This is a genomic window from Nocardioides imazamoxiresistens, assembly GCF_032378595.1.
GTDB lineage: Bacteria > Actinomycetota > Actinomycetes > Propionibacteriales > Nocardioidaceae > Nocardioides > Nocardioides imazamoxiresistens.
On sequence record NZ_JAVYII010000008.1, the window covers coordinates 174249 to 215610 of the forward strand.

Genomic DNA, 41362 nt, shown 5'->3' on the forward strand with positions numbered 1-41362 from the left:
CCTTGGGAAACGGCCCCTGACCTGCGGAGACGCAGGGCAGGGGCCGTTCTGCGTGGTGTCCGGGTGGCGTCGGCTGGAGGCCGTTCTGAGCGGTTGGATACGGGCATCTGTGTACGATGCGTGTACGAGTTTCGCCCGCTTGAGGCCAGCTGGGTCCAGCCGCGAATGCTGCTCAGAGACGGTTTCAGGCCTCGTCGGAGTCGATCATCGATTCCTCGATGCGACGCATGGCGCTCTCCGCGCCGCCGTCGATGCACTTCGCGTAGACGCGGAGCAGCACCTGGGTGCTGTGGCCGGCCCACTCGGCGACCTGTGCCGCCGGGACACCTGCGTTGAGCCAGGTCGAGAGGCATGCGTGCCGTAGGTCGTAGGGCCGCTTGGCCAGCGCGCTGTCGTACTCACGCGGGCTGAGCGCTTCTTGTCGGGCTGCCGACCATGCTCGGTAGATCGACTTCATGGACACGGCGTTGGCGTAGGGCGGTGGCAGCGGCCTGCCGGCCTTGCCTGTGCGTGTGACGAAGAGGAGGCCGTCGACGCCTGTCTCGAACTTAGCGAGGTGTGCGCGGAGGATCGCGACGAGATCGGGGTGCAGCGGCACCGTGCGAACCTCAGAGTCGGCACGGTGCTTCAGCGATCGCTGCTCCTCGGCCGCGCCGTCGTCGGTCCAGGCGGCGCCGGAGCTCTGTCGCGACCCCCTGAGGTCGGCCTTGCCCCATCCGCTGGTGGGCAGGGTGCAGTCGGAGACGGTGAGTGCGCGAGCTTCGGCGGGGCGGAGCCCGGCGTAGTAGAGCACGGCGAAGAAGGCATGGTGCGCCGGATCGTTGTGCCGCACTGCATCGAGCAGCACGCGTGCCTGCCGCGGGTTCACGACGGCCTGGCGGCTGACCACCGTCGTCTGGAAACGGTGGGCCGTCCGGATGCCGTCGAGCGGATTCGTCGTCAGATGACCTTGCTCGACCGCGAAGTGCAGGGCGTTGGTGAGCGTGGCGCGCTTGCGGGCGACTGTGGAGGGCTGTGCGGGACGGCCGTCGAGCGTGGTCGAGATCGCTTCTAGCGCCTGCCGTGCGACCTTCGGGTCGGCGAGGTCTGCCACGGGGCGAGAGTGGGCGCGCAGCCAGTCGAGGGCCACTTGAACATCGGGCGTGAGCGGGGCTTCACGTGTTGACGGGTTGAAGGCGTGGTGTCGGAGGACTGTGCGGAGGGTGCGCGCGTCGGGGCGAGCTGGTGACTGCGGACTCAGCGCGACCGTGACGTTGGCGAGCGCCTCGGCAATTCCCTTGCGGTGTCGAGGTGAGGCAGTCGTCCACTTGGCGTCGACGTACGCGGTCGCGTGGTCGAGCCAGGTGATCGCAGGTGCGGATGCCTCGATCGCCTCGAGCATCGTGACCGGAAGGCCGCTGGTGATGTCGAACGGCGTTCCCGCTCGCGTCGCGGAGACGAGGGAGGATCGGAAGGTGTCGGCGAGTTTGCGGGTCGCGAGCGTTCGGACGTGGCGCTTCGACGATGTCCGCCACCGCACCCGGTACCTCGTGGTGCGGGCGCCCTTCATTGTCTCGATGTCCCAGATACGCACGTCCGCCGTCGATGGTGAGGTATCGGTCATCGGAGGTCCTCCCGAGGTGGTGGTCGGGTCGGACGGAACTCCGGGGTTGTCTCGGCGACAAGCCCGCGGCGTAGATCTGGGGATGAGGTCAGGGCCATCCACAGGGCTGAGCGGTGGGGCTTGACGCGAGGGAGCCGGGATGGCGAGTCTGGGGCCGGGTTCCTTAGAAGTTCTTATAAACCTCCCGCTTTATAAATCGGCCTTAGAAGTCGAGGTGTGTCCGTGATCGACAGCCCGTACGTGCCGGGTTTCGGCGCCCGCCCGGTCGTGATGGTCGGTCGGGAGGCGCAGTTGTCGCGAGCGGGTGCGAGCTTGTCTCGGTCGGCGAACGCGGGTGCTGCGGCGCCGTCGGTGATGGTGCTGATCGGGACGCGCGGGATGGGCAAGACGGTGACGTTGGCGGCGATCGCCGACGACGCGCGGGCTCGTGGGTTCGCTACTGCTGAGGTGGTGTTCGACTCGGTGTCGGACACCGTCCGATTGGTGGCTGCGCGGGTGGCGGGTGCGGTGGCGCCGTACGAGCGTGAAGGCCGGCTGGTCGAGGGATGGCGGCGGATCCGGGCGCGGTTGGAGTCATTGTCGATCGAGGTCAGTGCCGGGATCGTCCGGGTCGGCCGAGAGCGGTCGGAGGGCGGGAGGGCGGGTCGGGAGACGGCTCAGGATCGCGACGTGCTCACGGCGTTGCTCGTGGAAGGTGCGCAGGCGGTCCTCGCGGGTGGCGGGACGGGCTTGGTGCTGCTGGTCGACGAGCTCCAGGAGGCGCAGCACGATCACCTCGTCGTGTTGGCCAACGCGTTGCAGACGGCTCTGTCGACCGGTGCGGGCGCGCCGCTGGCGGTGTTCGCGGCGGGTCTGCCGTCGACGCCGGAGCGGGTGACGGCTGCGGCGTCGTTCACGGAGAGATTCGACTTCCGGGTCCTTGGCCGGCTCAGCAACGATGCCGCACAGCGGGCGCTGCTCGAGCCCGCGCTGCAGGTGGGGGTGTCGTGGGACCCGTCAGCGGCTGACCGGGTGGTCGAGGCGGCGGGCGGGTCGCCGTACCTGATCCAGAAGATCGGCGACGAGGCCTGGCTCGCTGCGAGTCCCGACCGTGGGGCGGTGATCGGCGGAGCGGTCGTGGACGTGGCGTTGGCCGAGGCGAGCGCGAGCCTGGCCGTCGGGATGTTCCGTGGTCGGTGGACCAAGGCCACGCCCGCGGAGCAGGCGGTGATGGCCGCGGTCGCGCACGTGCAGGGCCCCGACGGCGTAGCCCTCTCGCGTGACATCAGCGAGGCGCTCGGGCGGACGACGCCGCAGTGGAGCGTCGCCCGCAAGGGCGTGATCGACAAGGGGCTCGTGGAGGCGGTCGGGACCGGTCGGCTGAGATTCACGATGCCCGGCTTCGCGGCCTTCGTCCGTGACATGGCAGGGCTCGGCACCGGCGGGACGTTGGACCGGCGCCGCCCACCGGGGATCACGCAAGGGACGGACGCATAGGCGGACTAGTCAGGCCAGCGCGCGGGCGGCTCCTTCGTCGCAGGTGTCGATCCAGGCGTCGAGGTCGCAGCGGCGGATGCGCAGTGCGCCGTTGGGGAGCTTGATGCAGCGAGGTGCTTTGCCGGCTGCCCGCCAGTCGTAGAACGTCGAGCGGGAGACGCCGAGCTCGTCGCAGACGTCGGTGACGGTCAGGTGGGTGGTGCCGGCCATGTCGTCCTCCCAGATGAGGTGCGGGTGAGTGACAAGCGGCTCTCGGCGGTGGTGGGCTGACACGGGGTGGCAGCTGCAGGTCGACGATCGGGACAACCCACGACGCTGTTCGGGCGCTCGTGTCAGTCGGCGGGCCGCGGGATCGGCTTGTCCATCGCATCCCCACACCGTTGGGGTTCGAGGGCAGGAGCAACGGCGTGACCGACGACGACTCTGTGGCGGACATCGGATCGGGCGTGGCGGGGGAAGTACGCCTCCGTAACCGCGAGGAACTGGTGGCCGCGGTGCCGCACGTGCTCGGGTTCCACCCGCGCGACTCGCTGGTGGTGATGAGCGTCGGCGGCAGCGGTCCGACGTTGCGGATCGACCATCCCCACGACCGAGAAGCGATCGCCGAAGTCGTGCACATCGCCACCGACCCCTTCCGGCGGCACGGCTACGGAAGGGGCGGGATCGCGGTCGTCCACTTCACCGATGACCATGAGCGCGCCGCTGCCCTGACCGGTCAGCTGGTCGCGGCGTACGTGGACATGGGGGTGACGCCGCTGATCGCGGTCCGCGCCGACAGTGATCGCATCGTCGACCTCGCGAGCGGCTGGGAAGGCCCTCTGCCGGAGGAGACACGCACCCGGATCGCAGCAGAGTGGGCGTACGCCGGCAAGCCTCAGCCCAGAGCGGACCGCTCCGCCCTCGCAGCGTCACTGCAGGTGGTTCCAACGCGCCAGGACAGGATTCTCCGCCACGTGGGTGCAGCGGTGCGCCGGTTCGAGACCCTGGAGAGCGCCGGAGCGCTGGCGAACGAGCGACGCTGGATGTCGGAGGCGATCAGCGGCTTCGAGGCGACCACCGTGCCGATCAAGGACGTTGACGCGACGCGGATGCTGGTGGCGCTCTGTCATCCGAAGCTTCGTGACGTCGCTTCGGCTGCACTCACCCGCGACAACTCGAGAGCCCACGTCGCGCTCTGGACCGACCTCGCTCGTCGTGCGCCCGAACCCGTACGGGACCACCCGCTCGCGCTGGTCGCCCTGAGTGCGTGGGTCAGTGGCAACGGCGCGCTTGCCTGGACCGCGATCGAGGCTGGCAACGAGCAGCACGGGCTCGCGCGGGTGACCGCGCGGATCTTGAAGTCAGGGCTCCCGCCGGCGGCCTGGGAGGCCGTACGTAGCCAGTACTTCGCTGAAAACACCGACAGTGCGGGTGCTCATGCTCGGTCGGCTGCAGGCCGCGTACGCCCCGCCCTGTGGGCGCCTGACCCACCCGCCACTGGAACCGGCCCGAGGCCGTCGGGCAGTCACGACCGGCCGCCGCCCGCCGGCCCATCTATCTGACCGCTCGATGATCGAGGAGAGACGAGTGCCCGAGTACGAAAAGAATCGGTACGACGATGCCGACCAGGTACTGCCTCCGTGGAGGGGGGTGGTGGCCCACACCGCGGTCGAGGACGACTTTGCTGGGGCCCGCGGGGTCGAACGATCTCGACCACTACTCGACGTAATTCACGATGAGGTGCCCGGAGCGCAAACGTGACCAATGTCCGGAAGCCAGTCGTGCACAGGCAAGGGACTCGCCAGCAGAAGCTCGAAGCAGCACGCCAGCGTCGACTCGATCTCGACCGTGGTGAACGCGACCGGGAGGAGCGGATCGACGCAGCAGTCGTCGACTTCGAGGAGGCTTGGTTGGCACGTGAGGAGGCCGTCGCCGCGACAGGTACCGCCGAGGCGCAGGCGGCTGAGGCTCTGCAGCGTCTGGTGGAGGAACGTGTCAACGTAGCAACGGCCGCCCAACTCACCGGAGTGGAACCGCCAATCCTTCGGCGTCTCCGCAGCGTTGGCAGCTCGGGCGAGCGCCTAGCCTGACTCGGGCTGGCGGCGTGGCATACGCGGCGGAAAGACGCAACTCTAAGCGGCCTGATTGCGGTAGAGAAGCGCGCCACGGATCGTAGAGTTGAACCGTGCTGACCGACGTGAAACTCGCACTGGCGGCACCCACTGGGTCGTCGAGGGTAAGGCCGACAGCGAAATGACCAACAACGTCGTGGTCGCGAAGGCGGACGCCGCCGGCGACTGGGTCCGAGCCGTGAGCGCAGCCCCAGTCATCCAGCCGCGATGGGCGTACGCACTCTGTTCGGAGACCGCGATCCGGTCCGCCTCCGACTGGCGGTCCCTGCTGGCGGCGTCTCCGACGCACCGCTGACCGACCCCCGACGTCCATTCCGATTCATCGAGCGCGGGAGGGAGCGAGCGTGGGCAAGAAGCAACGCCAGCAAAGAGCGGCTCTACGCCGCCGACTCGCAAGGTACCGCGGCGATGACCTGTGGGCGCTCGCTACCGCTGCGGGCGCTTCCCCAGGCGCCCGCCATAGGTGGGCGACTGTCGGACACCTGGTTTCGCAAGTGGCGCGATTCGACCGCGCTGGTGGGAGGCGTGTCGGGGCAGCCCAGCTCGACCAGATACTGGCCGATTGCGTTGAGGATGAACCCAGCTTGGGTTGGCTGGAGGACTTCGTGCCAGCGGACCCGCGAGACGTCGTGCGGATACGGCTCGGGCAGGGAACGTTGCGACTATTTCCTGGGTCCATCGAGCGGCCTGTTGCCGATGTGGACCGTTCCTTGATGGTGGCACGAGCCGTTGACCAGTTCCTGATTCCGCACAAGGGCTTCGGGGTCCGACACGTACTCGAAGTAGTTCTCAGGTACACGGACATCGCGATCGGGCTACTTGAGTCCGCTTGGCAGAACGGTGACATCGGGCGTGAAGGGCCGGTCGTCGTTGCCGCTGGCGAAGTCGATGCTGCTCGGCGGCTCATCGAGATGGGTACGCCGTCGCAACTGGAATCCACAACCGAGCACCGGCTGGCCCTCGAATGGCTGACTTGCGATGCGGGGGACTTGCCGTACGAGCCCTCGCACCCGCAGAGTCCCTTCGGGCGTTTTGCGCGGGTGCGGCCAGCAGACGGTCGGTCCCGGTGGTTGCCACCCGCGTTCTTGCCGGAGATTCTCGGCTTCGCTGTGAACGAACTTGCGTCAGAGGCGGCGGACCTGCCCGGCGCAAATGGCCAGTTCGCCCAGGAAGTCGCTGCCGAGACGCGCCGGATGCTGTGGCGCTTCGGTCCCCTTTACGGACCCGATGACGAAGCTGGTGCGCCTGTGGTGTCGGCCAGCAATGTTGTTCAGTGGGTCTCAGCCCCCACCCCGCGGCACGTGGTCCTAGTGCACGTTGTCTCTGGGCTTCGGTTGAACGAACTTCCGTTCAAAGACGAACCCGAGGCCCTCAGGGTCGCGAGAAAGCTATCCGCAGGCGAGTCGTCTCCAGTGGCTGTAATGATGCCCAACGGTCAGTTGCGAGTGGACCCAGATACCGTGGCGGTCCCGTTCCTCGTAGTCGGGTCGCCAGGACATGTTGCGGCGCCCCAAGCGCCGAGACTGCCTGGAATGTCCCTCGACGACTTGCGGTGGGCTGCTCGGAGTGCAGAATCGACTTCAGACCTCTTCACCTACTGCCGGGACATGTCACGACCCGACCTCCCTCCATTCTTCGGGTGGGAGGCCATCAACATCTGGGAGTGGTGGCGTGCCAACCGAAAGAGCGTGTTCAGCGGAGGGCAGGCACCTTCATTCATTTCGTTCACACCGCATGCAGGTGAGGCAGAGTGGCGCCGCGCTGCTGAACTGACGTCACTCGAGGCCGCGTTGGCCCGCCTGGACTTACCAAGCCTGCGTGACGTCGTCGGTATCGACCATGAGGACAAGAGCCCCCCGGTAATCTATCGATTCGCGACGGCGGTTGGCCCCGGTGAGGTGAGCTCAGCAAGCGCAGAGCGGGAGGCTTGGCACGAGCGGCCGGACCTCGAAGCCTGGACCGTGCACGTTGCCGGCGTACCGGTCGCAGTGTCGGCTCTCCGGCCTGACTGGGAGCAAGACTTTGTCGAGGTCCTTCACGACATGTCTGGCGCCTTCGGCTTCGCACTACGAGCCGTAGCCGATACCTGGGAAACAGCACACATCGGCACAGGCATCGTTGGCCATCTCATCGACTTGTCTCCCCAGCGCCTCGGAAGTGACGCGGGCTTCCTGCGGTGGGCAGAGACAGAGTCCGTAGAGCACCCTGACGGTGCGCTGGTTCACTCCACGTTGGAGGTCAACCAAGACGCGTTCGACGCCGAACACACCGACATCACCAGTGTTCTGCGTGACGAAATGGCCGAGGCGGCCATGGAGGTCTTGCGTGCCGCTGGATTGGGGGCCGATGCGGCTCGGTCGGTCGGCGACGCCTGGCGGGCGGCGCCCCCAATGTTGGCCGTACAGGTGCTGCGTCCGCCTACGGTGCGGAATGACCTCGTGAGCCCAGTGGAGCTGGACGAGGCACTCATCTCACAAGTGGACCGCCGGGTGGCCGAAGCGGTTCGCGCTGCCGGGGTCGAGCCCGGTGACTACACCGGGCGGCGTGCGAAGGACCTTGATCGCGATGTGCTGGCGCCCGCCGCGTTAGCCCAACTGAACGACACCCTGGCAGCGCACAACATGGATGACCTGGTTCGCTACGGCATGGAGCAGCTGGAACGTTGCCTGAACAGGAAGGACCGGGCACTTCGGGATGTTCGACAGTCAGCGGCGAAGCTCCAAATCGAATGGGACCCTGCCGAGAGATACCAGGAACTGGAAGCCAAGTACCTGTTGCTTCGAAGGTGCTGTGAAACAGCCATTGAGGCCTCGCTACGGTCTGCGGCTCATGGTGCGAAGCCCGTTGACTCCATCGCCTGGGGCGAGGTTCTGGCCGCTGCTCACGCATACCTAGCCGCCACCATGCGCAGCGAAGGCGTCCACCACCAGGTCAGCCCGACCCTGCTGCGCGTAAGCGAGTCTTGGGAGCTTTCTACCAAGAGGGATGACTCCGGGGAGGCCGCGCCGGCGGCCGCTGGCGGAGGCCGCGTCTACGACTTCGACGCACAAGCGCTGCGAAAGCTGAGAGCGACGGAACTGCTGTCCGCGGACCAGGAGGCCGACGAAGAAGATCTACTGGAGCTTGAGAACCCGGTGGAAGACGTGAGTGCGGTCGATGTTGTCCCGACGGACGGGGCCGCTGAGTCCGTGGCCGTCGCGGGCAGTGCGGATGCGGCAAATGCCTCCTCAACTCAAGACGGCGGCGGCCGCGAAGGCCCAGTAGACGCGGACGTTGATGCCGCCATGCTCGACGCCTACGGGGCCAGCGGCACGAATGTGTTGTCGGTCCTGTTTGCGCTTGCCCACTGGCCCCTCAGTGAGGACGACCCCGACGCAGTTGCCGTCGATCGCGAGGCGGTCATCGACCACGTTCTCGAGTACACGACTCTGGGAGAGGACCCCGAGGGGAGGGCCAAGGTTGAGGCGGCGGTGACGCTGCTGACCAGCACCAGTGCCGACTTGTCTGCGGAAGACTGGAAGCCGTGGCACGCGCGCAGCCGCAAGCGCCGCATCCTCATCCAGCCGCTGCCCACAATGTCAGATGGGCGACTCGTGGTGGGCCCACACCTTTGCCTTGGCGCACTCACTGTCTACCAGCGTTATCTCGACCAAGGCCAACTGCCTTGGAGTCAGCCGCAGCCTCCCGTACAGGTGGACCAAGCGCTAGAGAGGTTCCGCGATCGTCGGAACAAGGCGCTCGAACGTCAGGTCGGAACCTTGTTGCGCCAGCATGGGTGGTCAGTCATTGAGAACGTGAAGGAGAACAAGGCTCACCGGCTCAGCGTCCCCCGACTCCAGACGGAGATTGACGCGGTAGCTGGTAGAGCAGGTGACCCGAACATCTGGCTGCTCGAAGTCAAGGACCCCGCCGATGTGTTTGTAATCCCCGAGATTCGGCGAGCATTGGACAGCTTCTTTGTTGATGGGAAGAAGCCGGCGTACGCCACTCAACTTCAACGGAAGTACGAGGACCTGAAGGCGCATGCCGCGGCCGTCGCCGAGGCGCTTGGCCTTCCACCATCGCCGCCAGAGGCTCCGTATGTCATCAAGCCGATGTTCGTCACCCGAAGAGCCGTCCCTGCTGCTTTCGTCAGCGGACCGTTCCCGTTCGTCTCCCTGCCCCAACTGTTGGAAACAGTGGGCCACGCCTAAACCCGGGACGTCGAGGAGGTCCGGCTCGTTAGGTAGTGACTTCGCTTGGAGATCCCGAAGTGCGACGAAATCGTCGGTGTTTGTAGGTGCGTTTCTGATCATGGCACACCAGAACTCCCGCATGGACGACGAGCTGCTTTCGCTTGCATTCTCCCTGCACGCCAACCCAGGTGCCTATGCGCTCCTGATCGGCGCAGGCGCCTCGTTCTCCTCTGGCATCCCCGTCGCGTGGGACGTTCTGCTCGACCTCTGCCGGAAGGCGGCTGCCGCTGACGGTGAAAACATCGGCGAGGAAGCGCCTGACAAGTTGTGGGAACGAACTCGCCACCAAGAACCCACCTACAGCCGGGTGCTCGAACGTCTCGCTAAGACTGCGGCCCTCCGGCAGGCGCTCCTCAAGAGAGCTACTTCGAGGTCAGTGACGCCGACCGCGAGGCCGGCATCAAACAGCCGACCGCAGCGCACACGGGCATCGCCCGCTTGGTGGCCGTCGGCGCAGTCGAGGTCATCATCACTCTCAACTTCGACCGCCTTGTCGAACAGGCACTCCGGGCGGCTGGCATCGAGCCGACCGTCATCACCCACCCCTCCGAGATCGACGGGATGCGCCCGCTCCACCAGTTGGATTGCGTCGTCATCCATCTCCACGGCGACTACAAGAACCCTGACTCGATGCTCAACACCGAGGACGAGCTCGGCAGCTATGCCCCGGCCACCAAAAGGCTCCTCGAACGCATCCTGGAGGACTACGGCCTGCTCATGGGTCTGCTGCACGATCAGGTGACAGGTTGGGTCACGCAGCCTGAGTGGCTGGCGCGGTGATGATGGTCTCGAACTCAATGGGGGTCAATCGTCCGAGACCGGGCTGGCGACGACGCCGGTGGTAGGTGCGTTCGATCCAGGTCACGATCGCGATCCGAAGGTCCTCGCGGCTGGTCCAGGAACGTCGGTTCAGGACGTTCTTCTGCAACAGCGAGAAGAAGCTCTCCATGGCCGCGTTGTCGCCGGCCGCGCCGACCCGGCCCATGGATCCGACCATGCCGTGTCGGTTGAGTGCGGCCACGAATCTCCTGCTTCGAAATTGCGATCCTCTGTCCGTGTGAACCACGCAGCCGGCCACATCGCCGCGCCTGGCGGCGGCGTTGTTGAGCGCCGCCACCGCGAGCCGGGACTTCATCCTGGAGTCGATCGAGTAGCCCACGATCCGGTTGGAGTAGACGTCCTTGACCGCGCAGACGTAGAGCTTCCCTTCGGCCGTCTTGTGTTCTGTGATGTCCGAGAGCCACAACTCGTTCGGCGCCTTGTCGGTGAACTCGTGACGGATCACGCCGTGCTTGTCGACCACCGCGCAGAGGTCGTCGTGGACCGGCGGGCCGGGCTTCCCCTTCTGGTTGGCCTTGCCGCGCTTGGGCTTCCCGAACACCGACCACCAGCCCAGCTGCGAGCAGATCCGCCACGCCGTCCGCTCGGCCATCACCTCCCCGGCCTCCTTCGCTTCATCGACCAGAAACCGGTAGCCGAACTCCGGGTCGTCGCGGTGGGCGTCGAACAGGGCGTTGGCGCGGTAGGCCTCCTCGAGCTCGGGGGCGGTCACTGGCGCGGCGAGCCAGCGGTAGTAGGGCTGGCGAGCGATCTTGAGCACCCGGCACGTCACCGCCACGGGCACCCGCAACGGGGCGTCCTCGGCGGCCAGCTCGCGGACGAGCGGGTACATCATTTTCCCGGCAGGTTGGCCTGCGACAGATACGCAGCAGCCCGGCGGAGGACCTCGTTCTCCTGCTCCAGCAGTCGGATCCGCTTCTTCGCCTCACGCAACTCGGCATTCTCAGTTGCCGTCGTGCCAGGCTTCACGCCGTCCTCGACGTCGGCGGTCTTCATCCAGTTCGTCAGGCACGACTCGCTGATGCCGAAGTCGGCAGCGATCTGCTTGAGATGGACGCCCGGCTCACGGTTCCTCGCGACACGAACCACGTCGTCGCGGAACTCCTTGGGGTACGGCTTCGGCACACTGCACATCCTTCCAGCGGCACCCCTCGGCACCACAGATCAGATGTCACCTATCCGTGCAGCAGACCCGTTTGTGCGGCCGGCCAATCCGCGAGCGAAGCGCGGTCCGTGCCAAGATGCGTTGGTGGATGCGGGTACAGCCTGGGGCATTGTGGGGATCGCTGGCGCAGTCGCCGGAATTGGAGCAACGATCTACTTCTCTCGACCCTCTAAGCCCAAGGTGCAGGTTGAGGTGGCGAACGCGTTCGCTGCCTACGACACGAGGCTCGGAGATTGGTGCGTTTCCGTCGAGGCCATCAACCGCGGAGGCTCTGCGGTCACGATTGCCGGCTTCGGGTTCGAGTTCCCGAACCAGGGAAACCTCGTTCCGATCCGCACCGAGCCTGGTTCTACGCCACTGCCTCACAGGCTCGAACCTCATGCGAGCGCGACCTTCCTCATGCAGGCCGAAGGCATCCTGGCTGAGTGCGCTCAGCGCGGTGTCCACCCCTCCAGAATGAGGTCGTGGGTGAGGCTCCAGACTGGAAGGACCGTGTACGGCGCAGGGCCTCCGATCGAACCGGACTGACGGTTCAGCCCTCGCGTGTCCCTGATTCGGGCCTGCGCCCTGACGGGTGTGTCGCGGTGCGTTGGGCAGGTTCTTTCTGGAGCCAGCATCCGGCCACCCCGTGGCGCGCCCAGGGGACTCGAGGTCGCTCGTGATCTCGTCGAGCCCCCCGCGTTGATGCGGGTACCCGCGCTTGCTGGAACGGCCCGGCTCGTCGTCTTGCCTCGTGCCTGGAGCTGCACCAGCCTCGAATACCCCGATGCTGGTGTTGAATCTCCCGCGAGGGGCCAGCGCATGTCAGCGCTTCCCGATAGGTTGCCACGGACGCAGCAGGAAAGGGGGAGCAGTGGCGCTAACCACGTCCTTAGCAGGCCGGGTCCGGAACACCAGCTTGCCGAAGAGCCATGCCCTCTTGCCTCTACTCGAGGCGATCGTCAACGGCATCCAGGCGATAGACGCGCTGCCCGACGGCATCGATAGGCGCGGGCGGATCGACGTGAGGGTTCACCGCGACGGGCAGGAGCAGCTGGACCTCGGACCGGCCGGTCCCGGGCGCTCGCCCATGAGGCCAATCGTCGGCTTCACCGTGACGGACGACGGTGTGGGATTCACGCCGCAGAACATGTCCTCGTTCGAGACGCTGGACAGCGACTTCAAGTCGGACCTTGGCTGCCGCGGGGTCGGGCGTCTGCTGTGGCTAAAGGCGTTCGACAGGGTGTCGGTCCACAGCGCGTACGAGGACGAGGAGGGGGAACTCCGGGGACGGCAGTTCAAGTTCTCGGTCGAGCGCGAGGTCGAGCACGACGGTGAAGCCGACGGCTTTGCGCGCCCCGGTACGCTTGTGAGCCTCGACGGCTTCAAGAAGTCCTTTCAGCAGCACGCGCCGAAAGGCGTCGATGCCATCGCGCGTGATGTTTTCGAGCACTGCATCTGGTATTTTCTCAGGCCTGGCGGTGCGCCCTTCGTGACCATTTCGGACGGCGAGGAGAGTGTGTCGCTGGCCGACGTGATGGATGAGTTCGTCGCCTCGGCGATGTCGTCGTCAAGGATCCACGTCAAGGGCCAAGCGTTTGACATGTTGAACCTCCGCCTAAAGGCCACCGCGCGAAATTCTGTACCCCGACTTTTCTGGTGTGCGGCGAGTCGGGTCGTCATCGAGGAGAACCTGAGCGGGAAGGTGTCGGGACTCCACGGCAGGTTGACGGACGCCGCCTCTGGCCAATTCGTCTACGCGTGCTACCTGACCTCGGACTTTCTCGACGAGCGTGTCCGTTCAGACCGCACCGCATTCGACATCAGCGACCGCATCCCGGGGCAGCCGCTCGTTGACGACCTGTCGCTGGACGATATCCGCGAGGCAGTTCTCGATGAGGTCGGTGCGATTCTGAGAGGCCCGCTCGAGTCGGCCCGAGAACAGGGAAAGCAGCGGATACATGACTTCGTGACCAAGCGTGCGCCGCGGTACCGGCCCGTGCTCGCCAAGTTCGAGGAGCGCGGCATCACGCTCGATCCATCGGTCAAAGACCAGGACCTTGAGCTCCAGCTCCACCGGCACCTGCAGAAGATTGAGTCCGAAGCGTTAGTGGAGGGGCAGGAGATCTTCGCGGAGGCCGGTGCGGAGCCAGCGGAGGACTACGCGGAGCGACTCGCCGCCTACCTCTCCACTGTCAGTGAGATCAACCAGTCGGACCTCGCTGCCTACGTCTCGCGGCGCCGAACTGTCCTGGACCTGCTCGGGCGGCTGATCCGGGCCGACAAGGACGGGAAGTACAGCCGAGAAGACGCGATCCACTCGCTGATCGTTCCGATGCGGACTGATTCCAACGAGCTCTCGTCCGACGGATCGAATCTGTGGATTATTGATGAGAGGCTCGCATTTCACGACTACCTCGCGTCCGACAAGACGCTGAAGAGCATGCCGGTGACGGGGTCCGAATCCACGAAGGAGCCAGACATCCTCGCGACGCGGCTCATCGACTCGCCGGTGCTCGCAGCGGAGGGGCAGCGACTGCCGCTCGCCTCCATCGTTGTGGTCGAGATCAAGCGCCCGATGCGCAAGGACGCTACAGAAGACAAGAATCCGATCCAGCAGTGCCTCGACTACGTGAAGAGGATCCGGGCGGGAGGCGTCCTAACCGCATCGGGGAGACCGATCCCGCCGACTCAGGATTCGCCAGCGTTCTGCTACATCATCGCCGACCTGACGGACAAGATGATCGAGCGATGCGAGATTTCGAACCTGCGGCCGACCCACGATGGCCTTGGGTACTTCGGCTTCAACGACACCGCGAAGGCATATATCGAGGTCATGAGCTTCGACGGGCTGATCAACTCGGCTACAGAGCGGAACAGGGCCTTCTTCGACAAGCTGGGCTTGCCGTCCAGTTAGCGGACCGCTCCGAGGATCAGCTTTCAGCGGGTCAGTTTCATGATTGTCCACGATCCGACATCGCCCCACTTGACTGCCGTAGACCTGCCAGGCGTCAGGACTGTCCGGGGCTGAGTGACGGAATCGGCGTATTCGACTCGGTGGAGTGGACGTTTCCCATTCTGGGGGTAACGACCCGCCACCTATTCAGAGGGGCGGCCCACCGACATCCTTGCGCGCGGCGGGCCAGGGACTCGGTGTACGCCCGGCTGACGGTGTGGTGTCGAGTGCCGTCCGCAGCGCGGCCCGCTGCAGCGCGACGGTCGTAGGCGGCGGTGTCGGGACGAGCGCGGGCGCGTTGACGAGCTCGGTCAGGCTCCGCTCGATGGGGTGCCTGCGTCGGATCCGGCTGGGTGTCACGCCCGTAGCGGTGCGTTCGAGCAGCCCAGTCTCGAGTTGAAGCAGATCCCGGCGCAGCGAGACCGACAGGTTCCGAGTGACGGCGTGGCTGGTGCGGGTGATCTCGCGAAGGTCGTCCGGGGTCACGGCCGTCGGTGAGGTGAGCACGCCGGCTCGTCGCATGCGACCGAGGGACGAAGTGAGCTCGCCCTGCTGCCAGGTGATGCGGACGTTCGACTTCCGTTCCTCGGGGCGGAGGTCGACGAGATCGTGGATCTGCTCCTGGAGGTGGGCGAGCAGCTCGATCCGCTCGGTGAAGTGGTCGACGTACCGCTGGGTACCTCCGGGATCGCTCGGGTGGTCGGTGACCAGCGCGAGATGGCGGAAGCAGCGGTGGAGCATGAGCTGGCTGGCGACGACGCGCTTGGCGGTGGTGGCATCGATCGGCTCGTGGCTGTTCGAGAAGGCTTCGCGTGTTTCCCGGGGGCGCAGGTAGCGGGCGAGGTTGGCTTGGGCCGGCGCGATGTCGGCGGTGGTCCGCACGATCTTGACCGGGCCGAAGTGCTCGCTGAGAGGGACGCCGGGTACGGCGCGGTCGGGTAGGTCGCTGGTGCCGTACCAGGACGCGACTCGGGCGCACTGTGAGGCGAGCATGCGTCTTTCGGTGAGACCGATGGCGTGGTGCGCGGCGGTGCCGTTCGAGAGATGCGGCGCCTCGTGCGCGTTGAGGAGCCCGACCTCGGCGAGTCGCTCGTCCAGCACCAGGACGGCTTCGAGCGTGGTGGCGCTGTCGCGGACGAGCCACCATCCTGCGGCGTCGTCGCGGAGCCAGGTGCGCTGTTGGGCGCTGTCGAGAGCGTGGGCGGCTGCAAGCAGCGAGGTGGCTGACTCTCGCCACATCTCGACCGTGGGGTGCGCACTCGGGGTGCCGAGCGCATCGACGGATCCGTCGTAGCTGCCCGGCGGCAGTGTCGGAAGTTCGAATGCCATCTGGTCGAGGAGTGTGGGGAGTCGCTCGTTGGCCTCTGTCAGTGCGACGACGCTGAGACGGCCGGGGTGGTTGTGCGCCGGGTAGTGGTTGTTGAGACCTACCGTCCGCAGCTGTTGCCGGAGCGCGTCGATGACCGCGTCACGACATTGCAACATCTGGTCGACATCGTCGGCGATCACTGGCAGATCGTCGCTGGCGATGAGCAGGCGCAACATCGTGGCGGCGGACTCCTGCAGTTCGCCGTACGTTCGGGGCGGCCGGTACGACGGCATCCGCCCGGCTGGCACACGGGGTGTGATTGTCGACAGCTGCGAGCCGTCCGGTCCGTCGGCGCGGTTGGTCATGGACGGACAAGCGCCCGCGGCCAGAACCTCGGTGACGCCCGAGGCGGAGGCTGTGATCGATTGCGATCGTCCGAAGGCTCACCAGCGCGGTTGCTCGCTGCCGGTGAGCAGGTCGAGGGCATCCTGCGCGTGGACGCAACTCCGCCCCGCGCTCAACGCATCCGTGAGCGTGGCAGCGATCCGCTCGAGGCGACGCAGACCGACGACGACGAATCGGACCCGGTCGGCGAAGTCGAGAGCCGACTGCTCGGCCTCGGCGACCGCGTCGCGGTATCCGATAGTCACCCTCTCGCCCGTCACGGGCTGCCGCATGCCGTTGTCGGTCAGCTCGATGCGGGCGAGGACCAGGTGCGAGATCGCGATCTTCTCGGCCTCGGTCGTCGCAACCGTCTCCAGGACATGGAGGTGGGCGTGCAGCACGAGCCACAGCTCGTCGGACGAGCGGTCCGGCGCAGGGTGGACGGCGGGGGCGATTGCGGGGACGACGCGGGGATTGATCACGGGCATCTCCTTCATGGGAATCGAGTGCCCTCCAGCCTGCGACCGGCGCCTGTTCGGTGCGCGGACTGATGTCGATTCTGTGGAATGTCGCCAGCGATCTCCCCGGTCTGTGGAAGACCTGATCGTCGAATGACGCGCATCGATCAATGTAAACCTCTTCGAACGCCAAGGCAGTGTCATTGCGCCGTCGCGCGAGTTCGTTGCATGATCCCGACACTCGTTTCGCGCTGCCAGCAGGTCAGACGGTCCAGAACCTGCGGCTCGTGAGGCGTGAATGCCACCATTCTCGGGAGGAACCGTGGCGCAGAATCGATTGTGGTGCGCGGTGGGTGTCACCGCGGGTCGACTTCCACGTGCCTGTACGCGCATGGGATCAACGACCGCACGGGTCGCCGTTGTGGCCAGCACGATGTCCGCCACTCTTGCCGCGTGCACGGGAGATGACGCCCCCGACGCCACCCCGTCCGAGCCTTCGACGGCCACCTCCTCCGCAGTTGAGGCGCCGACTGACGAATGGCGGGAAGAGTTCTCGACCGAGGATCTTCAGGCGTACGACGCCGCTCTGGCTGCGTTCGAGACGTACGAGGACCAGAGCCTCGCTTACTGGGAGGCGGGTGTCGCCTCGCCCGAGGCGGAGGCGTTCTTCTCGCGGTGGTGGTTCGCTCCCATGCTGCCGATGAACCTCCTGCAGACCTACGAGGCGTCGGAGGTCGTGGTCGATGGCGACGTCACCGTCCTCGAGTCGCGAGCCCAGTCGGTCGGTGCAGACGGTGTCGACGTCGAGATCGTCCAGTGCGTCGACCCGACCACTCGCACCGTCACGCAGCGAGGAACGCCCGCGCCGGGCGCAGCAACGGAGCCCTTGGCGCGCATCGTCTCCTTGAGTCAGGACGGCGACGGAAACTGGCGCCTGACATCTCTCCCCACCACCGAAGATCCCTGCTGATGTTTGCCCGGGGGTGGGCGACCGCGGTCGGGCTGTTGACTGCATCAGCGGGAACGCTCGTCGTGCTCACGGCGCCGACGGCGCAGGCGAACGGGTGCGTGGACTCCGAGGTGCCCATCGCGGACCCGCTCGGCGGTGGCGTCATCTGCGTGCCGGCGATCGACCCTGGCGGGGGTGGTGACGCAGGTCCGATCGACGCTGGCGGCGGGAGCACCGCCACCTGTGCGTTCCGCGACCAGGAGATCCCATGTCAGCGCGACGGCGCGTACTGGATGCCCCAGCACAGCTGCTACGCCGGTCCGATGTCGCCGCAGCCGTCGCCGGCGAGCACGCTGTGGGGTGAGAATGATCCTGCCTCGGGTGCGGTGTGGACGTGCCTGTGGGGGCCGACGAATCCCCTCCCGGTCACCACCGTCATCAACTTCTTCGTCCCTGCGACCGCGGCCCCACTTCCTGATCCCGCTGTCCTCGCGCAGCGTGCGCTCGACACCATGCAGCTCGCGACCGCAGAGGTGAACCTCGCGCCCGCACCGCCCGACATGACCTATGTCGGCCTGGAGACGTGGCTCTGGGTCCCTGCCACCCAGTGGGCCCCCCTCACGGAGTCGGTGACCGCAGGTACGACGACCGTGACGGTGACCGCCGTGCCGCAGCGCGTCACGTGGGATCTGGGCGCAGGCACGACGACGTGCACCTCGCCCGGACGCGCGTGGTCCAGCACCTATAACTCATCGGCCGATACGGACTGCTCGTTCACCTACGACCGTGTGAGCAGCGAGGTGGGCTTCCCTGTCACCGCGACGCTCGTCTATCGGGCCGACTGGACCTGCGCCGGAGCCTGCCTCGCCGATGCCGGAAGCCTCGACGAGGTCGACGGCGTACCGGGAGTGAGCGCGATCAGAGTCAGCGAACGCCAGTCGGTCGTCATCGGCTGAGACCAGACCCAGGGGGACACGTGAGCACGTCGTACAGCACAAGGTCCACGCTGCCTCCTGCCGCTGGCGGTATCGCCGCCGGGGGCGCCGGTCGACCGACAAGCCAAGGCGCGAGCCTGGGCGGAGGTAACCGATCGCGTGCCCTGGTGGGTCTCAGCATCATCCTGGTCGTCGGATTCGGACTCCTGGGTGGCTACCTCGTGAGTACCGCCGGTGATCGCGTCGCGGTCGTCACGGTGAGCGGGAACCTCGCCGAGGGCGAGCGGATCGAGGCGGGTGACCTCGCCGAGGCCTCGGTGAGTGGGGTCGCCGGAGCCATCAGCTTCGACGAGGTGGACGACCTCGTGGGACAGATCGCCGCCGTGGACCTCGTCGACGGACAGGTCCTGACCGCGGCGATGCTGACGAGCGACCCACTCCCGGGCGCCGGGCAGGCGGTCGTCGGTCTCGCACTCGACACGGCGCGGGCACCAGCGGCCGGCCTACGCCCGGGAGACCTCGTCACCGTCATCGCAGTCGCTCCGGTCGACGCGGCAGCTACCCCGGAGGATCTCGATGCGCCGACCGTGCTCGCCGAGAGTGCGCAGGTCGCCAGCATCGGTGGCTCCACCAGCCTCGACGGCAGCGACGCCCCAGACGGAGGAGTCTCGGCCGGCGGTCAGGTCGTGCTGACACTGCTCGTCGACGAGAGCGACGCAGCGCGTCTGGCGGCGTACTCGACGGCCAACCAGGTCGCCCTCGTCCAGACGAGCCCCGTCGCAGACGATCAGGGCGAGGGGTGACCGGATGGCTGTCATCGCGATCGCGTCCTTCAAGGGAAGCCCCGGCGTGACCACCACGGCGCTCGCCCTCGGCGCCGTCTGGCCGAGAGCGACCGGGCGCTGTGCCGTGGTCGTCGAGGCGGATCCGTCCGGCGGAGACCTGGCCTACCGGGCCATCACGCCGCAGGGCCGTCCTCCCGCCGACACTCCGAACCTCGTGACGCTCGCTGCAGGTGTCCGCAAGCACGTCCAGCAAGCTGAGCGCGCTCGGGGCGTCGTCGCCGTCCACTCGCAGCGCCTGGCATGCGGAGCAGCCGTGGTGCTCGGTATGGGAACGCAGGTGCAAGCACGCGGGCTCGCTGCGCTGTGGCAGCCCCTCGCCGACGCGTTCGCGCGATCGGCGGACGACGTCCTCCTCGACCTCGGGCGCCTCGACCCCGCCCACCCTGCGTTCGTTCTCGCACGATCCGCGGACCTCGTCGTCCTCGTGCTCACGGCTTCGATGGGCAGCGTTCTGCACGCTCGCAACAACATGGCGTCAATGGCCTCCGGGCTCGCCGGCCGACCCACCGGCCCCGCGATCTGTCCGGTGCTGGTCGGCCCTCGCCAGAGCGCTCTGCGAGATGCGGTGGAGGTGACCGAGCTTCTCGTAGGGTCGGGGGCGCCGCTTCATCCGGTGATGACGCTCGCCGACGACGCCCGCGCGGTAGCCGCGCTGGTCGACTCGGCGCTCACACCGAGGCTCGCACGCTCCACACTGCTGCGGAGCGTGTCGGACGTTGCCGTGCAGCTCGCTGATCGGCTCCCGCCTGCCGCGCGGGACCACCGCATCAACACGACCCAGCCAGGGGTGTCACGTTGAGCAGCCGTGCACCGAACGGTGCGTCGAACGCCGGGGCGAACCTTGCGGCGATCGGCAGCGACCGGCTGGCTGTGCGGCCCTCGATCGACCTGACGATCGTCCAGCGTGTGCACCAGCAGGTCGCCGATCAGCTCCAGGCCGAGCAGACGGACCGGAGACGGCGAGGAGACGACCGGTTGGAGGGGCCGGCCGAGCGTCAGTACGTTCGGTTCCTTCTTGCGCGGGCCATCCGCGACCTCGCTGCTGATCGGATCAACGCTGGCCTCGAACCTCTGCGTGTCGACGAGCAGGTCGACGAGGAGGCCGAGCTGTTCGGGGCCGTCCAGGCACGGATGTACGGCGCTGGTCGACTGCAGTCGCTCCTGGATGACGTGACGGTGCAGGACGTGTTCATCAACGGAGCCGACAACGTCTTCGTGATCCGCACCGACGGCGAGAAGGAGCGGGTCGCGCCCGTCGCGGAGTCCGACGACGAGCTCGTGCAGATGGTCTCCACGCTCGGCGCCTACGCCGGGATCAGTTCGCGGGCGTGGGACCCCGCTAACCCCCGGATCCTCTTGCGCCTGCCTGGTGGCGCGCGTCTCTCCGGAGTTCTCGGTGTGACTGCTCGCCCCTCCGTGTCCATCCGCCGGCATTCGGCGGAGGCGTGGACGCTGGCGGAGCACGTCTCGGTGGGGTCGATCAGCGCCGAGGTCGCCGACTTCCTCGCCCGCGCGGTCGCCGCCCGGCTCAACATCGTGTTCGCCGGGGCCACCGGCTCCGGGAAGACGTCGCTGCTCCGCTCCGCGACGGCCGAGTTCGCCACCTGGGAACGGGTGGTCACCGTCGAGGCGGCCTTCGAGCTGGGGCTCGACAGGTTCCCTGACCGGCACCCGGACTGCGTCGCGCTCGAGGAGCGACTGCCGAACTCCGAAGGCAGCGGTGCCGTCACGCTCGCCGAGTGCCTTCGCACGACGCTGCACATGAAGCCCGACCGGATCGTGCTGGGCGAGGTGCTGGGGCCGGAGGTCGTCACGATGCTCAACGCGATGACGCAGGGCAACGACGGCGCCCTGTCGACCATCCACGCCCGGTCGGCCACCGACGTCTTCGCACGGATCGCGACGTACGCCGTCCAGGCCGCCGAGCGGCTGCCGCGCGAGGCGACCCACCAGCTCATCGCCAGTGGCATCGACCTGGTGGTGTATCTCGAGCAGGATCCGCGGTCGAAGCGCCGCCGCGTCCGGGAGATCGTCGAGGTCAACGGCTTCGACAACGGCGCCGTGCTCTCGTCCCGCCTGTTCGACGTGCCCAGCGACGGGGTCGGCGATCCGGCCGCCGTTGCAAGCTGGACTGGAGTCGTACCCCAGCGCTTCGACCGCCTGTCTGTCGTGGGGTGGGTTCCGCCTCACGCCGCTGAAGGCACGTCGTACGGCGGGTGGAGCCGATGAGCTCCACCCCTCTACTCGTCGTCGCCCCCGCGCTGGGTGTCGTCGTCGGTCTCCTCGTCGGCGCTGCGATCGCGATGCTCATCGCTGCCGTCGCGGGCTGGCACCCCCGGCGTACGACGCCGCGGCAGCGCTCACGGACGGGCGAGCTGCTCCTCGGGTCGACGGCCCGTCGGCGGCTCGAGCTCGCGGGAGCCGTCGGAGTCGGCGTGCTGGTGCTCACCGGTTGGCCCGTGGCTGCTGTCGCCGGGGGAGTCGCGCTGTGGTTGTGGCCCACGATGTTCGGCGGCGCGCGCGAGGGAGCCGCTCAGGTGGAGCGCCTCGAGGCGATCGCCGTGTGGGTCGAGTCGGTCCGCGACACGATCGCCGGTGCGGTGGGCCTCGAGCAGGCACTCGACCACTCCGTCGACGTGGCTCCGGCGGTTCTGGTGCCGTCGCTGCGTCGGCTGCAGGGTCAGTTGCGCGCCCGCGTCCCGCTCGCCCTCGCGCTGGACGACTTCGCGGCCGAGCTCGACGACCGCAGCGCGGACATGGTGGTTGCTGCGCTGAAGCTCAGCGCGCAGCTGCGCGCCGAGGGGCTCGCGCCCGCTCTCTCGGCGCTGGCTCAGTCGACGCGACAGGAGCTCGAGATGCGGCGACGCATCGAGGAGGGGCGCAAGAAGATCCGGCGGACCGCCCGCCACATGATGGTGATCGCTGGGGTCCTCGCCGGCGCGATGACGATCGGCGCACGGCAGTACGTCGAGCCCTATCGGTCCCTCACCGGTCAGGTCGTCCTCGGCGTCGTTCTCTGCCTGATCGCCGTCGGCCTCGTCTGGCTCCGGTCCGCAGCGATCCTGAGGCAGCCGGAGCGATTCCTCGCCTCGCACCACGAGGGCGCCGCATGAGCGCCGTGACGCTCGGAATCGTGATCGGTTCCGCACTGGGCGGTGCCTGCGCCCTGCTCGTCCACGCCGTCGTCGCTCCGCGCCCAGCGCTCGCGGTGACCATCCGACGGTGGGAGCGGGGCCGAGCAATCGCGTCCGCCCCGGCGGTACCCGTCGGCACCTCGGGAGCTCGGTTCGGCGCGATCGCCGAGCGGCATGGGGCGCGGTTGCTCGCGGTGACGGAGGGATGCGGCATGCCACTTGCCGCTCTCCGCGCGGATCTCGCCCTGCTGGACATGAATGCCGAGCGGTTCTTCACGAAGAAGGTGCTGCTCGCGATGGCGGGGTCGATCGGGCCGAGCCTGCTGTCGGGCCTCGCCCTCGCTGCAGGCTCCACCGTCAGCATCACCACCCCGGTGACCGCCGGGGCGATGTTCGCGCTCATCGGCTTCGTCCTCCCCGACCAGCAGGTCCGCAGCAGGGCCAGCGAGCGTCGCGCAGCACTGCGTCTCGCTCTCTCCAGCTACCTCGATCTCGTCGCGATGAGCCTGTCCGGCGGGCGTGGCGTCCCCGAAGCGCTTCCCGCCGCTGTCGGGATCGGCGGGGGATGGGCCTTCGAGCTTCTCGGCGACGCGATCAGCCGCGCGCGCTATCTCGGCGTACCGCCGTGGCGTGCGTTGAGCGAGCTCGGCGATCGCACGGGCGTGCCGGAGCTCGTCGAGCTCGGCAAGGCACTCACGCTCGTCGCCGACGACGGCAGCAAGGTCCGTACCTCCCTGGTGGCGCGGGCTGCCAGCGCCCGACAGCGCCAGCTCGCCGAGGCCGAGTCTGCAGCGGAGCAGGCCGACGGGTCGATGAACCTCGCCCTGTTCGTCCTGTTCGCAGGCATCTTCCTCTTCATCCTCTATCCCGCCGTCGCCGTCGTGATGGCGCTCTGAAGCACGTCTGAACTCGGGTCAGAAAGGACTCACCATGAGGAACCCCACCGGTACGCCGAGGCAGCTCGACGACCTCGTCGCTCTGGTCGCCACGCTGGTCGTCACGCTGAGGTGGTCGATCGCCGCGCTCGTGCTGGGCACGCGGAGTCGCCGCGGCCAGCGCGGCGCCGTCGAGCTGACCACCGTGCTCCTGCTCGCCGGCGGCATCGCCGCCGCGACCTTGCTCGTCGTCGAGATCCTCACGGGCAAAGTCACCGACCTAGCGTCGGGCATCCCCACGCAGTGACCGGCCCTCTCATGACGAGAACAGCAATGGACCGCCGGCGCGGCCAGTGCGGCGCATCGGCCCTCGTTACCTCGGTCCTCGTCATGCCGCTGCTGATCCTGCTCACCATGCTGATCGTGCAGACCGGGCTGGTCTTCCACGCCCGAGCGGTGGCAGAGAACGCCGCGCAGGAGGGCGCCTCGGCTGCCCGGCAGTACGACGGCACGGTCGCCGCCGCGACCGAGCGCACGCACCGCTACCTCGACGAGCTCGGGCCGGAGATGCTCAGCGACCGCAGTGTCCAGGTCACGCGGACGCCCGCCTCGGTCGAGGTCACCGTGACAGGGGACGTCGTATCGCTGGTTCCGTTCGTCGACATCGGCGTCGCGGAGACGGCCAGTGGACCGGTCGAGCGCTACGTCCCTCCGGTGGGCCCATGAGCGCACGTCGGGTCCGCCGCACGTGCCGCCACAGAACACCGACGGTGGACGACCAGCGCGGCAACGCGCCCCTGCTCGAAATGGTCCTGATGACCCCCGTGCTCGTGGTCATCCTGCTGCTCGTCGTCGGCCTCGGCCGGATGGCGGAGACCCGCCAGCAGGTCGAGTCGATCGCCAGCGACGCAGCCCGTGCTGCTTCGCTGGAGCGCGACCGCGCGCAGTCTGCGGCAGCCGCGAGGGCGGCCGCAGTCGCCAGCGCCGACCGGAGCGGTCTCCTCTGCGTGGGTCTCGACGTCGACGTCGACCTGGCCCACTACGAGCCCGGCGGAGCGATCACCGTGACTGTCTCCTGCAGCGCACGGCTCGGTGACCTCACCGCGACGGGTCTGCCCGGATCGCACGTCTTCTCCGCCACCAGCACCGTGCCCATCGAGACGTATCGAGGCTCCTGATGGCCATTCTCTTTCGCTCCCCGCGCGTGCGTTCGCGGCGTGCCACGAACGCCGCCGACCAGCGGGGCATCGCACTCCTCTGGACCACCTACCTCGGCGTCGCGCTCCTCGCCGTCGCCGCGCTCGTCCTCGACGGCGGGTACACCTTGGCCGCTAAACGCGAGGCGATGAACCACGCCGAGCAGGCCGCGCGCGCCGGCGCGGATGCGCTCGACGAAGCAGCGTTGCGCAACGGCGCCACCCTCGTCGGTCCCGACGCAGCGGCCGCAGCCGCGCAGACGTACCTGGCGCAAGCCGGCGCCACCGGCACCGTGCAGGTCGCCGGCGGCGTCGTCACCGTGACCGTGAGCGGGACGCGCGACACCCTGCTTCTCTCCGCCATCGGTGTGAACTCGATGGACTTCCAGGCCGAGGCATCCGCTCTCTCGATCGACGCGGAGGGCTGAGCGCCGTGGAACCGCAGACGACCGGACGAGTCGGACAGGTCGCACGCGGCGTCGCCGCCGCCCTGGCGATCATCGCGATCGCCGTACTGCCTCCGTGGCTCCTGATCGCTGGCATCGGGAACCCGTGGCCCGACAGCGGCATCAGTCTCGACCGCCCGCTGGGCACCGACGCGATCCTCGGGCTGCTCGCCGTCGTCGTCTGGATCGGCTGGATCCAGTTCGTCGTCTGCACCCTCGTCGAGGTCGTCGCGACCGTCGGCTCACGCCAGGCGCGACGCGTGCCGATCGCGTTCGGCGTCCAGCAGGACCTGGCCCGCAAGCTCGTAGTCGCGGTCCTCGCGATGCTCGTCACCACATCCGTGGTCAGTACGGCGACTGCCGCGGCTGCCGCTCCGACCGGCGGGAGTCCGACAGGTATCGCGCCTGCGGCCTCGGAGACGCCGCAGGCGTCGGAGCATGACAACGAGGCGCTGGTCGAGACAGCCACCCGCTCCGTGACGGTCGAACGGATGGACTCGCTGTGGTCCATCGCCGAACGCGAGCTCGGTGAGGGTGAACGCTGGACCGAGATCGCTGAGCTCAACGACGGCCGCATCATGGCGGACGGATCGACCTTCGGGCCCGACAGCGTGCTGGGAGTCGGGTGGGAGCTCGACGTACCCGTGCCGACCCCAACGGTCGGATCGTCGACCGATCCGGCGGCGCAGCACGTGGTCGCACCAGGCGAGAGCCTGTGGCAGATCGCCGAGGACGCGACTGGCGACGGCGCCCGCTACGGAGAATTGTTCGACGCGACTCGTGATCACCCGCAGCCCGGTGGCGGGGTCCTCACAGACCCCCGCCACATCGAGCCGGGGTGGGTCGTTCGACTCCCTGCCGATTTCGCGCCATTGGCACCGGATGTCCCGACCCTCGACGGCGACGCCGCGGGTCACGAGCCCCCAGCCGATGCTGAGGGCCTTGGCTCCCAACCGGGGGCGAGCCCCCGGCCGACTCCTGTCGACGAGCTACCGCAACCTCCGCAGCGCCCGGAAGTAGCACCGCCTGCCGCGACGGCGAGCGGTGACGGCGTCGACAGCATCGAGTTCGCCCACGCCGACGACGACGGTGTCGCAGCGAGCGCGGAGATCACCGCCCTACGCGCGCTCCTCGCCACTGCCACTCTCCTCGCGGCCGGCGCGTTCGCCGCCCTGATCACGAACCGCGCCCGGCAGTTCCGCCACCGTCGCCCGGGCCGAGCCATCGCGCCTGTCGAGGCTGGTGACGGCCTTGTCGAACACGCGGTCATCGATGGCGGTTCCGAGGCCGCGGAGGTCGCTACCTGGATCGACCGCGCGCTCCGTGGCCTGGGTGAGGAGTGTCGTCGCGCCGGCACGGCGCCGCCGAACGTCGGTGCTGCTCGGCTTGGCGAGCAAGACCTCACCCTGCACCTCATCGATCGAGCGGCAACCGCGCCGCCGAACGGCTGGCGCGTAGCTGCCGACGGGTCCGCATGGGTGCTCGGGCGAGATCAGGACCCGCAGGTGGAGTGGGACGAGCGTCCGGCGCCATACCCGGCCCTCGTCGCAGTTGGGCGTGACGCTCAGGGCGACCTCTGGCTTCTCGACGCCGAGGCCACTGGTGGCATCGACGTCATCTGCGATGGCGCATTATCCGCGGCACGCGGAGACCAGCAGACCTGCGACGTCCTTCGCTTCTTGGTCGCTGAGCTCGCTCTGAACGCGTGGGCCGTCGGCACCCGTGTCCATGTGCCGCATGAGCTTGGACGGTCGGTTGCGCGCATCAATCCGGATCGAGTGAAACTGTCCGACCCCGTCGCCGTGCGCGCGGCACTCGCCAAGGCGCGCGCCGACGAAGCAGAGTCCTTGGACGCGATGGCGATGGAACCGCTCGCCATGCGGCTCGCCTCACCTGACAGTGCGGGCCCCGTCGTCGTTGTGCTCGGCGACGTTGAGGACGGGGACGTGCGGTCTGCCAGTCGCACCCGCGCGGTCGTGGTCGACGGCAGCAACGATGGCCGGACGCGTGCGGCGGATGGCCGCACCAGGCTGTCCTTGATCAGTGGTGGCCGTGGGCGAATCGCGCCGTGGGACGTCGAACTAGCCGAGGTCTTCGCGCTCGGCGACGAGCAGGCCGTAGGCCTCGGCCGACTGCTCACGGCCACCTCGACGACACGCGATGTCGCCGTACCGGCACGTGTGGCGACGTCGGAGCTCGCAGGCGCGATGCGTGTCGACGGCAGTGCGCTCAACGCTGTCGTGCGGTCGGCGCCGCTGTCGGCCGACACCTCGACTGACAACGTGGAGTACGACGAGCGGTCGCTGCTCCCCGCCGCCCCGACGGTGTACGTCGAGCGAGCAGCTACCACGGCGGACGACGTCGAGCGACTCGGCGCGACCGTCGACGACGAGGAAGCCGCCCGCATCCTCGCCTTGGACCCGACCCTCGACGACGACGTCGAGGCGTGGTTCGACCCCGAGTCGCCACGACCGAAGATCCAGGTGTTCGGCCCCGTCGTCGTACACGCAAAGGGTGAGCCCGTGCGGAACATCGGCGGTACGACCGAGTTCCTGATCTACCTCGCGTGCCACGAGAACGGAGTCACCGCCGAGCGCGCTGCCGTCGCCCTGGAGTGGTCGGAGGCCACCGTCCACAACCGAGCCCGTGATGCTCGCACGTTCCTGGGGCCGCACCCCGGGGGCGAGGACTGGCTGCCGGACGCGACCCGTACGCCGGCCGCTCGCCAGCGAGGGGTGCCGATCTATCAGCTGCACCCGGGTGTGCTGTTCTCGGCTGACCTCTTTCGACGCCTCCGCCTCCGCGCGCAGGCGCAGGGCGAGGCCGGCATCCACTCGCTGGAAACCGCGCTACGTCTGGTGGAGGGGCGACCCTTCGACGCGCTGAGGCGACGCGGGTACGGGTGGCTCTTTGAGGGTGAGCCCCTGCAGCATCACCTCACGGCGGCCGTGACGGACTGCGCGCACGTCATCGCATCGCGGTCCATCGTCAGCGGCGACCTCACCCTCGCCAGATGGGCGTGCGAAGTGTCGCTTCGCGCTGACGAGCACTCTGACGTCCCGCGTCTGGACCTGGACGCTGTAGCGATCGCCCAGAGTTCGCGCGGTCGACCCACTTACCAGAACTGCGTCAGTCCGTCCGGTGAGGGCGAGGACCCGCCCTTCCGGACCGAACTAGTCGGGCAGCGTGCGAGCGACGGGTGATCCTCTGGCCGAGTCGAACAACGTCTTCCCCTGGCTTGCCGTCCTGCAGGTCGCGCTCGGTGGTGTCCGCCGCCGCCGATGCCGACCGCCCGTTGGTCGACGGCTTCGATCTCGAGCGCGCTGCGAGCGTCGCCGACGCCGGCATGGGCGGGCGTGCGCGACATCGCCCGCGAGGACGTCCCCTCGCTCGTCGCCGCGATCGAGGCCGTCGAAGTCACCCGGGCTGGCAGATGGCGGACGGGTGAGGTCCGTGAGGGTGACGTGCTGTTGGGCATGGTCTACGTCGGCATCGGCGGCGTCCCGTCCGACCTCCGCAAGCAGCTCGGAAACCTCCTGAACGGCATCCCCTTCAACGACCGAAGAGTGCCGCGTCGAGCACGTTGACACGGTTCTTGAGGATGCCGTAGACGTCCCCTGAGCACAGGAACGGCTCTGGCCGACGGAACACTTACCCGCCGGCCGGAGCCGCTCCTGTCAGCGGCGCCCCCGAGGGACGCTCAGGCCGCCTTCGGCCGTTCGACCGGCTCGCTCAGGGACCACCAGAGCCACTCGAACGAGTCGGGGGCCGACTCGAGGCCGTCGCGGTGCACGCCGAGCCACTTGGTGGGCGCGGGATCGCTGTTCCACACGGGGTCCCAGCCCACCGCGTTCAGGATCTCGTTCTCCGTGGGCCCGTCGCCGTGCGTCACCACGAGCACCTGCGGCACCGTGCCGCGGTCGCGCCATGCCCTCTGCAGCATCTCGTTGACGCAGGCGTCCTGGAGTGACGTTCCGGCGATGATCCAGCGGTCAGCGGTGACGAGCCGCGAGTAGAAGACCTCGTAGGTGAGCCGGAACGGGTAGTCCTCGACGAGGGAGGTCTTCGTGTTCTGGTTCGTCAGGACCACGATCGGCTCCCAGGTGGTCTCGCCCTCGCGCCACGCCTCCCAGTAGCCGCTGCTTCGCAGGCTGTCGATCGGGAACCGCCGGTACTCGCCAGACACGGTGTCGTGCAGCCACGTCAGCGATCCGTGGAGGTGGATGAGGGAGAGCCGACGGTTCGGCGGCAGGTTGCCGACGGTGCGCAACCTCCTGCCGTCCATGGCGTACCCAGGGACCACCTCGATGTTCTGACCGGTGAAACGACCGTCTGTCATGTCGCACAGCAGGCCGTCGTGCTCCTGGCAGAGCGCCGCCATCAGGAGGGCGTCGTAGTTGAGATTCCCGTAGGAGACCTCGCCACCGCCGGACGCATCGACCGTGGCGCGGACGAACTTGAGCAGCGGGTTCATTCTGCTGTCGTCGTACCGGGCGGTGGACTCGCGGGCGATGACCTCCAGGATGTGGCTCACCGCGTAGCGCCGGAGGTCGAGCGCGAAGGCTGAGGACTGCCGAAGCGCGTCCTGGATGGACAGCGCGCGGTCTCCTGCGAGACCGGCCAGCCGGTCCATCATGCGCGTGACGTCGGAGATCTCATCGAAGGGGCCGACCAGCGCCTCGAAGTTCTCGGCGGCGTTGTTGACGCGGAGCCGCTGTGCGATCTCCTGCATCAACTGCGCAGCGGGATCGTCGACGTTCCCGGCGCAGTCGAGCCGCGTCACGATTTCGCTCGTGATGCGCGGGATGAGAAGGTTCTTCGAGTAGGCGATGCTTGCGCCGTTGCCGATGAGCACCGCGATGCTTTTCTTGGGATCGTTCGGGTTCTTCACTGGGTTTCTCCTGGTGTGTGCGTTGACGCAACACAGCAGCGGACAGTGCTCTAGCCCGTAGTGATCCCGACACGCGAAGCGGGTTTGGCAAACCACGCTAAGCCTGTGTACGTTATTCGTTGTCAAGGCGAACACGTACGAGGGCCCTGCGGACCAGACGTAAGTCCGGCGCTGGGCCTTCGTCATGTCTGTTGAAGCAACAAAGTCACTTTGACCTTGTTGAGACCACATCCTACGGCAAGAGAGCGACGCGATACGCGCGTCAGCGTCCGGCCTGGGACGAGACCTACACGGTTGTGATTCACGTCGTCCACAGCCCGAGGGTGACCCTCGTCGGCCGCCGGGCCAGCCGCCAGCGTTTCCAGAAACGCCCAAATTCGATGCGCTGCAGTGAGCGTTGATGCGCTCCCGTGCGCTTCTGCGAGCGTTCGTGCGTGTCTATGCGCGCGCCACGACCGAGGCCTCTGACCAGCGAGAATGAATAACCGTCGCGGCGAAGGGCCCCAGTTCTCCACAGCCTCCTCCCCAGGCTTAAACCAGTTATCCACAGGGCAAAGGTGAGCAAGATCACATCGCTAGATTGCAGCGAAGGGGTCGAAAGATGCCCCGCGGGGCTGTAAAGGGACGTGTTCGCGACCTCGGGTACGGCGGATCAGCCCTTACTACGTCACGCAGGGGGCACCGACGATGACGTTGTTCGCCTGTGGGTTGCCGCCCGCCTGACCGCCGCCGATGTCCAAGGACGCCCCGCGCGGTTGTGCCAGCCGGGTCGGCGGTTGAGGCCAGCAGCGACCTCATCCCAGGAGTCGTTGGCCTCGATCCGTGCCGCGATGAACTCCAAGATTGCGCGCTCTCGGCACTGCCGTGAGCACCAGTCCCATCGTCTGCAGGGAGCGGTATGCCCGCACCGAGGTACCACGCCGCGAGTGCTGCCGAGATGGTGATCGTGGTTGCGGAACGACGGTGGGACGGGCCGGATGTGCTCGCCGGAGCCGTGGTGAGACGAGTGGTGAGGCAAGTGCTCTGAGGTGTGCGCGTCCTTGAACGCGACCCTCGGGAGTCACCGTGCCTCGTCAGCGAACGCCGTCTCTGCGCACCACATCCAACTGGTTCAACCCCAGCACCCATCCGCTGCTGGCTCGCCTGCCTGAGCATCTTGATCGCACAGACGCTTGGTCGCGCTGGACCAACCTCGACTCGCGGCTTGCTGCGTTCGCCGACCTCGACAACCTGCTCCAATACGACAGCGCGAGTCCGGCTAGGTACGGCGCGGTCGCCGCCTTGGTCGGGATCGCCAGTCGTCGTGGTCATGACGATGACGACGCGGCGCTGGCTGTCGTCGCCGTACTGGCGAACGGTGTCGGGGCGACGGCGTACCGGCTGCGCGACCGCTGCGGTCTCGACGACGTCATCGCGACAACGTGGGAGCGGGCCAAGACCGCTGAACCGAATCCGGGGCCGCGCGCGGCGGACTTCCTGCTTCGTCGGGTGCACGCTCAGTTGGTCGCGGAAACGGCGAGCCTGGTTGCTGACAGGGACGCTGAGTCGCTGGAGCAGTTGGAGTTCGACATCGCCGAGCTCGGCGAGTGGGACGAGACGTTCTTCGACGAGCCGATCGCAGATGTCGTCGACCTGCTCGCTTGGGCGAAGGCGCAGCAGATCCTGCGACCGCTCGAGCTCGCGGTACTGACGGAGCTGCTCGACCTGGAGCGAGCGGGCATGCGCCGAGCGGAGCGCAACGAGATCGTTGCCAGCCGCGCAGGTATCTCGTCGCGCACAGTGTTCCGAGTAGAAGCGCGAGCGATCGCAGCGCTGCGCTCCGCTGTGGAAGTTTCTGAAGAGCTGAACTCGGGATGGGCGGCGTGACGACGGGACGGCGCCTCGTGTCGACGACGAACGGCCCGGGGTCCGCGGTTGGAGCGAGCCGCACTGGCGGCATCGTGCGCGTGCTCGACCTTCACGACTTGTCTCTTGCGGCCACAGCCGTGGCCATCGTCACGGCAAGAGCCGGCAATGGCCGCTATATCAATACGTCTGCGCCGCTCTGGAGCAACGCCGCCGACCTCGCACCTGTCGAGGGGCCGGTCGGAGATGGGTGGGTTTCAGGCCGACGCTGTGAGCCGTACATCGAACGTCTCGGCGTTCATGCAGACGTGCCCGACGACGTCCCGCCGCTTGCCGATCTGCGGCGAGAGGGTCGGCGTCCAAGTGACTCGACCGGCGTGTTCACTGTCATCGACGTGGGCTGGACGGTGCGCGAGCTCACTGCGAGTCCGAACGCCTGGCTGTCGCAGATGACGCCAGACCTCGACGTGGTCGTGGGTTCGTACACACAGTTGGGTCTGCGGTTGCTCGAGACGGCACTCGTCGAGCTCGCATCGCTGGTGCCGGGCGGGTCGAAGCGATGGCCGACGGTGGTGCTCCTGGCTGGCGGGCCGCGGTCTGTGCACGGCGGTCTCCTGTCCGCGGGGCCGACCGAGGAGCCGTGCGACGGGCGGCGGCTTGTCCGCCGACTGCCGTTGACCAGTTCGTGGGCCGAGGCCGCGATGGAGGGCCGGCGTACGCCCGCATCGGTCGAACGCCTGGGCCATTGGATCGTCGATCTGGCGACGGCCGAGACCTCGACGAGCGTCACCCCAGACGACATCGGGCGTGCTTGTGCCGCTGACCGACCGTCCCGACCTCGACCGCTCGGAGCACGCCGATGAACCTTTCCCTCGCGCTGACGATGTCGGCCATCACGATTCATGATCGGTTCGCCCGTGGCGGCGGCGCCGATCCGCAGGCTGCGGTGATCAACGACGTCTGCCCCGAAGCGCCACCCGGCATCGACACCTACGTGGACCTGATCTTCAGCTGGGTGAAGTACGGCGTCGGCGCGCTGATCGTCGTCGCCGCGGTCCTGAGCGTCGGGGCGATGATCGTCGGGCGCCTTAGCAACACGGGGCGGATGGCGCAGGTCGGATCGGCCGGGCTGCTGGTCGCGATCCTCGGCGCGATCCTCTACGTGACGATCTACGGCATCGTCGTCGCGATCACGGGATCGGGGTGCTGACCATGCCGTCCTCCCACGCTGCAGCCGAACGAACCGCACAACGTTCGCGACGAGTGGACCGTCCCGGGCCTGATTGGACCCGCCGACGCCTGCAGGTCGTACTGATCGGCGGACTGCTCTGCTCACTGCTGCTTCTCGCGGGCGGTGCCTACGCGGTGGTCGACCTCCTGGGTGGCGAGGATCGATCCGAGGCTCCGTCCGACACGACGCGGTCAGGCGGCAGCGCAGCGGGATCGGACTCGGCCGCGGCGCGCGACGAGATCGCAGAGGCGCCGATGCCGTCGGTTCCGCCGAGTGCGGCTCTCCCCGGCACGTTGAGTGCGGAGGCGGTCGGCGTACTCACGCTGCCACCGCCTGCGGGCGTGGGCGCTGCCGGCGTACCGACCGGGTTCCCACAGACCGCCGAGGGCGCGCTCGCGCAGCTCGCGGCGATCAACCGGTCCGCGCTCGAGGGCACGAGCCTCCGGCATGCTCAGGACATCATCGGGGCGTGGGCCGAGCCCGGTGGGCCCGACGCGAGCTCGTGGTCGGGTGTCGCGGCAGTCGCCACGCTGTTGGCTGCTGCGGAGGCGCCGGCGGAGGGTACATCGACCGTGCAGGTCGAGTTCGCGCCGTCGATGGGGCTGATCAAGGGCGCGCTCGACGGGTACGACAACCCACTTCCGGGCGGGACCGGCGACGTGCCTGCGTTCGTCGTGCCCTGCGTCGTGCACGTCCTGACGGTGACGACGCGGGTGGGTGTCGATCGGACCGCGGTCGCGGACTGCCAGCGCATGACGTGGGTCGAGGACGACCCAGGCCGAGGGCGGTGGGTGATCGACGCCGGCGCGGAGCCGGCGCCGGCTCCGTCGACCTGGCCCGGCACTGCGGCATCGATCGACGCGGGCTACCTCTGGCTCGACCAGCTCGCGCTTCGTCTCGGAGACGGCGGCGCGGGGGTCGGCGTACCGGACGTGGAGGTCGGGCCGTGAGCCGCGGAACCGCCGGTAGCGGCTGGGGCGCGCCGCATCCGTTGATCGACCTGAATCCGATCGACGACATCGGCGGCCTGATCCAGGACGGCCTCGCGGACATGTGGACCTCGGCGATGTTGGCGCTGTGGTCGGCCGGGCTGTGGGCGATGAAGAGCATCATGCAGCTGCTCGACCGGTTCCTAACGCCGGACGTGACCGACCCCGGTCTGAGCCAGCTCTACGGGGTGACGCTCGGGCTGTCGGTCCTAGTGGCGCTGGTGATCGCGTTCGGGCAGATCGGCCTCGCGGTCGTGCGGCGCGACGGATCGAATCTCGGGAGCCTGCTCGTCGGGCTGGTGCAGTACGGTGCGGTCGTCGTCGGCTGGGTCGCGGTCTGCGCCGGGTTGATCGTGGCGTCCGCCGGGCTGACGAGCGGGCTGCTGGAGACGCTGCTCGGGATCGAGGACTTCTCCGGCTACGAGACCGCGGCAGGGTGGCCAGAGCGGATCGGTGGCACGGTCGGCGCGACCGTGCTCGCACTGTGCAGCTTGTTCCTGCTGATCCCCGCTGCGTTCGGCTACGTGCTGATCATGCTCGTGCGGGAGGCGTCGCTGCTGATCCTCGTCGCCACCATGCCGATCGCGGCCGCCGGGGCGCTGGGGGACGGGACGCGGGCGTGGATGTGGAAGTCGCTGCGGTGGTTCGTCGCCTGCGTGCTGATCGCGCCGTGCCTGGCGCTCGTCCTCGGGATCGGCGTACAGATCACCCGCGCGGCGTTCCCCGACGGCGCGGTCGCCGACCCTGCCGCGGAGGACGTCATCGCAGGAGCCACCGGCAGCGGTGACGTGAACTGGGCCGAGTTGCTGGAGTCCTATGGCTCCGCACAGGAGTCGCAGCTCGGGATGGCGGTCGTGGGTTGCGTGATCATGGTGCTCGCGTGCTTCTGCCCGATGGTGCTGTTCCGACTGCTCGCCTTCGTCGACCCGGGTACCTCCTCAGGAGCGGCCTTCCGCGCGAATCTCGCCGCCAACGGCGGGGTCGGGGGACTGCTCGGACGCAACGGCGGAAGCGGTGCGCAGGGCACGAGCGCAGCCATGCAGATGGGCGACGACGGACGCTCGGGTGGAGAGGCCGGAGCCGACGCGCAGACCACCGACCGGTGGCAGGGCGCACCGTCAGGCAGTCGCAAGGGGCCGGGCGGGTTCAGCGTCGTGGGCGCCGTCGGCGCTGCGGCCGGTACGACGATCCGCGGGATGGGCCGCGTCGCGTTGACCGGCGCCTCCCTCCTCGTCGACGTCAACGGCCAGGGCGGCGTAGGAGACGGCGGCTACTACGACACCAGCCCGGCACCCCGACCGACAGCTGCACGCCGGGCCTCAGCGCCGGAGGGCCCCTCCGTGCCGTCGCCGGGCAGCGGGGTCGCGAACGACCCACCGACGCCCTCGTCGGTCGCGCCCGGTCCCGCCGGAGCGTCGGGAGCTGCCGACGCCGCCGGGGGAGTGGTGATCCCGTGACGAGCCAGGAGATGGGCGACGTCTACGGCATCGGCGCGGCACGCAGCCGGCGGGGCTGGCTGCTGGGACTCACCGGCGCGCAGGCAGCGCTGGTCCTGATCGCGGCGTTCCCGGTCTGGCTCGCCATGGCGCTCGGGCAATGGGCAGCACTGCTACTGCTCGCACCGACCTGGGTGGCGGTCGCGGTGCTGGTATGCGTCCCGGTGCGCGGCTGGTCGGCGGCGCAGTGGCTCGGCGTACTCGCCCGACACGCCGTGGGCAGCGCGCTGGGCTGGACGCGCTGGACCTCGCGTGCCGCGCAGGGCGACCTCGGCCGGCTCGCCCCTTCGGCTGACAGCGACGCCGAGGAGACGGGAGATGTCGACGCGGTCGAGGACCTGGAGGAGGCGGACCTCCCGGGCATCCTGACCGGCCTGCAGATCCACGACGGCCCACCCCTTGCTGGCACCGGACACCGCCCGGCGATCATCCAGAACCACGCTGAACGCACCTGGTCGGTCACCGCGCGGGTCCATCACCCCGGCATCGGGATGGCGGAAGGGGCCGACCGGTGGCGGATGGGCGCCGGTCTCGCCGAGCTCCTCGAAGCCGCCTCCGCCGGGCAGCAGATCCACGCCCTCGCCGTCCAGGTGCGGACCGTTCCCGACGACGGCACCGAGCGCGCGGACTGGGTACGCCGCCACCACCGGCCGATCGACGCGCCCGACGGTGAGGGGTCGTTGTCCGAGCAGATCCACGCGCAGCTCGACACGGTGATGGCCGGCGCCGCGATGCGGCAGGAGGCCTACGTCAGCGTGGTCGTCCGCGAGGACGTCCTGGGCGCTGCCGTACGCCGCGGCACGCGCGGACTCGCGGGCCGCGCGAACGTCCTCTACGGGCTGCTCGCCGAGGTCGAGGCCCGACTCGTCGGCGCCATCGGTTGCAGCCGCGTCGAGTGGCTGGTCAGCACCGCCCTCGCCGTCGCGATCCGCACCGGCTTCGAACCCGGAGACGCGCCGGCTCTCGCCGACGCAGCTCTCCACCACGCGCACGACGAGTGGATCCCACCCGGCGTACCTGTCGCCGCCGCAGGGCCCGCGACCGCGTCCACCGCCCTGCGGTCATACCGCCACGGCGACTGGGAGTCCGTCGCGACCACCATCCTGCTTCCACGCAAGGGCGCCGTCATGGGAGCGCTCGCCCGAGCTCTCGTCCCGACCCAGATGGGCGAGCGGCGCGCGCTCACGGTCGTGTACCGGCCGATGTCGCAGAAGGCCGCCACCCGCCGGACCGGCAACAACGCGATGGCCGCGACCATGGGACGCACCATCAACGACCGCCTCGGTCGCGACGAGCGTGCTCGCGACCGCCACGCGGTGCGCCATGTGCTCGAGACCGACGAGAAGCTCGAACGCGGCCGCTCGCTCGTCCAGGTCCACGCCGCCCTGGCGATCACGATCCCCGCGCACTGGAACGTCCACGACTACGCCCGCCGGCTCGACGCGTCGGTCCGCCTGTGCGGGTTCACGCCACTGCCGCTCGACGGCGCGCACGACGCCGCATTCGCGGTGGCCGCCATCCCCGTCGGCGCGGGCCTGCCCCGCGGTCGTCACTGACCCGGCAGGGAGGAACGTTCGATGCCTCGCCCTCGCTCTCGCCTGCGTGCGGACCGCAGATCGCGGTCGCTCGACACGTTGGTCGCCGAGACCGGCGTACCGCTCGCCCGCCGCACGGCCCCACCGCCCGCACCCCGCGTCGAGAGGCAGTTCGGCCGCCTCGTCAGCCGCCGCGGCACCCGCGCCGCAGGTCACGGGTGGGCGCCCACGCTCGCGCCGTTCGCGTCGTGGGACCTCACCAGCGAGCAGACGCCCGTGCTGTGGCCGCTGATCGCCGGCGACGGCCTCCCACCCACGGGGGCACCGATGGGCTTCGACGTCCTGTCCGGAGGAGCGTTCTTCTGCGACCCGATGGGCTGGGTCACCGACGACGCCATCGCAGTCACGAACCCCAACGTGTTCATCTTCGGCAAGCCCGGACGCGGAAAGTCCGCCCTCGTCAAGGCGTTCCTGCTCCGCATGACCCGCTTCGGCTACCGCTCGCTCATCCTCGGCGACGTCAAGAACGAGTACGAGGACCTCTCCCGCGCCCTCGGCGTCGAACCCTTCCGCATCGGACCGGGACTGCCCGGCCGGATCAACCCCCTCGACCTGGGACCCCTCGCGGACGGCTGGGCGACCGCCGACCGCGGCGAGCTCGCCCGGCGTACGGCCGTCCTCACCAACCGCTGGCTCGCCCTGCTGCGCGGGCTGATCGGGTCGCAACGCGTGCCGTTCGGACCCACCGAAGAGCGCGTCCTCTCGCACGTGCTGCGCCACGTCGCCGGCTGGGACGTCGCTCGGAGCACACCGGCCGCGATCACCATCCCGATGGTGTGGCACGCGCTCGACAACCCGTCGGACGACCTGATCGCGACGTGCCGGTACGCCGCCCGGCAGGCCTTCTTCGACTCCACCCGCGGCCTGCGGGACGCCCTCGGCGCACTGTGCGAAGGATCCCTCGCGGGGATGTTCGACGCACCGTCGACCTTCGCGCCCGACTGGCGCGCACCGATCCAGACCCTGTCGCTGCGCGACCTGCACTCGGAGGGAAACGAGACCGCCGTCGGCATCGCGCTGATGTGCCTCAACTCGTGGGGACAGGGCATGCGCGAGCTCGTCGCGCCTGGAGACCGGCGAATCGTGCTGCGCGACGAGGCGTGGCTTCAGACCCGACTCTCGGTCGAGGCGGTGAAGGCGCTCGACTCGAATCTGCGGCTGTCGCGCAACGACGGCGACATCCAGATCGTGACTTACCACAAGCCGTCCGACCCGCTGTCCGCCGGAGACGTCGGCAGCCAGGCCGCGCAGATCGCCAAGGACCTCCTGCACCTCTCGGACATCCGCATCCTGATGGGCCAGGACGCCGAGGTCGCCGCCGAGCTCCGCCAGCTCCTCGGACTCACGACAAGCCAGCAGCACCTCGTCACCGACTGGGCGATGCAGGCCAAGGGACGCGCGCTGTGGATGGTGGGCGACCGTCGCTTCAAGGTCCAGACGCTGCTCACCGGTATCGAGCAGCAGCTCACCTTCACCAACGCTGCAGTCGCCGATGTTCCCGGTCCGGGCGGCGCAACGGGGGTGGCGTGATGGCCAGCCCCGGAGCCGCGCTGGCGCTCGCCGCCGCTGCCAAGGACCCGCGGGTACGCCGCGGTGCTGGGGCGCTCGTGGTCTTGGTGCTCATCGCGCCGATGGGGATGGCCGTGCTGATGCTGACGTTGCTCGCGGGGGCGGGTGGGGCGAGCCTCGCGCCGCGCGCTTCGTCCGTCGCGTGCGCACCTGGCCAAGGCGGTCGGGTCGGTGCAGGGGAGACGTTCGCAGATGTCGACCTCGATGCTGCGCAGGTAGGGGTCGCACGCGAGGTGCTCGCCGCCGTCCGAGCGTTCGAGCCGACGGCGCAGAATCCGTACGCCGGCGTCGTCGCCCTCGCGACTGCGCTGCAGGAGTCGTCGCTACGCAACCTCGACTACGGCGACCGCGACTCGCTCGGTGTGTTCCAACAGCGGCCGTCGCAGGGGTGGGGGACTGCTGACCAGGTCCGCGACATCGCGTACGCCACCACGATGTTTCTCGAGCGACTCGTTGACGTGGGCGGCTGGGAGGACCTCTCGCTGACCGATGCCGCCCAGGCCGTGCAGCGCTCCGGGTTCCCGGAGGCGTACGCGAAGTGGGAGCCCGCAGCGACTCAGTTGGTGGAGGAGCTCTGGCCGGCGGCTGGCGCTGAGCCGATGTCCGCTCCCGTCAGCGACGAGGAGACAAGCGGGCAGGCTGTCGTCGCGAACGCCGGATGCTCAGGCATCCCGGTTGGCCTCGCCGTAGGGGTGCCGGAGAACTGCACAGCTACCGGTGGCAGCGCGGAACAGGGCCTCGTCCCCAACGCGCTTGCGGTCATGCGCTGCACCCTGACCGTCTTCGGTCCGCATCGAGTGAGTGGTGTCGGTGGCCGACCCAATGCGTCCGACCACCCCAACGGCCGCGCCGTCGACGTCATGATCGACGACTACGACACCGCCGCCGGGAACGCTCATGGCTGGGTGATCGCGCACTGGATCCAGGCCAACGCCGCGCACTTCGGCGTCACGTACGTGATCTTTGACGATCAGGTCTGGAGTGCGGGCCGCGCCGATGAGGGGTGGCGTGCCTACTGCCATCCGAACCACCAGAGCACGTGCGGCGGCGGGGACACATTGCGTCATCTCGACCACGTTCACGTCTCAGTCGCCGAATGACCTTGCCGTGCTCGCTGACGGCGTTGCCGCCGCGGTTGCTCGGCTATTGCCGAGGCCACCTCGGCCAGAGCGCCCCGCAGCGGTCGCCGACCACCCGTATTGGCCCACACTGGGCTGGCGGACCTTACGACAGTGCGGGCCCCGTGATGTGCAGGTAGCGCAGCCGCCAGAGTGCGTGACGCAGCAAGAACATGGCAGCTTTGCTGGCGTTCCCGAACGCCTCGTCGTTGATAGTCAGGACCATCTCCTGACCGCCCGGGATCTTGAGCCGCGGCTCGGAATCCGACCCCCGCATCATCGCCCAGGCCAACCCATGCTCGAACCCGGACATCAGTCGCCACTGAGAGATGAGCCAGGGGCCCAAGAGATCTCCCTCCTCTGCGATCACCGGCCTCAGTCTTGGGAGATCCCGCACGAGGTTGACCCGGGTTGTGACAACCGGCCACTTCACACCCAGCTGTCTGGCTTCGTTCTTGCACACCTGATCAGGCCCCTCCGCTCTTCGCCGCAGAGAATCGAGCACCTGGGACCTCAGTTCCGCAACGCGTTCGAACTCCCGCAGGTGCTTGTCGCCTTCGGCCGCGTCGCACACTTCGGACTGAAACCCGCGAAGACGGCGCTCCCCGCTCAACTCGGGATCGATGATCCAGAGAGCTCGGAACGCCGCCTCGAGAGTCGGGCGCAAGAGGCTCCACGGAGCCGACAGTGTTGCTGCATAGTGCTCGAGCAGATGGCGAAGCGCATAGTGGTTGTCCATCGCGACGCCCAAGTGGCGGTGCACTGCCATGTAGGCCCGCACACCAGCTGGCTTCGCCTCATCGAAAGCTCGCAACGTTAACGCTCGCATCAACAATGGCGGCGGGAGATTCACGACTTCATCATGGAGCGCCTCAACCTGGGCCCAGAGCGCTGGCAGGTCACCGAGGTCCATGTGCTCCCCAGTCGGGATTCCTCGGCTCAAAGGCCGAGGCTAAGCGAGAGCGTCCCCTCGGTCAGGGCCTTTGACCACCGTCGCCAGGATCTGGTCCCCAGATTAGGGATACGTCGCTAGCTACTGTCGGTGCCTCCGCCTAACTTGCCCGTCATGTCGATCGCGATGTGGTTCACTGCAGGGACTTCGATGGTCAGTGCCGTGATTGGCGCGTCGGCCGCGATCGCTGCCGTCGTTTTCCAGATGCGGCATCAGGTGCGCCAAGCAACTCGGCAGAGTGAGCAGGAGGCTGTCGAGCAGTTGATCGCTCGAGCGACGGCCGTTGTCCTGCGAGCACAGCAGAGTTCTATTGTCGCGCCAGCGATCGGCTCGCTCAGTGGCAGTGTCGGCAGGCTTTTCCGGATCATGGCGCCCGTTGATCTCGCGCGGTTCTCGGAGCCACTGGTCGCCGAGGCCATCGGGCTAGAGCACGCCGCCGCCAGAGTGCGGCTCCTCAGTGACGCAGCAACCAGAACTGCGGCGGAGCAGTTGGTTTCGGCGGCAATGGATGTCGTGACTGCGTACAACAGCAAGTCCGGCAACCGAACGCGCCGCTACCTTCGCCTGATCCTCCTAGGGAAGCGGCCGGCGAATGTTGACGAGATCGCTCGTGCGACCGGCGAACTGGCTCGGCAACGACACGAGTTCGAGCGACACGTCCGAGAGCGGTGACGGGATTCGTTTTCGCGCGCGGCGCAGGGAACTAGGTGTACTGACCACGGACGTTAGGTACGGCGTGTCTGTCGGAGGATGACGAAGACCTCCGGGTGAGGTGTGAAG

36 protein-coding genes are annotated in these 41362 nt (G+C 68.3%); 29 read left to right on the top strand and 7 right to left on the bottom strand.

Annotated features, from left to right (window positions below; translation table 11 throughout):
• Positions 1 to 184: 184 nt before the first annotated feature.
• Entirely contained in the window at positions 185 to 1603 is a 1419-nt protein-coding gene (locus RDV89_RS17380; RefSeq protein ID WP_315735051.1) for a tyrosine-type recombinase/integrase, read from the bottom strand.
• 216 nt (positions 1604 to 1819) lie between these two features.
• Here RDV89_RS17380 and RDV89_RS17385 point away from each other — a divergent pair, with 216 nt between their 5' ends.
• Positions 1820 to 3079 carry a DUF8462 domain-containing protein gene (locus tag RDV89_RS17385; protein ID WP_315735053.1) on the top strand — a complete coding sequence of 420 codons (1260 nt, stop codon included), beginning with the start codon at positions 1820 to 1822 and terminating at the stop codon, positions 3077 to 3079.
• A gap of 9 nt (positions 3080 to 3088) precedes the next feature.
• On the opposite strand, the gene RDV89_RS17390 is transcribed toward RDV89_RS17385, so the two are convergent.
• Positions 3089 to 3289, bottom strand: a complete 201-nt coding sequence (locus tag RDV89_RS17390; protein ID WP_315735055.1) for a helix-turn-helix transcriptional regulator — start codon at positions 3287 to 3289, stop codon at positions 3089 to 3091.
• A 197-nt stretch (positions 3290 to 3486) separates the two neighbouring features.
• Between RDV89_RS17390 and RDV89_RS17395 the strand changes: the two genes are divergently transcribed.
• From RDV89_RS17395 to RDV89_RS17410, 4 genes are all read left to right on the top strand, one after another.
• Positions 3487 to 4620 (top strand): DUF4192 domain-containing protein, encoded by a 1134-nt coding sequence (locus RDV89_RS17395; protein WP_315735057.1) that lies wholly within the window; start codon positions 3487 to 3489, stop codon positions 4618 to 4620.
• Positions 4621 to 4815: 195 nt separating this feature from the next.
• Positions 4816 to 5148: a hypothetical protein gene (locus RDV89_RS17400; RefSeq protein ID WP_315735059.1), complete on the top strand. Its 333-nt coding sequence runs from the start codon at positions 4816 to 4818 to the stop codon at positions 5146 to 5148.
• Between the two features lie 755 nt (positions 5149 to 5903).
• Positions 5904 to 9383 (top strand): hypothetical protein, encoded by a 3480-nt coding sequence (locus tag RDV89_RS17405; RefSeq protein WP_315735061.1) that lies wholly within the window; start codon positions 5904 to 5906, stop codon positions 9381 to 9383.
• Between the two features lie 483 nt (positions 9384 to 9866).
• Positions 9867 to 10205 carry an SIR2 family protein gene (locus tag RDV89_RS17410; protein ID WP_315735063.1) on the top strand — a complete coding sequence of 113 codons (339 nt, stop codon included), beginning with the start codon at positions 9867 to 9869 and terminating at the stop codon, positions 10203 to 10205.
• Here the strand turns inward: RDV89_RS17410 and RDV89_RS17415 are convergent.
• A protein-coding gene (locus RDV89_RS17415) for an IS3 family transposase (protein WP_315735064.1) occupies positions 10177 to 11390 on the bottom strand; the annotation gives its coding sequence in 2 pieces (ribosomal slippage) (positions 10177 to 11103 and positions 11106 to 11390; 1212 coding nt in all). The two genes, RDV89_RS17410 and RDV89_RS17415, sit on opposite strands and share 29 nt — an antisense overlap.
• A gap of 151 nt (positions 11391 to 11541) precedes the next feature.
• Between RDV89_RS17415 and RDV89_RS17420 the strand changes: the two genes are divergently transcribed.
• Both RDV89_RS17420 and RDV89_RS17425 read left to right on the top strand, forming a co-directional pair.
• Positions 11542 to 11958, top strand: a complete 417-nt coding sequence (locus RDV89_RS17420; protein WP_315735066.1) for a hypothetical protein — start codon at positions 11542 to 11544, stop codon at positions 11956 to 11958.
• Between the two features lie 370 nt (positions 11959 to 12328).
• Positions 12329 to 14326, top strand: coding sequence for an ATP-binding protein (locus RDV89_RS17425; RefSeq protein ID WP_315735068.1), 1998 nt, complete (start codon positions 12329 to 12331; stop codon positions 14324 to 14326).
• Positions 14327 to 14512: 186 nt separating this feature from the next.
• Here the strand turns inward: RDV89_RS17425 and RDV89_RS17430 are convergent, their stop codons facing one another.
• Positions 14513 to 16039, bottom strand: a complete 1527-nt coding sequence (locus RDV89_RS17430; RefSeq protein ID WP_315735070.1) for a hypothetical protein — start codon at positions 16037 to 16039, stop codon at positions 14513 to 14515.
• Between the two features lie 78 nt (positions 16040 to 16117).
• Complete coding sequence (locus tag RDV89_RS17435) at positions 16118 to 16555, bottom strand: hypothetical protein (protein WP_315735072.1); 438 nt, start codon at positions 16553 to 16555, stop codon at positions 16118 to 16120.
• 382 nt (positions 16556 to 16937) lie between these two features.
• Between RDV89_RS17435 and RDV89_RS17440 the strand changes: the two genes are divergently transcribed.
• From RDV89_RS17440 to RDV89_RS17500, 13 genes are all read left to right on the top strand, one after another.
• A complete protein-coding gene (locus RDV89_RS17440) occupies positions 16938 to 17486 on the top strand; it encodes a hypothetical protein (RefSeq protein ID WP_315735073.1) in 549 nt (182 codons plus the stop codon).
• Between the two features lie 98 nt (positions 17487 to 17584).
• Positions 17585 to 18421, top strand: a complete 837-nt coding sequence (locus tag RDV89_RS17445) for a hypothetical protein (RefSeq protein ID WP_315735075.1) — start codon at positions 17585 to 17587, stop codon at positions 18419 to 18421.
• 146 nt (positions 18422 to 18567) lie between these two features.
• Positions 18568 to 19203: an SAF domain-containing protein gene (locus RDV89_RS17450; protein WP_315735077.1), complete on the top strand. Its 636-nt coding sequence runs from the start codon at positions 18568 to 18570 to the stop codon at positions 19201 to 19203.
• A 4-nt stretch (positions 19204 to 19207) separates the two neighbouring features.
• Complete coding sequence (locus tag RDV89_RS17455; RefSeq protein WP_315735078.1) at positions 19208 to 20044, top strand: CpaE/TadZ family protein; 837 nt, start codon at positions 19208 to 19210, stop codon at positions 20042 to 20044.
• A complete protein-coding gene (locus tag RDV89_RS17460; RefSeq protein WP_315735080.1) occupies positions 20041 to 21474 on the top strand; it encodes a TadA family conjugal transfer-associated ATPase in 1434 nt (477 codons plus the stop codon). Before RDV89_RS17455 ends, RDV89_RS17460 begins: the two co-directional genes overlap by 4 nt.
• Positions 21471 to 22358, top strand: a complete 888-nt coding sequence (locus RDV89_RS17465; protein WP_315735082.1) for a type II secretion system F family protein — start codon at positions 21471 to 21473, stop codon at positions 22356 to 22358. Before RDV89_RS17460 ends, RDV89_RS17465 begins: the two co-directional genes overlap by 4 nt.
• Positions 22355 to 23275, top strand: coding sequence for a type II secretion system F family protein (locus RDV89_RS17470; protein WP_315735084.1), 921 nt, complete (start codon positions 22355 to 22357; stop codon positions 23273 to 23275). The genes RDV89_RS17465 and RDV89_RS17470 overlap by 4 nt, the downstream gene beginning before the upstream one ends.
• Before the next feature lie 34 nt (positions 23276 to 23309).
• Positions 23310 to 23561: a hypothetical protein gene (locus RDV89_RS17475; protein WP_315735085.1), complete on the top strand. Its 252-nt coding sequence runs from the start codon at positions 23310 to 23312 to the stop codon at positions 23559 to 23561.
• A gap of 83 nt (positions 23562 to 23644) precedes the next feature.
• A complete protein-coding gene (locus tag RDV89_RS17480; RefSeq protein ID WP_315735087.1) occupies positions 23645 to 23980 on the top strand; it encodes a TadE family protein in 336 nt (111 codons plus the stop codon).
• On the top strand, positions 23977 to 24432 hold the full coding sequence (locus tag RDV89_RS17485) for a TadE/TadG family type IV pilus assembly protein (protein ID WP_315735089.1): 456 nt from the start codon (positions 23977 to 23979) through the stop codon (positions 24430 to 24432). The genes RDV89_RS17480 and RDV89_RS17485 overlap by 4 nt, the downstream gene beginning before the upstream one ends.
• A gap of 26 nt (positions 24433 to 24458) precedes the next feature.
• Complete coding sequence (locus RDV89_RS17490; protein ID WP_315735091.1) at positions 24459 to 24878, top strand: pilus assembly protein TadG-related protein; 420 nt, start codon at positions 24459 to 24461, stop codon at positions 24876 to 24878.
• A 5-nt stretch (positions 24879 to 24883) separates the two neighbouring features.
• Positions 24884 to 28099 (top strand): LysM peptidoglycan-binding domain-containing protein, encoded by a 3216-nt coding sequence (locus RDV89_RS17495; protein ID WP_315735092.1) that lies wholly within the window; start codon positions 24884 to 24886, stop codon positions 28097 to 28099.
• A gap of 153 nt (positions 28100 to 28252) precedes the next feature.
• Positions 28253 to 28483 carry a hypothetical protein gene (locus tag RDV89_RS17500; protein ID WP_315735094.1) on the top strand — a complete coding sequence of 77 codons (231 nt, stop codon included), beginning with the start codon at positions 28253 to 28255 and terminating at the stop codon, positions 28481 to 28483.
• Between the two features lie 113 nt (positions 28484 to 28596).
• Here the strand turns inward: RDV89_RS17500 and RDV89_RS17505 are convergent, their stop codons facing one another.
• Positions 28597 to 29787, bottom strand: coding sequence for an SIR2 family protein (locus RDV89_RS17505; RefSeq protein WP_315735096.1), 1191 nt, complete (start codon positions 29785 to 29787; stop codon positions 28597 to 28599).
• 1065 nt (positions 29788 to 30852) lie between these two features.
• On the opposite strand from RDV89_RS17505, the gene RDV89_RS17510 reads away from it, so the two are divergent.
• From RDV89_RS17510 to RDV89_RS17545, 8 genes are all read left to right on the top strand, one after another.
• A complete protein-coding gene (locus tag RDV89_RS17510) occupies positions 30853 to 31653 on the top strand; it encodes a hypothetical protein (RefSeq protein ID WP_315735098.1) in 801 nt (266 codons plus the stop codon).
• Between the two features lie 74 nt (positions 31654 to 31727).
• Positions 31728 to 32495 carry a hypothetical protein gene (locus RDV89_RS17515; RefSeq protein ID WP_315735100.1) on the top strand — a complete coding sequence of 256 codons (768 nt, stop codon included), beginning with the start codon at positions 31728 to 31730 and terminating at the stop codon, positions 32493 to 32495.
• Positions 32492 to 32842 carry a hypothetical protein gene (locus tag RDV89_RS17520; protein WP_315735102.1) on the top strand — a complete coding sequence of 117 codons (351 nt, stop codon included), beginning with the start codon at positions 32492 to 32494 and terminating at the stop codon, positions 32840 to 32842. The genes RDV89_RS17515 and RDV89_RS17520 overlap by 4 nt, the downstream gene beginning before the upstream one ends.
• A 53-nt stretch (positions 32843 to 32895) precedes the next feature.
• The gene (locus RDV89_RS17525) at positions 32896 to 33813 is read left to right on the top strand and encodes a hypothetical protein (protein ID WP_315735104.1); all 918 of its coding nucleotides are present in this window, start codon (positions 32896 to 32898) and stop codon (positions 33811 to 33813) included.
• Positions 33810 to 35309 carry a TrbL/VirB6 family protein gene (locus tag RDV89_RS17530; protein ID WP_315735106.1) on the top strand — a complete coding sequence of 500 codons (1500 nt, stop codon included), beginning with the start codon at positions 33810 to 33812 and terminating at the stop codon, positions 35307 to 35309. Before RDV89_RS17525 ends, RDV89_RS17530 begins: the two co-directional genes overlap by 4 nt.
• The gene (locus tag RDV89_RS17535) at positions 35306 to 36904 is read left to right on the top strand and encodes an SCO6880 family protein (protein WP_315735108.1); all 1599 of its coding nucleotides are present in this window, start codon (positions 35306 to 35308) and stop codon (positions 36902 to 36904) included. The genes RDV89_RS17530 and RDV89_RS17535 overlap by 4 nt, the downstream gene beginning before the upstream one ends.
• Before the next feature lie 78 nt (positions 36905 to 36982).
• The gene (locus RDV89_RS17540) at positions 36983 to 38473 is read left to right on the top strand and encodes a putative type IV secretion/conjugal transfer ATPase (RefSeq protein ID WP_315735110.1); all 1491 of its coding nucleotides are present in this window, start codon (positions 36983 to 36985) and stop codon (positions 38471 to 38473) included.
• Positions 38473 to 39612 (top strand): VldE C-terminal domain-containing protein, encoded by a 1140-nt coding sequence (locus tag RDV89_RS17545; protein ID WP_315735130.1) that lies wholly within the window; start codon positions 38473 to 38475, stop codon positions 39610 to 39612. The genes RDV89_RS17540 and RDV89_RS17545 overlap by 1 nt, the downstream gene beginning before the upstream one ends.
• Positions 39613 to 39736: 124 nt before the next feature.
• Here RDV89_RS17545 and RDV89_RS17550 read toward each other — a convergent pair whose 3' ends face one another.
• Entirely contained in the window at positions 39737 to 40543 is an 807-nt protein-coding gene (locus RDV89_RS17550; protein ID WP_315735112.1) for a hypothetical protein, read from the bottom strand.
• A 153-nt stretch (positions 40544 to 40696) separates the two neighbouring features.
• Between RDV89_RS17550 and RDV89_RS17555 the strand changes: the two genes are divergently transcribed.
• On the top strand, positions 40697 to 41254 hold the full coding sequence (locus RDV89_RS17555) for a hypothetical protein (RefSeq protein WP_315735113.1): 558 nt from the start codon (positions 40697 to 40699) through the stop codon (positions 41252 to 41254).
• Positions 41255 to 41362: the final 108 nt, after the last annotated feature.

Excerpts from the sequence above, each read along its gene's own strand:
- RDV89_RS17380 (WP_315735051.1), bottom strand. The coding sequence starts at position 1,603 with ATGACCGATACCTCACCATCGACGGCGGACGTGCGTATCTGGGACATC.
- RDV89_RS17390 (WP_315735055.1), bottom strand. The coding sequence starts at position 3,289 with ATGGCCGGCACCACCCACCTGACCGTCACCGACGTCTGCGACGAGCTC.
- RDV89_RS17405 (WP_315735061.1), top strand. The coding sequence starts at position 5,904 with ATGGTGGCACGAGCCGTTGACCAGTTCCTGATTCCGCACAAGGGCTTC.
- RDV89_RS17430 (WP_315735070.1), bottom strand. The coding sequence starts at position 16,039 with ATGACCAACCGCGCCGACGGACCGGACGGCTCGCAGCTGTCGACAATC.
- RDV89_RS17435 (WP_315735072.1), bottom strand. The coding sequence starts at position 16,555 with ATGAAGGAGATGCCCGTGATCAATCCCCGCGTCGTCCCCGCAATCGCC.
- RDV89_RS17455 (WP_315735078.1), top strand. The coding sequence starts at position 19,208 with ATGGCTGTCATCGCGATCGCGTCCTTCAAGGGAAGCCCCGGCGTGACC.
- RDV89_RS17465 (WP_315735082.1), top strand. The coding sequence starts at position 21,471 with ATGAGCTCCACCCCTCTACTCGTCGTCGCCCCCGCGCTGGGTGTCGTC.
- RDV89_RS17470 (WP_315735084.1), top strand. The coding sequence starts at position 22,355 with ATGAGCGCCGTGACGCTCGGAATCGTGATCGGTTCCGCACTGGGCGGT.
- RDV89_RS17475 (WP_315735085.1), top strand. The coding sequence starts at position 23,310 with ATGAGGAACCCCACCGGTACGCCGAGGCAGCTCGACGACCTCGTCGCT.
- RDV89_RS17480 (WP_315735087.1), top strand. The coding sequence starts at position 23,645 with ATGCCGCTGCTGATCCTGCTCACCATGCTGATCGTGCAGACCGGGCTG.
- RDV89_RS17485 (WP_315735089.1), top strand. The coding sequence starts at position 23,977 with ATGAGCGCACGTCGGGTCCGCCGCACGTGCCGCCACAGAACACCGACG.
- RDV89_RS17520 (WP_315735102.1), top strand. The coding sequence starts at position 32,492 with ATGAACCTTTCCCTCGCGCTGACGATGTCGGCCATCACGATTCATGAT.
- RDV89_RS17545 (WP_315735130.1), top strand. The coding sequence starts at position 38,473 with ATGGCCAGCCCCGGAGCCGCGCTGGCGCTCGCCGCCGCTGCCAAGGAC.
- RDV89_RS17550 (WP_315735112.1), bottom strand. The coding sequence starts at position 40,543 with ATGGACCTCGGTGACCTGCCAGCGCTCTGGGCCCAGGTTGAGGCGCTC.
- RDV89_RS17555 (WP_315735113.1), top strand. The coding sequence starts at position 40,697 with ATGTCGATCGCGATGTGGTTCACTGCAGGGACTTCGATGGTCAGTGCC.